The organism is Microbacterium sp. zg.B48 (assembly GCF_024623505.1).
Classification (GTDB): domain Bacteria; phylum Actinomycetota; class Actinomycetes; order Actinomycetales; family Microbacteriaceae; genus Microbacterium.
Map to the genome: position 1 here is coordinate 226862 of NZ_JANJFE010000018.1, position 55075 is coordinate 281936.

Here is a 55075-nt window from a genome sequence, read left to right on the forward strand (position 1 = left end):
CCGGAGCGGGCCAGCTGGTGGGCGGCGTGGACCAGCTCGGCAGCGGCATCGGCGAGCTGGCCACCGGGGCGGGCGAGCTGGCCACCGGCTTGCAGGACGGCGTGGCTCAGGTGCCCGATGACGATGAGGCGACCCGCCAACGGCAGAGCGCCGTGCTGGCGGATCCGGTGCGGATCGACACCAGCGCTCTGGCCCAGGCGCAGAACTACGGCGCCGGGCTGGCCCCGTTCTTCGCCGCGCTGGCGGCCTGGATCGGCATCTACGCGCTGTTCCTGATCGTCAAGCCCGTCTCGCGCCGTGCGCTGTCGGCGATGGATGCGCCGGTGCGCGTGACCATCGCGGGCTGGCTGACGCCGGCGCTGCTGGGCGCGGTCCAGATGCTCGGGCTGTTCGGGGTGCTCTCCCTCGCGCTGGGCTTCCGGTTCGCGAACCCCCTGGCGGTGTTCGGGCTGCTCGTCCTGGCCTCGGCGTCGTACACCTGGATCATCCTGGCCCTGAACGTCTGGCTGGGAGCGGTCGGCCAATTCCTCGGCCTGGTCCTGATGGTGCTGCAGCTGGTAACCGCGGGCGGCACCTTCCCCTGGCAGACGCTGCCGCCGCCGCTGGCGGCCCTTCACGAGGTGCTGCCCATGGGGTTCGTCGTCGATGCGCTGCGGCAGGTGATGTACGGCGGCGACATCTCCCGGGTCTGGACGGACATCGGCGTCGTGCTGCTGTGGGCGGCCGTCGCCGCCGTCGCGGCGCTGGCCGGCGTGGTGCGCATGACCCGCTTCTTCACCCTCCGCGACCTGCAGCCCAGCATCATCCAATGACACCAGAGACCGCGGCCCCCGCCGCGAGAAGGAAGGCAGACCGATGACCGTCGTAGAACACGGGCGCGACAGCACCCGCCAGAACCCCAAGCCGGCGTTCGCGCAGCCGCGCCTGATCCTCTACGTGCTGCTGGGCGGTGCGATCGGCACCGCGGGCAGGTAAGGGCTCTCGCTGGCCCTTCCCGCCGACGGCGGTGTGCCGTGGGCCGTGCTGATCGTCAACCTCTGCGGCGCGTTCATCCTCGGCTTCCTGCTGACCGCGCTGGCTTCGCGCACACCGGAGACACCGGGACGCGCCTAAGCCGCCGGGAGAAGCCCGAGCAGTATCCCGCACCCGGCAAGCAGTGCGTTCACGGCAAGCAACGCTATTCCGTTGAGTGCGGCCGCCCGGAGTCGACCGTCTATCAGGAGCCGGACTGTTTCGAGGCTTGCCGTACTGAACGTGGTGTATCCGCCGATCAAGCCTGTGCCGACGATCAAGCCGACTGGGCCAGGAACGGTGTGAGCTGCAACGAGGCCGGTGACGACGCCCAGTGCAAGCGATCCGGTCGCGTTGATGATGTTGGTCCCTACTGGGAACGCTATCCGCGCGCGCTGGCTCACCTGGCTGTCTAGGACGAAGCGCAGCGCCGAACCGATCCCGCCCGCTGCCGCCACAGCTAGGAGGACGAGCGGGCTCACCGTGCACCCCTTCCTAGGCGGGCACCAGCGATGATGCCGACGTACGAGGCCGCGCTCCCAACGACGAGCGTCCCCGCGAAGTACGCCGCGGCCATCATGGGGCTCGAGACGGTGAGCTGCGCGAGATCGACGGTCACGGTGCTGTAGGTCGTGAAGCCCCCGATGAGGCCGGTTCCGACCGCGAGGCGGGTGAGGCGGCGGTGCCCCTCGTCGGGTCCGCGGGATGCAAGGAACTGGACGACGAGGCCGAGCGCGAACGCCCCTGCCACGTTGATGAGGAAGATACCGAGTGGGTAGTCGGCCGGATCAGGAATAGTCGCGGCGATCAGCGCCCGCGCGGCGGTGCCGATCGTTCCGCCGGCTGCGACCAGGGCGACGTGTCTCCAGGGCAGCATCGCCGCTCCGGGGGTGGAGATGTTCTCGGTATCCGGGTCGAGGGGTCCGGTGGGCATAGGTGTCCTATCCGCTCTAGTGAACGAGATAGGGACTGTTGGCGATCATCGCGGTTGTGTCTGGCGAGCCCCACCGCCGAGTACCGAGCATGTCGGCACCTGCCTATCTTCGCACAGCGGCAGGCCGCCCGCTACACCGTCGATGGGGAGCTGTTCTTCGCATCCAGCAACGACCTGACCACCCAATTCGAATACACCCACGACCCGAACCAGGTCACCATCGACATGTCCCGCTCACACATCTGGGACGCCTCCACCGTCGCCGCCCTTGACGCAATCCAGACCAAGTACGAGAACCTCCGCAAGACCGTCACCCTCGAGGGCATGAACGACGCCACCACCCAGTTCCACGGGCGCCTCAGCGGCGGACTCAGCGACGGGCGCTGAGTAGCGCTACTGCATCCACACCTGCCGTGCGGCGGCCGGGTGGTCAACTTCCTCACGAGACGCGGCGAACTGTTTCCTCCGCTGACCTGGGGTGTTTTCCGATAATGGCCGTTCTGTCAGTGAGAACGCGGCAAGCCACGTCGGGAGGCCGACCGGTCGTCTTCACCTTCGGGACAAGGGACCGATCACAGCCCACGCCTCATCCCAAATCACTCACACGACACGACTCTCCCGCGAGCCCCCGGAGCGGTTTAGCAACACGCGCTAGCTGCGGTGGCCCCAGCGGGCGACCGCGTGCGGAACGTGCCAGTGGAAACGAAGTGATGCCAACCTGAATGCGAATACGAACACACCGACAGCGAGCTGAATCAGCGGGTCGTACCAGCCCACCATCCAGGCTGCTGCGACCAGCGCGGCGCCCATCATCGCCGGGACCGCATAGATGTCGTTCGGATCGAACAGCTCGGGATCGCGGTTAGCGACGACGTCACGAAGGAGGCCGCCACCTACCCCTGTCGCTACTCCCAGAAGGGCCGCTGCGACCGGATTCATGCCCAGCTCGAGAGCTTTTGCTGCCCCAGTGGTGCAGAACAGGCCAAGCCCTGCTGCATCGAAAATGAGCAGGGTGCGCGGCAACCGTTCGACGACGGTGTAGAGGAAGAAGACGAGCGCTGCCGCGGCGAGAGGCGCGAGCAGGTATACCGGCTGTGAGAAGGCCGCGGGGGTAACTCCGAGTATGAGGTCACGGATTACTCCGCCCCCGAGTCCGGTCAGCAAACCCAGGAGAACTGACCCCACGATGTCGAATCCCCTGTGCGCGGCCAGCAGCGAACCTGATATTGCGAAGAAGAATGTGCCAAGAAAGTCGAGGACCGTGTCCATGCGGCCTCCCAAGGCATGTGGAGCGCCCGATCAGAATCGGGAAACGCATACTTCGCGGCCGCACGTCAGCGCCAACGGCGTGGAGCCCTTCGTCCGCTGCCGTGGCACCGCGGCTGCCAAGCAGCCGTCACAGCACCCGGGCAGCGATCGAGGCCGCGTGGAACTGCAAGTCGTTTAGGGCCCCTCACGCCGGCCTCTGCATTGAGGGGGCAGCGAGCACGAATCGTTCTGTGCTCAGTACAATGCGCAAGTACTGTGATGACCTGTCCGCAAGCCGGAGGATGGGGTTCCGGCCTGCGGTGAGGGTCACGCGCTGACGGCTTCGGCGATCTTCTCGTCACCCTTGTTGATGGCTTTGATGACGGCGTCGTAGTCGCCCTTTTCGATGGCCTTGTTGATTCGCTTCGTGGCGCGCTCCAGGGCCTTGTCGATTCGGTCGAGAGCCTCCTCGTCCACCACGGCGACTATCGCTGAGGAGCCGGGGACAAGCCATTCCTCGGCGTCGACGCCGATGGACTTCTCTTCGTGTCGTTTCACGATCTCGCCGATTCCGGCACCGGCGCCGAGGCCGACGACACCGGTGACGAGAAGCAGCGGCGGGGCGAAGAGTCCGATCACCAGGCCGGCAACGACGCCGATCGCTGTTCCTTTCGCAACGAACTTCCCGCCGTGCTCTTTCACGTGGACGTTGCCATCGGTGTCGCGGGACAGAACGACCGCCGCCACGAGCCTGACGTCGTCCAGCGACTTGATGGATGAGAAGTCTTCTTGCGCCGACTGCTCATCGTCGTAAGAGGCGACCAGGAGCTCGTAATTTCGATCAGTCATTCATCTGCCTTTCATGTTGGTTCGGAACCACTCTGAAGCAGGCGCCGGCCGCTTCACAGAGCCGTAGGTCCCGTCGCGGCCCGAAGGACGAAGGCCCCTAGCGGTGCCCGACCCCGTCAAGGACGGTTGCCACCCGGGGCGCGAGCCGGTGATTCAACGCCTGGCTCACCCTCGCCCTTTCGATGAAGGAGTACGAAATGACGAAATCTCATAGCGGTCCACCGTGGGCGGGCCGCCGCGAGATCGGCCCCGCCGATCTCCAACTGCCTCCCACTCAACCTTTCGATGTCACCGCGCTGATCGCCGCCGCGTTGTCGGCAGAACACACTGCCCCGGAACAGTGATCTCGCACTCCGTGCTCGTCGGAGAGGGAGTGAGCGCGGGACGTCCCCGGTGACGCGGTTGGTGATGGGTTGCGCCCGCAGACAGTACCCCGCTTGTGGTAGTCCCGCGGCAGCATGCGTCGTCGTGGGTCGAAGCTCTGGTGCGGCGGCCTCGGGGCCTGCTGATCAGCGCTAGCGATCAGGCCGCTGTTGGTCTCGACGGAGGTAGCGGTCGAGTCCACGTGCGGTTGCTGGCGCGTCGAGTGGAGTTTGGGGTGCCTCTCAATTGCGTTTGGTTGGACCTCTGCGAGCATTGGTGAGTGTCATTGGATGCGACCGCGAAACCTCGTCGAATCACGCGATGCCGGACGATGAGGGAAGGTGACCCGAAGGACGGGGTCCCCAGATTTTCGCGGGCTCACGTATCGGAGTCCGGCGGCTGTGTCGAGTTGCTCGGCTTCCGAGGAGCGGATCTGCTCGTCGGCGGGCGCGCCGTCGTGGCGGTGGGGCCTGACGGCGCGGCCTCCTGGGCCTCGTCCTCGTCGTGGGTGCCGTGCAGGGCCTTGTCTGCTTCGCTGCGCCGATCCCATCCGGGGCGGCGCAGGGCGTAGAACACGAGTGGCGGAGCGCCGAGCACCACGATAACGACCCCCACGATCCATGGATATACCGTGGGGGAGAATGCTGTGAACCCCTGGGGCGGGATGAAGGCGAGCACGAACGCCGCGAGGCAGCCGACGAAGCCGACGCCGGCCACGAGGTTCATCGCCGGCACCCGATAGGTGCGCTTCACGTTCGGCTCCTTCCGGCGCAGCGCGATGGCTGCGGCGAACATGAGCATGTACATGATCAGATAGATCGCCGCGGCCATATCGACGAGGGCGACGAACGCGGAGCTCACGTTCGGCACGACGACGAAGATCGCCGCGAGGATCGTCACGATCGTCCCCTGCAGCATCAGGATGCCGGACTGGACCCCCGCCTTGTTGCGCTTCTGCAGGGCCGGCGGCAGCAGCCCCGTCTCCGCAGCAGCCAACAGGCCCTTGGAAGGACCTGCGATCCATGTGATGACGGAAGCGAGCGCTCCTGCGGCGATCAGTGCAGAGACCACGGCGGTTCCCCACCCGAGATCCCACTTGTCGAAGTACGCCTGGAACGCGAGCATGATGCCGTTGGTGAGCCCCAGCTCCTTTTCCGGGACGGCGATCGAGATCGCGATCGTCGGCAGGATGAACACCAGCAGGATCAGGATCGAGGCCAGGAGCACGGACTTGGGATACCCCTTCCCGGGATCCTTCATCTGGTTCACGTGGACGGCGTTCACCTCCATGCCCGCGTATGCGAGCACGTTGGAGACGATCAGCACGATGGAGGCGATGCCGGTGAACGGCGGGATGACCGCCGCCGCATCCAGCGGCACTTCGCTCTTCTGCCCGGTGCCGAGCCAGATGAAGCCGAACACAATCAGCAGCACGGCGGGCAGCAGGGTGCCCAGGATGCCGCCCCAGGAGCCGAGCTTGGCGAACAGGTTGCCGCCCCGCAGCGTGACGAGCGTCGACCCCCAGTAGAGCACCAGGATCACGATCGCGGTGAACAGCCCGGAGTCCGATAGCGACGGGTCCAGGAAGACGAAGGCCAGCGCCGCGGCGATGAAGGCGATCTGCGTCGGATACCAGACGACGTTCTGGATCCATTGGAGCCAGACCGCGGTGAAACCCCAGCGGTTGCCGAATGCCTCCCGCACCCAGACATAGACGCCGCCCTTCCACCCGGTGGCCAGCTCGGCGGCCACCAGCGCCGTCGGGATGAGGAACAGGACGGCGGGGATGATGTAAAGGGTGACGCTGCCGAGTCCGTACACGGCCATTGCGGGGAGCGAGCGGAGACTCGCCACCACCACGAGCGTCAGCAGCGCCAGTTGGCCGACGCCCAGATAGTTGACGACGGCGCTGCGCGGGGCGAGGGGATGATTTGAGTCGGCCTGCGCCGCGGCATCCGATGTCTTCTTCGATGTGTTTGACATGTCGTTGCCTCAGTGGTGGAAGGCGGGGTGCTGGCCCTCGACGGGCATCGCGGATTCGAGCGCGTCGAGGTATGCGGTCTCGGTCTCGATGCTCTCGAGCAGTTCGGCTGCCAGATCCATGCTCAGCCCGTTGCGGACGACGATGCGCTGCACGGTCAGGTCACTCAGGTCATCCGGCATGGGATACGCCGGCACGAGCCAGCCCTTCATGCGCAGCCGATCCTGCAGATGATAGAGATTCCAGTTCTTTGTGTGCCCGTCTTTCAGGTACCAGGCGAACACGGGGATGTCGCTGCCGTCGTTCCACAGCTCGAAGGCACCGATCTTCGCGATGCCCTTGGCGAGATATTTCGCGACGTCCTGCGATGCCTGCTGCACCGCGCGGTACCCCTCGAAGCCGAGGCGGAGGAACATGTAGTACTGCAGGAGCACCTGTGCGCCAGGGCGGGAGAAGTTGAGTGCGAAGGTGGGCATCTCCCCGCCGAGGTAGCTGACCTGGAAGACCAGGTCCTCAGGCAGCCACTGCGTGTGACGCCACACCACCCAGCCGAGACCGGGGTAGACGAGCCCGTACTTGTGCCCGGACGTGCTGATGGAGTGCACCCGCTCCAGGCGGAAGTCCCACACGAGGTCGGGCTGCAGGAAGGGAGCGATCATCGCGCCGGAGGCCCCGTCGACGTGGATCGGGATATCGAGCCCGGTCTTCGCCTGGATCTCGTCCAGTGCTTCCGCGATCGCGGCGACCGGCTCGTACATGCCGGTGTAGGTGACCCCCAAGATCGCCACGACACCGATCGTGTTCTCATCGACGTACTTCTCCAGGTCGTAGCCGTCGAGAGTCTTGTGCTCCAGGCTGATCGGCACGAACCGCGGCTCGACGTCGAAGTAGTTGCAGAACTTCTCCCAGCACACCTGCACCGCCGAGGACATCACCAGGTTCGGCTTGGAGGTGTCCTTCCCGGCGACGCGGCGGGACTGCTGCCAGCGCCGCTTGAACGCGAGGCCGCCGAGCATGCAGGCCTCGGACGAGCCGATGGTCGAGGTGCCGATGCTCTGGGAGGCATCCGGTGCGTTCCACAGGTTCGCGATCATGCGCCAGCAGTTGTCCTCGATGGCCGCCGTCTGAGGATACTCATCCTTGTCGATCATGTTCTTGTCGAAGGCCGCCTCGTACACCTGCTTGGCGTCCTCATCCATCCAGGTCCCCACGAAGGTGGCCAGGTTCAGGCGCGAGTTGCCGTCCAGCATCGTCTCGTCGTCGACGATCTGCTTCGCGGTGTCGGGGAGTGACTCCTGCTGTGGGATGACATGGCGTGCGGCGACCGTCGACTCTCCCGGGCGGGCGAACCGCGGAGTCAACTCGTCGTTTGCCTGAGATGCGTTCATGGCCTCTCCCGTCTCGTATTCGAGCGGCCACGAGGAGGTGGTCGCCTCGGGTGCGACGGGTTGAGGATGAGTCCGCCGCCGTGCACCCGGGGCGAGCGTATGCCTCGTGCACGGCCCGTACCAGGGACGAACGTCCCCCGGTGGGGGAGCCTGCGGGAGCGGCGCCGCGGAGCGGAGCGTCCCGCGCAGACGGGCGGAACCTGGGCCGGGCCGCGCCAGGCAGCGTGGTCCATTGTGGGTCGTTTGGCCTTGGCCCCGCAGCGTTCACGGACGTCCGTGACTCCTCGGAACTTCCCCTTCGAATTCCGCAAGGCTGCTCCGCTCCCGGCGCACCACGCGATCATCGGGATGGCGACCATCGCCGACGGGTGCCCGCTGTATTACGACGCGACGAACGAGAAGGGCCTCAGCATGGCGGGGCTCAACTTCCCGGAGAACGCCGACTACAAGCCCGAGGCGGAGGGCAAGACGAACATCACTCCGTTCGAGTTCATCCCCTGGATCCTCGGCCAGTTCGAGACGGTCGATGAGGTCCGCACCGCGCTCGCTTCGCTCAACCTCGTGAAGATCGATTTCAGCGACGCCTTCCCGCTCTCGCCCTTGCACTGGATCATCTCCGACCGGACGGCATCCATCACGGTGGAGAGCGTTAAGGAGGGCCTGAAGGTGTACGACAACCCCATCGGCGTCCTCACGAACAACCCCACGTTCGATATCCAGTCCTTCAACCTGAACAACTTCATGCACCTGTCGAAGAACCCGCCGGAGAAGCACTTCTCCGATGACCTGGAGTTCGACGTGTACAGCCGCGGAATGGGCGCGATCGGCCTCCCCGGAGATCTCTCGTCCTCATCACGGTTCGTCAAGGCGGCCTTCACGAAGATGAACTCCGTGTCGGGGGACTCCGAATCCGAATCGATCAGCCAGTTCTTCCAGATCCTGGGGTCCGTCGCTCAACAGCGAGGATGCGTCGAGGTATCGCCCGGCAAGTTCGAGATCACCATCTACTCCTCGTGCTGCAACACCGACAAAGGCATCTACTACTACACGACGTACGAGAACAGCCAGGTGACGGGGATCGACATGCACAACGAAGACCTCGACGGCAGCACCCTCGCCGACTACCCCCTCATCAAGGAGCAACAGGTCCACATGCAGAACTGACCGACCGTGCCACCCGCAGCACTCGCAGGAAGGCGAGCGGGCGCATCGTCGGCTTGCGAAGTCTGCAATCGACCTTCCCCGTGCGCCGATGAGTCGGTCACCGTCCGTGTAATCGCCCATTGCGAGTACATGCGGACGGTTGGGGTGAGCGCTTCCGGTCGTTGCCGGGGCGTTGACGTCTCGGCGGATAGAGAGTGACGCCTGGTCCTCCGGCTGACGAGAGCGCTGGCCGGTCAGCGCCACAAGGCATAATCGTCGGGCTTTCTCATCGTCTGCCTCGAGCCCCGACCAGGAGCCACGCCTGATGATGGATCACGACCTCGGGCCGCAGAACGCCGGTGATGGCCCGTTGCTCCGCCGCGTCCGCCGGCATCAATCGTGGTACCGAGCGGAAGTGCTCGGGCTGCCGCGCTGGGGCACGACCCGAGGGAGATCACCAAGAGAGCTCGGCAGCGTCCTCAGCGACGAGGACGCCGCGGCGGGCCTCAACTTCCGATCGCCGAGCGGGGGGCGTCCGCGGAACCGGCCGCACCGCGATCGGAGGACGCATCCGCCACGGATACGTGCCATACCAGGCGCGGGCTCGCGACGCGGGAAATCCAGGCTCCTAAGGTATCCGGCATGGACGCGGCGTTGATCGTGCTCGGGGTGATCGTGCTGCTGCTGACGCTCCTGGACACGTTCCTCGCGGTGCTCAACTACGACGAAGGCGGTCTCTTCGTCGACAAGATCGTCCGCGGCCAATGGCTGGTCATGCGCGCGATCACGCGACGGGTGGACCGTCGATGGCGTCCGCTGGTGCTGCGCCAGGTCACCGGGGTGCTGCTGCTGACCACGATCTTCTGGTGGCTGTTGGGGATCCTGCTCGGTTTCGCGCTGATCTACCTCGGCGCGATGGGCTTCAGCGGCGCGTTCCAGATCTCGCCCGGCGTGAAGGCCGACTTCTGGGGTGCGCTGTACCTGAGCACCGGCCAGTTCTCCACGGTCGGCGTGGACAACATCTCCCCGGGTGTCCCGGTGCTGGAGCTGCTCACGGTCATCGAGGCCATGGTCAGCATCGTGCTGCTGTCGATCATCATCACCTTCCTCGGCAGCGCCTACGGCGTGATCCAGTCTTTGCGCGCGCTCTCGGCCAACTTCTTCCGCATCGGTCGCGGCGTCGGCGATCCGATCGAGACGCTGCAGCCGTTCTTCCCGGACGGTCCGTCCCGCGGACTGGACAGCCAGCTGGGGGCCATCTCGGACGCGCTCAGCGCCTACGCGGAGGGGCTTGCCCAGAACCGCGCTGCGTACTACTTCCAAAGCGGGCGGGACCAATTCTCCCTGCCGTTCAGCCTGTACATGACGGCGGGAGTGATCGGGGCGCTGCAATGGGGGCTGCCCGCCGGCAGCGACCCGACGAAGGAGCCGAACCTCGCGCGGCTCGGCCAAACCTACGAGGACTTCCGTCTGCGCACGCAGCGGATGCTGGGCCTGCGCAGCGCGACACCGCGCCCGCCCGTCTCCGCCGCCGAGTTCTCGACCGCCATGACGACCTTCGACTCGGCCGACGCGCACACCCGCTCGGATGCGTGGGTGATGCGCTTCCTCGCGATCAACCGGCGCATGGCCGAACTTACGCAGAGCAGCGCGGTGCCCGATTCCGAGGAGATGTACCGCCGCTACACCGCCTGGCTGGCCTTCGAGGTCGAGGCGCGCGCCTTCACCACCGCCGTCGGCAGTGATCTGGACTACCAGCCGATCTATCGCGGGGTGGCCACGACCCCGGACGACATTCCGCTGTCCGCGGCGGACGCTGCCGCGATCCCGGTCATGGTCGGCCCAACGGCGTCCGCCGAGGCGCCCGCCGCGCCGACCGGAAACCCGCTGGGGCGATGGCTCCGGCGCCGCACCACGGTGAAAGACCCCGGCCTGGTCCGTCTGGCCGACGCCGTGCGGTCGCTGGTCGCCGCGATCGTCGCGGTGGGGATCGCGGTGCCCCTGGCCAGCCTGGCCGGACTGAACACCGCCTCGGCCGCCACGTTCGCCGGGCTCATCTCGCTCTTCTCCGCACCGGCCACGGCGGGCGGCAGGGCGGGCGGCAAATGGTGGGCCGGCACCGTCGCCGCGCTGCCGGCCATCGTGGGGGCCAGCTGCGGCGTCCTGATCCCGCGCACGCCGGTCTCGGCGGTCTTCGAACTGGCGCTGGTAGCGGCGCTGGCGATGTGGCTGCGCCGCTTCGGTCCCGCCGTCGGCGGACTGGGTCAGCTGGGTTTCGTCACGTACTACGTCACAGCGCTGCTGGGGATGAACGCGTCCGACCTGACCGCCGTCTTGGTCGCGGCGGGAGTCGGCGTCCTCGCGTCCTGGATCGTCGGCCTGATCCCCAGGCCCAGCGTCGTTCGCCAGATCGACGACGGGATCGACGCGCTCTACGAGCGCGTCGCGGCGCTGATCGACGGGAGCGTCGACCTGGTCGCGACGGGTCGGCTGGATGCCCGTCTGATCCGCTCGCTGCGCGCCGGGCAGTCCGCGCTGGTGCAGGCGGCCGGCTCGGTGGCCGGTCATCTGGACGCGGACACGACGCCGGGCATCCCCGCCGGCCGCGCCCGCGCCCTCCGCGTGCGGGTGTTCGATCTTCAGCTGGCGGCCCAGAGCCTGGTCACGATGCTTCCGGTCACTGCCAGTCTCGCCATCACCGTCGACGAGCGTGCGCGCCTGGCGGCGGACCTGCTCGATCTGCAGCAGCAACTCGCGGCGTACCGGCCCGGCGCCCCCGCCAAGCCGCCCGCGCCGCGGGCGACACCCAGCGACCCGCCGCCGGACTGGCCGCGGTCGGCGCGGGCCATCCTCGCGACGATCGGCGAGCTGCGCACCGCGATCGATCGCCTGCGGGCAGCGCAGAAGAGTGACGATGCGGCCGAGGACGCGCACCCGCAGAAGCAGGGGCTGACGCAGGCGAAGGAGTCCGAGCACGGGAGGACGCCTGAGCGTGAGCAGCGGTCTGCGTCGGCGGGTCGTTCCGCGGCGCACGCGTCCAGCGGGGTGCCCGAGGGCACGGCCGTCGCGCACGCGCGGCGCGCACGCGCCGGCGCGGGCACATCCGGCCGTCGGCCCGCACAGCCGCCGGGCGCCCTCAGCCCCGGGGGCAGGGAAGCGGCGCGCGCGGCCGATAAACAGGCGGTGCAGGCGGCGATCTCGACCGGGCTGGCCTTGTTCCTCGGCGGCTTCGTCTCCACCGGTCATCAGTACTGGGCGGCGATGCCGGCGTTCCAGGTGCTGAGCGGATCAGATGCCGAGACCCGTTCGAAGGGGTTCATGCGCATCGTGGCGACGATCGCCGCGTCCGGTATCGCGTTCGGCCTGGCCATCGTCGCCGATCACACCCCGGCTGTGGCGATCCCGCTGCTGCTGATCAGCGCGTTCGCCATGTCCTACATGCGCGCGGTGTCCTCCGCGTGGCTGGCGTTCTGGGCCACGCTCCTGCTGGCCACCGTCTACGACCTGCTGGGCACCCTCAGCGTCGAGACCGTCGAGGTGCGCCTCGCCGAGACGGCGATCGGGTCGCTCGTGGCGGTCGCCGTCTCGGCGGTGGTGCTGCCCACCCGCACCCGCACGCGCGTCCTGCACGGAATGGCGGGCGTGCTGGACCAGGCCTCAGCGCTCGGCCGGGCACTGTTCGGGCGGCTGCAGGGGGCGCAGGCGCCGACGGCCGCCGAACTGTCCCACATGACCCGCGCACTCGGCGCGCAGCTGGCGGACCTGGAGAAGCTCGCACACCCGATCCGACGCAACCCGGGTTCGCTGCAGCCGGCCGGCATTCAGGCCCAGCTGACTTCGCTGTGGGCGCTGCTCGACCACGAGGGCCACCTGGTCCGCCTGCTGCGCACCTACAGTCCCGACGCCGCCGCGCCTCGCTGGCGGGAGCTCGCCGCCGCCACGGGGGACAACTTCGACGCGGTGCGCCGGGTGCTGACCGGCTCCCTGCCGCACCGCGTGCACCTGCCCGCGGAGCTGGAGGATGCCGTAGGGGAGGTCGGGTCGGACGCGGAGCGGACGGTGATCCTGCAGATCCTGCGCATGAACCAGACGCTGCTGGCCCTGCTGGATGCCGTGGCACCGGGGACCGTGGAATCCATGACGAATCCGGATGCCGCCGCCGGCGATGCGCGGCAGGCCGACCGGTCCGGTGTGGCCGGCTGAGCTAGCTCGCTGCGGCCGGGGCAGGGACCCGATTCGGGCGTGCGTTCAGAATCACGATGGCCACACCCGACGCGGTCAGCAGCGCCCATACCCACCCGCGCATGTCCTGGAACTCCACCGCTTCGCTGGATCCCGCCGCGGTGGCGAGCAGAGTACCGACCCGCCCGATGCCCAGCAGCTGGCCCACTGCTTGCTGGTGGAGATGAGGCTGGAGGCGAGTCCAGCTTGGGCGGGCGGCAGTGAGCCCAGCGCGGTGACGCTGATCGGATCGGCGATCAGACCGAACCCCAGGCCGAACACCAGGTAGGGGACGATCACCGCCCACAGCGGCGCCGATTCGGTGGCCCACAGCAGCGCGGCGCCGACGGTCATCAGCAGGCCGCTGATCAGGAGCGCCAGGCGCGATCTGCCCCGGGCGACGAAGCGGGATGCCAGCAGTGCGGTGATGGTCGCGCCCGCTGGGGATCCATCGGCGCGATTCGGGGTGAGCGCGCTGCCGGATGACGCCGGCGCCTGGTTCCGGTTCGTCGGCGATGACACGGTGACCTTCGCGGCGCTGCACACGGCGGTGACGGGCGCAGTCCACGAGCTGCTCACCGGACTGCGCGCACCCGCGATCCGCAAGTGACGCGGACAGAGCCGAGGAGGACAGATGAGCACCACGACTCAGCCGACCGAAGTGCGCGCGTGGGGGTTGGGCCTGCTGCACGGCCCGTCGCAGATCTACTTCCAGCAGAACATCATCACCGGACTGCTCGTGCTGGCGGCGTTCTTCATCGCGGACTGGCGGATGGGCATCCTCGCGCTGATCGGTGCGCTCGGCGGCATGATCGGAGGTCGCGCCGTCCGCTACCCCGCCTCGAGCGTCGCGGCGGGCATGCAGTCCTTCTGCGGGACCCTCGTCGGCGCGGCGGTCTTCGCTGCGCTGGGCGGCGCGCACTGGTGGTCGTACGTGCTGGCCTTCGTGGGCGGCGTGGCCACCGGTCCGGTCACCTGGCTGGTGGATGCGCTGTTCAGCAGGACGGCGCTGAAGAAGTACCAGCTGCCGTACACGACGGCCCCGTTCGTCATCGTCGCGACGATCATCGCGCTGTCCACGCTGCGGCTCGCCGTGGACGCGGCGCCGTCGGATCTGCCGGATGACCCGGTGCCGGCCTTCTTCATCTCCCTCCTGACCAACGTCTGGCAGGTCGTGCTCGTGGACAACCCGTTCGCGGGTGCGGCCATTCTGCTGGGGCTGTTCATCGCGAGCTGGAAGGTCGGACTGGCGGCGCTGATGGGCAGTGCCGTGGGTTCGGTGACCGCGATCGCGATGGGGGAGTCCTGGAGCGAGATCGCGAACGGGCTGGCCAACTACTCGGGCGTGCTCACCGCGATAGCGCTCGCGGTGACGTTCCTCAAGAGCAGCACCGCCTCGTGGCTGTACTCGCTGCCCTGGATCGTGGTGACGGCCGTGGTCACGCTGCTGATGCACCGTCTCGGCGCGGACACCTACACGTGGCCATACATCCTCACCACGTGGGTCGCACTGATCGTGGCGTACTACGTCAGCGGGCTGGAGCGCAGCTGACCTCGCCTCGGCGGGCACAGCCAGTGCGATGCGCTTCCGTCGCCCAGGTGCCAGCATGATGCACATGCCCGCCGATCCCGGAGCGCAGGACCACCGACGGCTGCATGCCGCCGCGGAGCCGGATGCCGTCGGCGCGGCGCTCGCCGCGCTGCGTGCCCGCGGGGAGCGCGTCACCGCACCGCGCCGCGCCGTGCTGGAGGCGCTGGCCCACCACGCGGAGCACCTGACCGCCGACGAGGTCGCCGCCCTGCTGGAGGACACCGACGTCCACCGCGCGACCGTCTACCGCACGCTGGAGCTGCTGGCGGCGACCGGCGTGGTCTCGCACCGGCACGTGCCCGGAGGTGCGGCGCGCTACCACCTGGCCGCCACCGGGGCCGGCCGCGAGCATCTGCACGGACACTGCCTCCGCTGCGGCGAGGTCGTCGTCCTGCCGCCGGACCCGCTGGACGGGGTGGGTCCGCGCGTCCTGGAGGGCGCCGGATTCCGGCTGGACGCGCGGCAGAGCACGCTGGTCGGACTGTGCGCCCGATGTGCCGGGTCGAGCATCGCGCCCGCGACGGACGCCGACGCCGCCCGGCCGTGACCCCGTCGCCGCTCCCTAGCTGCGTGAGGCCAGGATGCCGCGGCGATACGTGGTGGGCGTCATCCCCAGTCGCGCGGTGAACAGCGCCCGCATGTTGGCCAGTCGGGAGAACCCCGATGAGGAGGCCACGTCCGCGAGCGGTTTGGAGGGGTCCTCGCCGATCAGCCGCATCGCCGTGGACAGCCGATGCTGTGCGATGAGGGCGGCGACCCCGGCCTCGCCCGTCACCCGCCGGTAGAGCTGACGGCGGCTGAAGGCCAGTTCCCGCGCGATCGTGCCCACGTCGAACTCCGGATCCGGATGCCGGTCGGCGATCAACGCCCACACCCGATGCTCCACCTCGTCGCCATCCCCGGCGCCGATCATCGCGGGCCGCTGCTCACGCAGGATGCCGCGGACCATCGCGACGACCACGTCTTCGGTTGCCGCCGCCGAGTCCCCGCCGGCGGAGACCGCAGCCATGGAGAAGAGGACGCCCACCACCGCACGCGAGGCGCGGACCAAGGCGGTCTCGGCGAGCGGGACAGCAGCGGGCGTGATGGAATGCGGCGGAAGCATACGATCCGGCACGGCGACCGCGCGGAGATCTCCACGCATTCCGATCAGGGCATCCAGCGCGGTGTCCGCGCACACGATACGGGAGTGCGACGTGCCGTTCTCGCCGGCGTGGACCAGCACCGTGTAGCGTCGTTCGTCCTCCGCAGTCCGGCGAAGATCCGCGGGCAGGCAGATGCCGTTGACCGTCGTGAACAGCACGACATGGCCGAGACGCAGCTGCGCCATCCCCTGCCGCGGACCCGCTGCGGACCCGTGCGAGGGCGCGTTGAGTGCCCGTCGTCCTGCAATGTCTCGCATCCTGACTCCCTTCGCCCCCCGAATGGACGATGGCCGGTCCTGCGAGGACCGCGGTTTCCCGTGCAGCGCATGCGCGCCGACGCGACCTCGGGTTGATTGTGACCCGCGCATTCCGATCCGACCAGGGACCATGGTCCGGTGAAGACGGATTCGTGCCGTCTTCGCCGGGAGCCTGGTGAGGGCACCGAGCGCGGGGCTACATCGGCGGCACTGCGACACCGTCGCATCTCGGCAGACAGAGCGGAGTGGACTCGGATGCATGTTCCCGACGGATTCCTCACGCTGCCGACCTCGATCGGGACCGGAGTGGTCGCGGCCGCCGGGATCGCCCTGGCGTTGCCCCGGGCCCGCCGCGAGGGGACGGACGACCGCAAGGCGCCGATGGTCGGCATCGTCGCGACTGTCATCTTCGCGGCGCAGATGATCAACTTCCCCGTCGGGGTGGGGACAAGCGGCCACCTGATGGGCGGAGCGCTCGCCGCCGTCCTGGTCGGCCCGGCAACAGCGGTTCTGTGCCTCAGCGTGGTGCTGATCGTCCAGGCGCTGCTCTTCGCCGACGGCGGCATCACGGCGCTGGGCACCAACATCACGCTGATGGCTCTGGTCACCGTCCTCGTCGGCTGGTGGGTGTTCCGCGGGCTCATGCTCGTCCTGCCGGGGCGGCGTGCATCGGTGGTGGCTGCGGCGGCCGTGGGCGCCCGGGCGTCGGTCCCGGCGGCCGCCGCGGTCTTCGCCGGGCTGTTCGCCGTGGGGGGGAGCGTGGCGGTCCCGCCGGCAGCGGTGTTCGCCGGGATGCTCTCCTGGCACGCCGTGATCGGCCTGGGCGAGGCGGCGATCACCGCCCTGATCGTCTCGGCGGTCGTGGCCACGCGACCGGATCTCGTGTACGGCACGCGGTATGAGCGGCGATCCCGGCGCAGTCCCGGTCGTCCCGTGCGGGAGGTGCCGGCGTGACCGGGACGCGGCCGGGACACGCCGCATCTCCACGACAGCGTTCACGATCGCAGCCCTGAGTGTCGCCCTGCTGATCGCCTGCGGGCTCAGCGTCTGGGCGTCGACACAGCCGGACGGACTGGAATTCGTCGCCGAGACGGGGGGATTCGACGCGGCCGCGCGGGAGAGCATGCTCAGCGGCAGCCCCCTGGCGGATTACGGGGTTGCCGCGATCGACCAGCCGTGGCTGTCTGTTGCGGTGGCCGGAGCCTGCGGATGCGCGCTGACCTTCGGCCTCGCGTGGCTGCTCGGCCGGCTCGCCTCGTCGCGGCGAGACCGGCCGTGATGCGCTCGGGAGAAGGCCGGACGGGCACGCCGCGGTCCGCGTGGCTGCACCGTGTCCCGCCGCGCACGTCGCTGCTGACGCTGGTCGGGTTCGCGGTGGTGGTGGTGGCCACGCCGCGGGAATGGTTCGCGGTGTTCGCGCTGTATGCCGTCGCGGTGGCGATGCTGCTCGTGGCCGCCCGTGTGCGCCCCGCGGTCGCGCTGCGGCGGCTGAGCATCGAGATCCCGTTCCTGGTGTTCGCCCTGCTCATGCCCTTCATCGCGACCGGGCCGCGCGTGGAGGTCCTCGGGGTCCCGCTCGCCGTGGAAGGGCTGTGGGGGGCCTGGGCGCTGCTGGCCAAGGCGACCTTGACGCTGCTGGCCGCGGTCGCGTTCACCGCGGTGACCGAGCCGCGGCGGATCGTCGGCGCCCTGGCGGCGCTGCGGATGCCGGCGCAGCTGACGGCCATCATCGGCTTCATGCTGCGCTACCTCGACGTGATCGGGGAGGAGTCGGCGCGGATGCGCGTCGCCCGCCAGTCGCGGGGATTCGCCAACCGCGGTCTGCGCGACTGGCGCACGCTCGGCCGCGGTGTCGGAGCGCTGTTCGTGCGCGCCCACGCCCGCGGCGAGCGCGTGCACCTGGCCATGCTGGCCCGCGGCTACAGCGACGGCACGGGATGAGCGCGGATCCGGCCGGACTCGCCTTCGACGGCGTGCGGTTCGCCTACCCGGGTGACGCGTCCGGCCGGGAGGTCCTGGCCGGCGTCAGCTTTCGCGTGTCCCCGGCAGAACGGGTCGCCGTTCTCGGGCCGAACGGTGCCGGCAAGACCACGCTGATGCTGCACCTGAACGGCACGCTGACGCCCACCGCCGGGACGGTCTCGATCGCCGGCGCGGTGGTGTCCCGGCAGAACGTCCGCGAGATCCGGCGCCGCGTCGGACTGGTCTTCCAGGATCCGGACGATCAGCTGTTCATGCCGACTGTCGGAGAGGACGTGGCGTTCGGTCCGGCCAATTGCGGCATCCGCGGCGGTGAGCTGGAGAGTCGGGTGGCGATCGCGCTGGCGCAGGTCGGGCTGCACGGTGCGGAGCACCGCTATCCGCAGCGGCTCTCGCTGGGTGAACGACGGCGCGCGGCGATCGCGACGATCCTGGCCATGGACGTCGAGGTCGTCGTCCTGGACGAGCCCACCTCCAACCTGGATCCGTCGGCCCGCCGCGCGTTGTCCGCGACCCTGTCCGACCTGGATTCCACGGTGCTGGTCGTCACGCACGACCTGCCGTTCGCCCTGGAGGTGTGCCAACGCTCGGTCGTCCTCAACGGCGGGCGGATCGTGGCGGACGGACCCACCGCGGAGCTGCTCGGGGATGCCGCGCTGATGGCCGCGCACGGACTCGAGCTGCCGTGGGGCTTCGACCCGGCGGTCGCCGTGCGCCAGCGGGCGCAGCGCTGAACCGGCCACGCCGGTCCGCCGCGGCGCAGCCGACCGGGCTCGTCGCGGCACGGCGGCGCAGCGCATAGTCTCGGCTCATGACACGCACGGCGCTGATCACCGGAGCAAGCTCCGGGTTGGGGGCCGAGTTCGCGCGCCGGCTGGCCGCACGCGGAGCGGACCTGGTGCTGGTCGCCCGCGACGCCGCGGCGCTGGAGGAGCTGGCCGCCGAACTGCGCGCCGCACATCGGGTGCGCTGCGAAGTGCTCGCGGCGGATCTGCTGGACGAGCTCCAGCTGGCCCGCGTCCGCGCGCGCGTCAGCGACCCGGCGCATCCGGTCGACCTGCTGGTCAACAACGCCGGGTTCGGACTGCCGCTCGCGTTCGAAGCCAACGACATCGACGACGAGCAGCGTCACCTGGACCTGCACGTGTCCGTACCGATGCACCTCATGCACGCCGCTCTGCCGGCGATGATCGCACGCGGAGGGGGCCGCATCATCAACGTCGCATCCGTCGCCGGGTTCACGCCCCGCTCCACCTATGGTGCGGTGAAGGGCTGGCTGATCAGCTTCAGCCGCTGGGCGAACGTGACGTATGCGCCGCGCGGGGTGAGCGTCACCGCCCTGTGCCCGGGATTCACCCACACGCGCTTCCACGCGCGGATGGGGCTGGCGCCGGGGCGGGAAGGCGTCGCGGACTGGATGTGGCTGGATGCCGCGACGGTGGTGCGCGCGGGCCTGCGCGATGCGGCCCGGGGCAAAGCGGTGTCGGTGCCTTCGCTCCGGTACAAGGCCCTCGTGGCACTGGCCCGGGTCCTCCCCGACCGCGTCGTGGTGGCCACCGCCTCCCGAGGCCGCTGAGCCGGGCCGCGCCCGACGCCGCCGCGTCGCCGTTCGCCGACCGGGCCGCGGCCGGCGAACCGGTAGCCTGGGAGACATGACGCACTCGGGCAATCCCTTCGGACAGGTCCTCGTCGCGCTGGTCACGCCGATGACCGCGGACGGCGAAGTGGACTGGCCCGCCGTGGAGAAGCACATCGACGACGTCATCACGGCCGGAGCCGATGGCATCGTCGTGACGGGGACCACCGGCGAGACCTCCACCCTCACCGACGCCGAGAAGATCCGGCTGGTCGAGGTCGGCAAGGACGTCTCCGCCGGCCGCGCGAAGATCATCACCGGCGGCGGCTCCAACGAGACGGCGCATGCGATCGAGCTGTACAAGGCCAGCGAGAAGGTGGGCGCGGACGGCATCATGATCGTCACGCCGTACTACAACAAGCCGACCCAGGCCGGGATCCTCACGCACTTCCGCCTGGTCGCGGACGCGACCGACCTCCCGGTCATCCTGTACGACATCCCGGGTCGCACCGGTGTGCCCATCAAGTACGAGACGATCCTGCGGATCGCCAAGCACCCCAATGTGCTGGCGGTCAAGGACGCCAAGGGCGACTTCAGCGAGGTCAGCCGCGTGCTGAATCAAACCGACCTGATGTACTTCTCCGGCGACGACGCGAACATCCTGCCGCACCTGGCCATCGGCGCGACCGGCCTGATCGGGGTCACGGCGAACATCGCCGCCCAGCCGTACCGCGCGATCGTGGATGCCGTCAACCGAGGTGACCTGGCCGCCGCGACGGCAGCCCACATGCAGCTCGAGCCGCTCGTGCGCGCCGTGATGACCCACGTCCCCGGGACGGTCTCTGCCAAGTACATCCTGCACGGGCTGGGGCGGATCGGCAGTCCCCGCGTCCGTCTTCCCCTGGTCGGGCCGGAAGAGTGGGAAGCCGCCAAGATCGAGGACGAGCTCGCGCTGGTGCGCGACGTCCCCGGCGCGGACTTCTCCAACTTCCGCCCGGACCGCAACGCCGCCGCCGGCGGAGCGCTGCCGAAGGTTTCCGGAACAACAAGATGAATGCGGCACGCTGACCGCTGAGCGGGGCGTGCACGCGAGAGCGGATGCCACGGCATCCCCAGGAAGGTGACTGATGTCCAGCACCGTGTACGAACCGCCCGCCCTCGAAGCCGGGACGCTGCGGGTGACGCCGCTCGGCGGCCTCGGCGAGATCGGCCGCAACATGACCGTCTTCGAGTACGGCGGCAAGCTGCTGATCGTCGACTGCGGCGTGCTGTTCCCCGAGGAGCACCAGCCCGGGGTCGATCTGATCCTGCCGGACTTCGAGCCGATCAAGAGCCGGCTCGACGACGTGGTCGGAGTCGTGCTCACACACGGCCACGAGGACCACATCGGGGCCGTGCCCTACCTGCTCAAGCTGAAGCCGGACATCCCCCTGATCGGTTCCGGGCTGACGCTCGCGCTGATCGAGGCGAAGCTCAAGGAACACCGCATCAAGGCGTACACCCTGACGGTGGCCGAGGGACAGCACGAGCGGATCGGTCCGTTCGATCTGGAGTTCATCGCCGTCAACCACTCCATCCCGGACGCGCTCGCCGTGGCCATCCGCACCCCCGCCGGCATGGTGCTGGCCACGGGTGACTTCAAGATGGACCAACTGCCGCTGGACGGCCGCCTCACCGACCTGCGCGCGTTCGCGCGACTGGGCGAGGAGGGCGTGGACCTGTTCCTGGTGGACTCCACCAACGCCGATGTCCCGGGCTTCACCCCGCTCGAGCGCAGCATCGGACCCGTTCTGGACCAGGTCATCGCCAAGGCGCCGCGTCGGGTGATCGTCGCGAGCTTCTCCAGCCACGTCCACCGTGTCCAGCAGGTCCTGGATGCCGCGGCCGCCAACGGGCGGCGGGTGGCGCTGCTCGGCCGCAGCATGGTGCGCAACATGGGCATCGCGGAGGACCTCGGCTACCTGCATGTGCCCCCGGGCGTGTTCATCGACTACAAGAAGGCGCGCGACCTCCCCGACGATCAGATCGTCTACATGTCGACGGGCTCGCAGGGTGAGCCGATGGCGGTGCTCAGCCGCATGGCCAACAACGACCACGAGATCGAACCCGGTCCCGGTGACACGGTCATCCTCGCTTCCAGCCTCATCCCCGGCAACGAGAACGCCGTGTACCGCGTGATCGACGGACTGACCAAGCTCGGGGCGAACGTGGTGCACAAGGGCAACGCCAAGGTGCACGTCTCCGGGCATGCCGCCGCGGGGGAGCTGCTGTACTGCTACAACATCATCAAGCCGAAGAACGTCCTGCCCGTGCACGGCGAGTACCGGCACCTCATGGCGAATGCGCGGCTCGCGCAGGACACTGGAATCCCCGCGGAGCGGACCATCCTCGGCGAGAACGGGACCGTCATCGACCTCAAGGACGGCCACGCCCGTGTCGTGGGGCAGCTCGACATCGGTTTCGTCTACGTCGACGGCTCGACCGTGGGCGAGATCACCGAGGCGGACCTGAAGGACCGCCGGATCCTGGGCGAAGAGGGCTTCATCTCGGTCATCGTCGTGGTGGATGCCGCGACCGGCCGCATCATCACGGGACCGGAGATCCACGCGCGCGGGTTCGCGGAGGACGACACCGTCTTCGACGGCGTCAAGCCCAAGATCGCCGCCGCCTTGACCGAGGCCGCGCGATCGGGCGTCCGCGACCCCCGGGCGCTCTCGCAGGTCGTGCGCCGCACGATCGGACGCTGGGTCAACCAGCAGCTGCGCCGTCGGCCGATGATCATCCCGCTGGTGATCGAGGCCTGACCGGCCCTCGGGATGCCGGTACTATCGCGCGATGGCATCCTTCAGCGTCCGCCCGGCCGTTCAAGCCGACGGCGGCTTCCTCGGCGACATGGTCGTGGAGGCCGCCAACTGGCGACCCGGTGCGGCGCTTCCGAAGCACCAGGTGATCACCGCGCCCGAGCACAGCCGCTACCTCTCCGGCTGGCAGCGTCCCACCGACGTGGGGTTCGTCGCGCTCGATGCGACCGCCGCGCCCATCGGCGCTGCCTGGTACCGGCTGCTGCCGCGCAGCGAGCCGGGCTTCGGCTACGTCGGCACGGGCGTGCCTGAGCTGATCATCGGCGTCCGGCCGATCTGGCGTGCGCACGGGGTGGGCAGGGCGCTCCTGCAGTCCCTCACCGAGCGCGCCCGGGCGGACGGGTACGCGCGTCTGAGCCTGAGCGTAGAACGAGGCAACTTCGCCGTGACGCTGTACCGCAGCGAGGGTTTCGCCGTGACGCAGAGCGGGATCGGCCGCGACACGATGGTGAAGATTCTGCGCTGACCCCAGGCCGCGGGCGCGGAGGGTCCGGCCGCGTCGTTGCGGGCCTTTTCGACTCCCGCGACGTAGCGTGGAGGTCATGGCCAGGAGCTCAAGCCCGACCAATAATGGTCGTGCGCCCGCGAACGCGTCTTCGTCGCGCGCCCGCAAACCGGCGCCGGCTCCCAAGCGGTACGTCGGCGAAACCGAGAAGCAGCCTCTTCTGGTGCGCGCCTGGATGGGACTGGCCCACGCCACCGGCGGCCTGTTCCGGGCGTTCGGCCCCGAGACGCTGGAGAAGGATCAGCGCCGGGATGGGCTGCCGTTCCTGATCGTGCTGTTCGCGATCGCCGGAGCCGTCAACGAGTGGTTCTTCATCGGCAGCGAGATCGCGCGCAACGTCAGTGCATTCACGGCCGGCGGCCTGGTCGGTCGGGTGGCGTTCGTGCTGCCCGTGCTGCTGCTCCTGCTCGCCGGCTGGCTGTTCCGGCATCCCGCGTCCGTCCACGACAACGGCCGCATCGGCATCGGATTCGCGCTGCTGGTGGTCACGGTGGCGGGCTTCTGCCATGTGGGCGGAGGCCGCCCGCAGCCGCGGGAGGGTCTGCCCGCGTTGAGCGACGCCGGGGGCGTCTTCGGATGGATGGTCGGCGAACCGCTCGCGCTCCTGATCACCGACATCGGCGCATGCGCCGTGCTGGGCGTGCTGACCGCCCTCAGCATCCTGATTTTGACCAAGACGCCGCCGAACCGGATCGGCCGGCGCCTCGGCGACCTGTACGCCTGGATGTTCGACGCCGAACGTCCGCAGCCGGTGGTCGCGGACTCCGTCGAGGCAGCCGCCGATGAGGATCCCTCGCTGCCCTGGTGGCGCCGGAACAAGACCGGTCGGGAGAAGGACGCCGACGGTGGGATCGGCTCGCAGGATCTGACCGAGCTGCTGAGCCCCGGCGCGAGCCAGGGCGGGTTCGAGCAGGCCGCCGTGACCATCCCCCCGCCGCCCGCTCCGTCCGAAGCGCTCACCGAGGTCATCGACCCGATCGCCCTGCTCGGCGGCCCACGCGGGGCGGCCAAGGCCGACACCGGCATCCGCGACGACGAGACCGCGAGCCCGCCCGAGGACGGCGTGCTGCCGGGGCTGTCCGGACTCGGCGGCGACAGTCCCCGGCTCGCGCCCTCTGCGTCGTACCGGCTCCCCTCCGTCGACGCGCTGGCGCTCGGCACACCGCACAAGACCCGGTCGGCCGCCAATGACTCGGTGGTGGCCGCGATCACGAGCGTGCTGCAGCAGTTCCAGGTGGATGCCCGGGTGACCGGGTTCTCGCGCGGGCCCACGGTGACCCAGTACGAGATCGAGGTAGGGCACGGCGTCAAGGTCGAGCGCATCACCGCGCTGACCAACAACATCGCGTACGCCGTCGCATCCAACGAGGTGCGGATCCTGGCTCCGATCCCGGGGAAGAGCGCCATCGGCGTCGAGATCCCCAACGCGGACCGCGAGATCGTGACACTCGGGGACGTGCTCCGCTCGGCCGCCGCGCAGAAGGCCACGCATCCCATGACGATCGGCGTCGGCAAGGACGTGGGCGGCGGCTACGTCGTGGCCAACCTCGCGAAGATGCCCCACCTGCTCGTGGCCGGCTCGACCGGTTCGGGCAAGTCGAGCTTCGTCAACTCGATGATCACGAGCCTGCTGATGCAGGCCAAGCCGTCCGACGTGCGAATGGTGCTGATCGACCCGAAACGTGTCGAACTGACCTCGTACGCGGGTGTGCCCCACCTGATCACGCCCATCATCACGAACCCCAAGAAGGCGGCCGAAGCGCTGCAGTGGGTCGTGAAGGAGATGGACATGCGGTACGACGACCTCGCGTCCTTCGGCTACCGTCACATCGACGATTTCAACCGCGCGGTCGTCGCCGGCGAGGTCGTGCTGCCGCCCGGGAGCGAGCGGGTCCTCAAGCCGTATCCGTACCTCCTGGTCGTCGTGGACGAGCTCGCCGACCTGATGATGGTCGCCCCCCGGGATGTTGAGGATTCCATCGTCCGCATCACGCAGCTCGCGCGCGCGTCCGGCATCCACCTCGTGCTGGCCACCCAGCGACCGTCGGTCGATGTCGTGACCGGGCTGATCAAGGCGAACGTGCCCTCGCGCCTGGCTTTCGCGGTGACCAGCGTCACCGACTCGCGCGTCATCCTCGATCAGCCCGGGGCGGACCGGCTGATCGGCCAGGGCGATGCGCTCTTCCTGCCGATGGGAACATCCAAGGCCATCCGGGTGCAGGGTGCGTGGGTCAGCGAGGCCGAGATCGAGCGGGTCGTCAAGCACGTCACCGCCCAGGCCCGGCCGGAGTACCGCGAGGTCGCCGTGGCGACCGAGAAGAAGGAGATCGACGCCGACATCGGCGACGACCTCGAGCTGCTGCTGGCGGCGACCGAGCTCATCGTGTCGACGCAGTTCGGCTCCACCTCGATGCTGCAGCGCAAGCTCCGCGTGGGTTTCGCGAAGGCCGGCCGCCTGATGGACCTGCTCGAATCCCGCGAGATCGTCGGCCCTTCCGAGGGCTCCAAGGCACGTGACGTGCTGGTCGCCGTCGAGCAGCTCCCGGAGGTGCTCGCCCGGCTCCGCGGCGACGACACGCCGGCGCGCGCCGTGGACCCCGTCGACGCGCAGTTCGAGGGACGCCCCGTGGTGGAAGCCGAGGGCGACGAGGATGCCTGGGGCCTGACGGGACGTGACTGACATGGCGGTACCGCGACAGCTGCCCAACGCGATCACGATCGTGCGCATCCTGTGCGCGCCGGTGTTCCTCTGGCTGCTGCTGGCCGACGACGGAGCCGACGGGGCGCTGCGATGGTGGGCGGCGGCGCTGTTCATCGTCGCGATCGCCACCGACGGCATCGACGGATACATCGCCCGCCGGTATGAGATCGTCACCGACCTCGGCAAACTCCTCGATCCGATCGCCGACAAGGTGCTCACCGGGTTCGCGTTCGTCGGGCTGTCCATCCTCGGCGAGCTGCCCTGGTGGATCACCATCGTCGTGCTGGTCCGCGAGGTCGGCATCACGGTGCACCGGCTGGTCGTCGCCAGCGACCACGTCGTCGCCGCCGCGTGGATGGGCAAGCTCAAGACCGTCGCTCAGGCGGTGGCGCTGGCTCTCGCGCTCCTGCCGCTGTGGACGCTGGTCGGCGAGTGGATCTTCTGGGTCAACGGAGCCGCGATGACGATCGCCGTTGCGCTGACAGTGGCCAGCGGCATCGACTACGTCCTCACCGAGCTGCGCGCGGCGCGTCGAGGTCGGAGCGCCGCGTGACGGACGCCGTGCCCGCGGCGGAGCACCGGCTGATCCAGCGCCTCGTTGCGCGCGGATGGAGCCTCGCCGTGGCCGAGTCGCTGACCGGCGGGTGGGTGACCTCATCCCTGGTGGCCGTCCCCGGGGCGTCGGCATGCCTCCGTGGCGGACTGGTCGCCTATGCCACGGACCTCAAGCACAGTCTGCTGGGCGTCGATGCCGACCTGCTCGCGGCCGAGGGTCCGGTCCACCCGGAGGTGGCGCGTCAGATGGCCCTCGGAGTGCGCGAACTGACCCGCCACGGTGGCGTCGGTGCGGATGTCGGGCTGGCCACGACGGGCGTCGCCGGTCCGGCGACGCAGGGCGGCCGGCCGGTAGGCACGGTGTACATCGCGGTCGCGACGCCGCTTACCGTTCGCGTGGAGGCGCTCGCGCTCGACGGGACGCGGGAGCAGATCCGCTCGCAGGCCACCCGCAGGGCGCTGGAGCTGGCCTTGGACGAGGTGCGGTGAGCTCAGTCCGGCGTGCGGGAACAGATCGTGTTTCGGGTCGGTTACATTCGGCGATTCCCACCCATTCCCCAGCCCACGGGATTAGATTGGCGTCATCCGGTGTTGTACCGTTATCCACCCGGATATGGCTCGAGCAGAAGTGAGGAGGGGGGCCCAGATGATTCTTGTACGTCAGGAGATCGGCGAAGTCCTTCGTGACTTCCGGCAGCAGAAAGGCCGCACCCTCCGACAGGTCGCGAGCCGCGCAAGCGTGGCTCTGGGCTATCTGAGTGAGGTCGAGCGCGGTCAGAAGGAAGCGTCCAGCGAGATCCTCGCGTCGGTCGCCGAGGCCCTCGACGTCCCGATCTCGACGATCATGCGCGAGGTCGGAGACCGCATCTCCGTCATCGAGGGGATCCATTCCTTCCCCGACGTGGTGCCCGACGATCTGGTCGCCTCGGTCGACGCCGAGCTTTCCCTGCGCTGAGCAGCCGGCCGGGTGCAGGACCGCCCCTCGGGGGTGCTCGTCGAGCGCACCGAGACGGCTGAGACGACGGGGGAACCATGCGACGCAGTGAATTCGAGCGCGCCGTCCGGGACGAGTTCGGTCCGCAGGGCAGTGCCCTGGTCGCGGACCTTGTCCTGAGCGCGCTCGGCGACCGCACGGCCACACAGGCTCTGGATGCCGGCATCCCGGCGCGCGATGTCTGGCTTGCGCTGTGCGCCGAGACGGACGTTCCGCCCGAGCGGCGCTACGGCGTCGGGCGGCTCGAGGCGAAAGGGCGCTGACGCGGCACCGCGCATCGCGCGCGGATCGTGTCTGAGTAGGTGCGCTGCGCACGCTACTCGACAACCGATCCGCGCGGCGTGTCGTCGAATATGTGTTCGATTGCGACCTAGGCTTCTGCACAGAAGGTGTCGACGGCGGGTCTGTCCACACGACCGGGCGGCGCGATGACGGATGTCGGAGCCCACCCATAGCGTGAACCACGTCAGATGACACCACATGCCTTGTCGCAGCATCCTCTCCGAGCCCCGGTGGGGAGCGCGACAGCCTACAGGCGACGGAACGCGAGCATAAGGAGCACGCCATGCCCTCACCCGAAAACCGCGAGAAGGCCCTCGAATCGGCCCTCGCCCAGATCGACCGGCAGTTCGGGAAGGGCTCGGTCATGCGACTGGGCAGCGACGACCGCGCGCCCGTCGAAGTGATTCCGACCGGATCCATCGCCCTCGATGTCGCCCTCGGGGTGGGCGGGCTTCCGCGCGGACGCATCGTCGAGATCTACGGTCCGGAGTCGTCGGGAAAGACGACACTCACGCTCCACGCGATCGCCAACGTGCAGAAGCAGGGCGGCATCGCTGCGTTCATCGACGCTGAGCACGCCCTGGATCCCGAGTACGCGCAGAAGCTCGGCGTCGACATCGACCAGCTGCTGGTCTCGCAGCCGGACACGGGGGAGCAGGCACTGGAGATCGCCGACATGCTGATCCGTTCGGGGTCGATCGACCTGATCGTCATCGACTCCGTCGCCGCGCTCGTGCCGAAGGCCGAGATCGAGGGCGAGATGGGCGATTCGCACGTCGGTCTGCAGGCGCGCCTGATGTCTCAGGCTCTCCGCAAGCTCACCGGTGGCCTCAACACGACCAACACCACCATGATCTTCATCAACCAGCTGCGCGAGAAGATCGGCGTCTTCTTCGGCAGTCCGGAGACGACCGCCGGTGGCAAGGCACTGAAGTTCTACGCGTCGGTGCGGCTCGACATCCGCAGGATCGAGACGCTCAAGGACGGCACGGACGCCGTCGGAAACCGCACCCGCGTGAAGGTGGTCAAGAACAAGATGGCCCCGCCGTTCAAGCAGGCCGAGTTCGACATCCTCTACGGCACGGGCATTTCGCGCGAAGGCAGCCTGATCGACTTCGGCGTCGAGCACGAGATCGTCAAGAAGTCCGGCTCGTGGTACACCTACGACGGCGAGCAGCTCGGTCAGGGCAAGGAGAACGCCCGTAACTTCCTGCTCAAGAACGCGGATGTGGCGAACGAGATCGAGACGAGGATCAAGGTGAAGCTGGGCATCGGTCAGCCGAAGGTCGTCGAGGCGACCAGCGATGAGCTGGCAGCACGGCGCCCGGCCTGATGGTCTCCCGCGAAGGTGACGGGGGCGAACGACTCGCCCCCGTCACCTACCTGCCAGGTGCCGCGCCGACCGAAGCAGCGCCGGTGCGCTGGACGATCCCGCTCGAACCGATCGCCGGTGAGCACGATGATGCCGCCGAGCCGTCCGTCGATGGCGGAGACGAGGATCCCTCGGCCGGGGATGCTGAATCGCTCCTGACCCGGCGACTGCGCCGCAGTGCGCTCTCCGAGCGGGAAGCGCGCAGCTTCCTCGCGCAGCGCGGAGTCGAACCGGGGATCGTGGAGGCCACGATCGAACGCTTCACCGGTCTCGGCTGGATCGACGATGCCGTCCTGGCGGAGCAGCTGCTGTACGCCGGCACGAGTCGCAAAGGACAGGGGCGCCGCGCCATCGCGCAGACGCTCAGCACGCGGGGCATCGCCAGGGACGTGGCGGACGCTGCGCTTGCCGCGCTCCCCGACGACGACGCCGAGCGCGCGCTGGAGTACGCGCGGGGCAAGGCCAACGGGCTGCGCAGCTATGACATGGACACCGCGACCCGGCGCTTGATGGGTCAGCTCGCCCGACGCGGATACTCCGGCTCGGTGGCAGCCAACGCCGTGCGCACCGCCCTCACCGAGCAGCGCGGCGGAGTTCAGTTCCGCTGACGGCCCCGGCGCGGCGGGCCGCGGCTACGGTGGTCATGAGCGGGACGGGGGCTGGATGGCGATCGACGTGATCGGACTGACGAAGCGGTACCGGGACAAGGTCGCCGTAGACGACATCTCATTCTCGGTGCCGGATGGTGGGGTGTTCGCGTTCGTCGGCACGAACGGGGCCGGCAAGTCCACGACGATCGGATGCCTGACCACTGTCCTGTCCTTCGACGCGGGCGAGGTCCGAGTCCGAGGTCACGACGTCCGCCGGGAGGGCGACCGGGTCCGCGAATCCATCGGGGTGGTGTTCCAGGAGTCGCTCCTGGACCCGCTGCTGACCGTAGGGGAGAATCTTCGCCTGCGCGGCAGCCTGTCCCGCCTCGCGGCCGGACGCCTCACCACGAGGATCACGGAGGTGGCCGGTCTGATCGGTCTGGACGGGTTCCTGGAAAGGCGCTACGGAAAGCTGTCCGGCGGACAGCGCCGTCGTGTCGACATCGCTCGGGCGCTGCTGCACGAGCCGGCCGTGCTCTTCTTGGACGAACCGACCGCCGGACTGGATCCCGCCAGCCGTGCCCTCGTGTGGCATACGCTTCATGAGCTCAGCGCGCGCGGCGATCTGACGGTGTTCCTCACCACGCACTATCTCGAAGAGACCGAAGAGGCCGCCCGCGTCTGTCTCATCGACGACGGGCGGATCATCGCCGACGACACGCCCGCCCGCCTCCGAGCGAAATACAGCCGCAGCGTGCTCACGGTGACCACCGACGATCCTGACGGCCTTCTCGCGCTGGCCCGCGCGGCCGGCGCGGACCCGACCCGGGACGGCGACATGGTCCTGATCGCCGTGGACGGGGCGCAGACCGCGCGGCGTCTGCTGGCCGCCCACGGAAGCGCCGTCCACGACTTCGAATTCCGGCACGGGCGGATGGATGACGTCTTCCTGGCCCTCACGGGTCGCTCGGCCGCCGAGGTGGCAGCGGCATGAGCGTCGTCTTCGCGATCGTCGGGCGCAACCTGCGCATCTTCTTCCGTGACCGGCTGAATGTCTTCTTCTCCCTGCTGGGCGCGTTGATCCTGTTCGGGCTCTACACGCTGTTCCTGGGCAACCTGCAGACCGGCGATCTCGCGGACGCGCTCCCCGGTGCCAGCACGGCCGAGGTGCAGGCTTTCGTGGACAGCTGGATGTTCGCCGGCATCGTCCTGATCACGACCGTCACGACCGGACTGGGCGGACTGGCTGTGCTGGTGGACGACGACCAGACCGGCCGGTTCCGTGACTTCCTCGTCGCCCCCCTGCGCCGCGGTCAGCTGGTCCTGGGCTATCTCCTGTCTGCCGCGTCGGTGGCGGTGATCCTCTCCCTGCTCGTGCTGGCCATCAGCGTCGTGTACCTGGGTGTGGTGCGCGGAACGTGGCTGAGCCCGCCGGAGATCGGCCGCAGCGTGCTGATCGTGGTGCTCGCGAGCATCGCATTCACCTCGCTCTCCGCCCTCATCGTGTCCTTCGTCCGTACCAGTGGCGCGTTCTCGGGTCTGGCGACGATCTTCGGCACGATCCTGGGATTCATCGCGGCCGCCTACATCCCCATCGGCGCGTTTCCCGAGTCGGTCGCCACGGTGGTCGCCGCGCTGCCTTTCGCGCAAGCGGGCATGCTGCTGCGCCGCGAGTTCTCGGCCGACACGCTCGCGGTCATCACCGCGGATGCGCCCGGGGCCGCGGAGCCGTTGCGCATGTTCTACGGGCTCGATCTGACCATCGCGGACTGGGCGGTATCGGCCGGGTTGGTCGGCGCCATCCTGGTGGCCATCGCGCTGGTGTGCACCGGACTGTCCGCCGCGCGCATCCGCAGCCGAATCCGCTGAGGCGGCGCGACCGGGTGTACAGGCCCGGCTCGTAGAATGGAGCGCATCATGACTTCTCCGTCCTCAGCGCCGACGACGATCGCGCCGTCACCCGCTTCCTTCACAGCCGACGGACGCGTCCGCACCTACGAAGTGCGCACCTTCGGTTGCCAGATGAATGTGCACGACTCCGAACGTCTCTCCGGCTCCCTGGAGAGTGCCGGCTACCTCCGGGCATCGAATGGCGAAGAGGCCGATGTCGTGATCATCAACACCTGCGCCGTCCGCGACAACGCTGCGGGCAAGCTCTACGGCACACTCGGGCACCTCGCTTCGGTCAAGCGCCGCAAGGACGGCATGCAGATCGCCGTCGGAGGATGCATGGCCCAGATGGACAAGCAGGCTGTGCTGGACAAGGCGCCATGGGTGGATGTGGTCTTCGGCACGCACAACATGGGTTCGCTGCCTCGCCTGCTGGAGCGCGCTCGGCACAACGGTGAAGCCGAGCTCGAAATCCTGGAATCGCTCGAGATCTTCCCCTCGACGCTGCCCACCAAGCGCGACAGCATCTACAGCGGATGGGTGTCGATCTCGGTCGGCTGCAACAACACGTGCACGTTCTGCATCGTGCCCAGCCTCCGTGGCAAGGAGAAGGACCGTCGCCCCGGCGACATCCTGAACGAGATCCGGATGCTCGTGGATGACGGGGCGATCGAGGTCACCCTGCTCGGTCAGAACGTCAACTCGTACGGTGTCGAGTTCGGCGACCGGCACGCATTCGGCAAGCTCCTGCGCGCGGCGGGGCAGATCGAGGGACTCGAGCGGATCCGCTTCACCAGCCCCCACCCCGCGGCGTTCACCGATGATGTCATCGACGCGATGGCGGAGACCCCTGCGGTCATGCCGCAGCTGCACATGCCGCTGCAGTCGGGCAGCGATCGCGTCCTCAGAGCGATGCGCCGCTCGTACCGCAGCGAGAAGTTCCTGGGCATCCTCGATCGTGTCCGGGATCGCATCCCGAACGCGGCGATCACGACCGACATCATCGTCGGCTTCCCCGGCGAGACCGAGGCGGACTTCGACGAGACGATGCGTGTGGTCGAGCAGTCTCGGTTCTCGAGTGCCTTCACCTTCCAGTACTCCATCCGCGAGGGCACGCCGGCCGCGACGATGCCCGATCAGGTGCCCAAGGAAATCGTGCAGGAACGGTACAACCGGCTCCTGGCGCTGCAGGACCGCATCTGTCTCGAAGAGAACCAAGCCCAGCTCGGCCGGCAGGTGGAGGTGTTGGTCTCGATGGGCGAAGGCAAGAAGGATGCCGAGACCAACCGTCTCACCGGCCGCGCCGAAGACAATCGGCTGATCCATTTCGAAGTTCCCCCGGGCAGCGAGATCCCGCGCCCCGGAGACGTCGTCTCGGTGCGGATCTCGCACGCGGCGCCGTTCCACCTGCTCGCCGACACCGACGGCGCTCCGCTGCGAGTGCGCCGCACCCGGGCAGGCGACGCGTGGGATCGCACGCAGGCCGAGTCGTGCGCCATCCCCGTCGCCGGGACCGATGCCGCACCCACGGGTGCCCCGCGCGCCGTCTCGCTCGGGCTGCCCACGCTCCGCGTCGGAGTGTGAGCGCACCGGCCCACCCCGCACGGCTGTACGCCGTGGTCGGAGCCACGGGCACAGGCAAATCCGAACTCGCCCTGGACCTCGCCGAGGCCCTCGACGCGCGTCACGGAGGCGCGGAGATCGTGAACGCCGACGCGATGCAGCTCTATCGCGGCATGGACATCGGCACCGCCAAGCTCGCCGCGGGCGAACGCCGCGGCATCCCTCATCACATGCTCGACGTCCTGGGGGTGACACAGGAGGCGGCCGTCGCCTGGTACCAGACCAGGGCACGTGCGGTGATCGAGGACGTGCTGGCGCGTGGCCGCTCCGCCATCCTGGTCGGCGGCTCGGGGCTGTACGTCTCCAGCGTGCTGTTCGACTTCCGCTTTCCGCCCCGCGATCACGCCCTGCGCGGGCAGCTGGAAGCAGAGCTCGAGCGCCTCGGCCCGGGCGTGCTGTACGAGCGGCTGCGCCTGGCGGACCCGGACACGGCCGCCCGCGTGGACCCTCGCAACGGGCGGCGCGTGGTGCGTGCCCTCGAAGTGCTGGCACAGGGCGGCAAGACCCACGGGGCAGTGCTGCCCACCGAGCCGGTCCGGTGGCGGCCCTCGACGCTGATCGGGCTCACCGCACCCCGGGACGAACTCGTGGTGCGCCTGGACGCTCGGGTGCAGCGTATGTGGGCGGCCGGGCTCGTCGCCGAGGTCGATGCGCTGCGCGCCGCCGGGCTCGAGGACGGGGTGACCGCGCGGCGGGCGATCGGTTATGCCCAGGCGCTCGCGCAGCTGCGCGGCGAAGCCAGCGAGTCCGAAGCGATCGCCGACACCCAGGCGCTGACCCGGCGGTATGCGCGGCGTCAGGTGTCGTGGTTCAAGCGCTATTCGAATGTGCTGTGGTCCGAGCCGGGCGCCGAGGACCTGGTTGCCCGGATACTGGAGTCATGACCAGCATCCGTGCGTTCGCGCTGAGAGACACCGAGTCGGTCATCGCCCTCTGGCAGTCCACCGGCCTGACGCGGTCATGGAACAACCCGCATCTGGACATCCAGCGGAAACTGCAGGTGCAGCCGGAGCTGTTCCTGGTCGCCGTGGACGGCGGGGACATCGTCGGCTCGGTGATGGCCGGCTACGACGGGCATCGCGGCTGGCTCTACTACCTCGCGTCCGATCCGCTGCGCCGCGGTCAGGGCATCGGACGGGCGCTGGTCGCGGCCGCAGAAGAGGCGCTCCTGGACATGGGCTGTCCGAAGGTGCAGCTGATGGTGCGTCCGGACAACAGGGACGTGCTCGGCTTCTATGACTCGCTGGGATACGACCGGTTCGACACCACGACGACCGGCAAGCGGCTGATCGCCGACTGAGCACCGCGCACCCCCGGCGCGCTCGGGATGAGGATGCGGGGAACCGTATGCTGGACGGATGCCGCAGACCGTTCCCTTCACGAAAGGTCACGGCACCGGCAACGACTTCGTCGTGATTCCCGACCCCGACGGGGCGCTTGACCTCAGCGACGAGCAGGTGGCGGTGCTGTGCGACCGACGCTTCGGCATCGGCGCAGACGGAATCCTTCGCGTCGTGCGCTCGGCGGCGATCGACGAGGGCGCGGATGCCGCGGCGGCGGGCGCGGAATGGTTCATGGACTACCGCAACGCGGACGGCTCGAAAGCCGAGATGTGCGGCAACGGCATCCGCGTGTTCGCTCGCTATCTCGCCGACGCCGGCTGGGCCGCGCTGAATGGCACGCCGCTGCTGATCGGCACGCGCGCCGGCGTGAAGAGCGTCACGCGCAGCGAGCTCGGCTTCGAGGCAGACCTGGGTCCATGGCGAGTGGAGCCGGAGGAGGTCTTGGTCCGCGCGCGCGGACTCGGCGTGCCGCGTCCGGGTCAGGGCATCGACGTCGGCAACCCGCATGTCGTGGTCGCCCTGTCCAACACGGACGAGCTGGACGCTCTGGATCTGTCTGCCGGCCCGCAACTGCAGCCGGAGCCGCGGCACGGGGCCAACATCGAGTTCGTCGTCCCCAGCGATCCGCTGGTCAGCGAAGGGGTCGGTTCGATCCGGATGCGGGTGTTCGAACGCGGCGTCGGGGAGACCCTCAGCTGCGGTACCGGCGTGGCCGCCGCCGCGCTGGCCGTGCGGCACTGGGCCGGCGAGGCAGCGCCCGATCGCTGGAGCGTCGATGTCCCGGGGGGCACGCTGGGCGTGCGGATGGTGCGGGTCCGCGGCGACCTGCACGTCCTGCTGTCCGGACCGGCGACCCTCGTCTACTCCGGCGAGATCACACTCGCCTGAGCGGGCGACCGCTTCACGGCAGGGTGATCGCGCCGGTCTCGGGCGTTCCGTGACGGCGCACCTTCAGGACGCGGAAGCCTCGTGCCGTCGCGGCGCGGTGCACGCTGAACCCCCGGGTGAATGTCGCAGCCAGCCAGCGCTGAAGCGAATCCGAGCCGAGGTTGCGCTGTACCACCAGCCACGCGTCCGACCGCTCGTCGAGGCGTGGGATCCAACGCTCCAGGAGCCCGTGCAGCTCGTTCTTGCCGACACGGATGGGCGGGTTCGAGCGGATCGTGCGGAAGGTCACGTCGTCGGGAACATCGTCGGGGTGCGCGACGTTGACATTGACAAGGCCGAGAGCATCGGCGTTGCGCTGCGCGAGGTCAAGAGCACGCTCATTGACATCCACGGCCCAGATCGTGGAATGCGGGGAATCCATCGCCAGTGACAGTGCGATCGGGCCCCACCCGCATCCAAGATCCAGCAGGTGCCCGCCGCGCGGCGGGGGAGGCGTGTTGGCGAGCAGGACGGCGGTGCCGGTGTCGATGTGGTCGGGACTGAACACGCCGCCAGCGGTGATCACCTCGACCTCGGAACCGGCGAGGGTCACCCGAACGCGACGAAGTTTCTCGGCACTGGCGGGCGACGCGCTGAAATAGTGGTCCTCCCCCATCCTGAGAGCGTAGCGGAGGAGTTCCCCGGTGGGGAGCTAGAGTTTACGGCAATCCCGGAAGGAACAGATGACCGATACGACAACCCCGATGAGCACCGACGAAACGCCGGTGGACCCGGTGGCTCGCGTGCTCCAGCGCGCCGACGCGCATTCGGGTGTCCGCGTGTTCGGTGCTGCGCAGGCGCTTCAGGACGAGGCGGCTTTCTCGCGCACCGACACCGATGGCGAGCAGTGGGATCGCGAGGAACGTGCCGCCCTGCGGCGAGTCCCCGGCCTGTCCACCGAGCTCGAAGACGTCAGCGAAGTCGAATACCGGCAGCTGCGACTGGAGAACGTCGTGATCGTCGGCGTGCACCCCCAGGGCGAGCAGGAGGATGCCGAGAATTCGCTGCGCGAGCTCGCCGCCCTCGCCGAAACCGCCGGCGCGGTCGTGCTCGACGCGGTGCTGCAGCGGCGACCGCATCCGGACCCGGCGACGTACCTCGGTAGCGGCAAGGCGCAGGAGCTGCGCGACCTGGTCGCCGCGCTCGGTGCGGACACCGTCATCGCGGACACCGAGCTCGCACCCAGCCAGCGGCGCGCGCTGGAGGATGTCGTCAAGGTGAAGGTCATCGACAGGACGACCGTCATCCTGGATATCTTCAGCCAGCACGCCAAGAGCCGCGAAGGCAAGGCGCAGGTCGAACTCGCCCAGCTCGAATACCTCCTGCCGCGCCTGCGCGGCTGGGGTGACTCCATGAGCCGCCAGGCCGGTGGCCAGGTCGGCGCCGGCGGCGCGGGGATGGGCTCGCGTGGTCCGGGTGAGACGAAGATCGAGCTCGATCGCCGCCGCATCCGCACGAAGATGGCGCTGCTGCGCCGTCAGATCCGCGATTTCGCCCCGGCGCGCGATGCCAAGCGTGCCGAGCGCAGGCGGAACACGATTCCGTCGGTCGCGATCGCCGGATACACCAACGCCGGCAAGTCGAGTCTGCTGAACCGGCTGACCAGCGCGGGCGTCCTGGTGGAGAACGCGCTGTTCGCGACGCTGGATGCCACCGTCCGTCGCGCTGAGGCCTCGGACGGCCGCGTCTACACGCTGACCGACACCGTCGGGTTCGTGCGCAACCTGCCGCATCAGCTGGTCGAGGCGTTCCGATCAACGCTGGAGGAGGTCGGCGACGCCGACGTCATCGTGCACGTCGTGGATGCCGCGCACCCGGATCCGGCCGCCCAACTGCAGACCGTCCGAGATGTGATCGGCGACGTGGGTGCACGGGAGATCACCGAGATCGTGGTGTTCAACAAGGCCGACCTCGTCGACGATGACACCCGCATGCTGCTGCGCGGGCTCGAACCCCGCGCGCTGTTCGCCTCGTCCCGCACGGGGGAGGGCATGGGCGAGCTGCGTGCGGCCATCGAGGCGGCCCTTCCGCTGCCGGCCGTCGAGGTCCGCGCGCTGGTGCCCTACGACCGCGGCGACCTCGTCTCGGCCGCGCACCAGTCCGGGCACATCGTGTCGCAGACGCATGAGGCGGGCGGCACGGCATTGCACGCGCACGTCTCGGAGCGTCTGGCAGCTGAACTCGCACCGTTCGCGGTCTGAGCGGTGTCGTCGTCAGTGAGCACGTCGTCACCACCGGGAAGCTCCACGCGGGTGTCGCGGAAGGTGTGAAGTGCTCCGATCTCACCGAGCACGCTGCGCCACGTATCCGCGATGGTCTCGGCGGGCAGCTCGCGCGCTGTGACCGGATGCATCGCCTCGGCCAGCCCCGCGGGATCACCCGTGGCGATGAGGGTGAACACGTGCTCGGTGAGGGTGCGCACATCGGCCACCCCGCGCCGCGCCGGGAGTTGACATGGCGGCACCCTGTCGCATCATCTGGCAGAGCGACGAGATCCGCGTGCACGGAGTGCGACCGCGCGGCGCCTTCCGTGCCGGCGAGCCGACGTGTCGACCCGCTAGGCGCCTCGGCTGAGTTCCAGCGGCGCCACCCCCGGCGTGGCGAAGCCGAACACCGCACCCAAGAAGGCCAGTTCGGTCTCCAGCGCGTTCACGACGTTCTCGGCGCGCCGGAACCCGTGGCCCTCTCCCTCGTACACGACATACGCGTGCGGGATACCGCGGGCGGCGAGTGCGTCCCGGATCGCCTCGGACTGCGCCGGCGGAACCACCGGGTCCTCGGCGCCCTGCAGCAGCAGCAGGGGCACTCGGAACCGGTCCGGATGCGACAGCGGTGACCTCTCCAGGTACACGTGCTCGGCCTCCGGGAGCGGGCCGATGAGCCCGTCCAGGTAGCGCGCTTCGAAGTCGTGGGTGTCCAGCGCCAGCGCGCGGGCATCGCCGACGCCGTAGCGCGAGATGCCTGCAGCGAAGACGTCCGTCTGCACGAGCGCGGCCAGTACGGTCCATCCGCCCGCCGATCCTCCGGCGATGGTGATCCGCTCCGGGTCTGCGGCTCCGGCGGCGGCCAGTCCGGCCGCGGCCGCAGCGACGTCCTGGACATCGACCACCCCCCACTGTCCGCGCAGGCGCTCGCGGTAGGCCCGGCCGTAGCCGCTGGAGCCGCCGTAGTTCACATCCAGAACGCCGATCCCTCGGCTGGTGAAGTACGCGATCCGGCCGGACGCCGAGCCGCCGCGATGGCTGGTCGGTCCGCCGTGCACGTACAGCAGGTACGGCGGATGCTCGCCGTCCGGTCCGGTCGCGTCCGGATGCGTCGGGGGGTAGTCGAAGGCGTGCACGGCGCCCCGCGGACCCTCGAAGCTCACGGCGCGAGGCCGCGGCATCCATTCCGGCCCCCATGGCGCGCTTCCGCCGCGGATCAGGACCCCGTCCTCGAGGCGGTCCGCGTCCAGGAGCCAGAGCCCTGCGGGGGAGGTGGGTCCCGCACCCGAGACCAGCAGGTGCGTGCCTCGCACGTCCTCGATCAGCACCTCGGAGCTCAGCGGCACGCCGAACGGCGCCGCGGTGCCGTCCGGGCCGATCAGCACCAGTTCGTCATCGCCGTTCGTTCGCACTGCGACCAGCCGTCCGTCCTCCAGCCGGGCGAACCACCGGCTGCCCAGAACCCAGAGTGGACCCCCGGTGTCGGCATCCGCCGGAGCGATCGACTGCGCTCCCACCGATGCCGACAGGTGCCGGTGCCAGAGATTCCAGCGGCCGCTGGTGTCGTCGGCGTAGACCAGATCGTCCTCGTCGATCCAAAGCGGCTGCAGCGGCGATGAGCTGCCGCCCGCCACGGTGGTCCACTCCGAGACCACCCCGTCCGCCAGCCGCCCGACCCGCAGCTCGGCGCGATCCCACGGCATGTCGGGGTGATTCCACGCGATCCAGGCCAGGCGGAGTCCGCTCGGAGACAGGGCAGGATGCGCGACGAAGTCGCTGCCCGCGACCAGGCAGGTCACACCGGACCCGTCCAGCGCGATGCGGACGATGGATCGCTGCGGCGCCGTTTCCTCCTCGTCGACCTCGCGGATCCCGAGGAGCTGCCCCTGCTGCCAGGTGAGGGCGCCGAATCGCATGCCCGGGTCGGCGGGGGTGAGTGCACGTGGCTCCTGCCCGGGCGCGAGCGCCCACACGCGCTGATCCGACTTCTCCACGAAGAGCAGGACGCCGTCGTCGGTGGTCGTCCACGCACCGCCGCCGTACTCGTGCACACGGGAGCGCGCGCTCCACGGCAGCGGCAGCATGACGCTCACCGCGCCCTGGGCGTCACGCCGACGCACGGTGGTCCGGCCCCCTTCCTCGGGGACCCCCTCGCCCCACCAGATCTCCTCGCCCACGAACCGGGCGCCCTCGATGCGCGGGGTCGCGGCGGTCACGGCTGCGGCGGAAAGCGGTGAGTTCCACGAACCGAAGGGAAGGATTGTGCTCATGCCTCCACCGTATTGGCCATGGCGGATGCCGCCACCCGAAGCCGCGGGACGCCGGCACGTCAGCGGATGCGAGTCCGCGTCACGGCGCCGCGTCGACGGGCGCCGCGCCGGCGGGGGCCTCCGCATCGGTCGCGACCGCATCACGCGGCTCGGCGAGGACGTCGGCGTCCGCCGCCTCGGCGAGGGCATCCAGCTCGGCAGGACGCCGCTGGAGCAGCTCGAGGATCCAGGCAGCCCCGAAGGACACGACGAGCACCAGCGCGACATCGCCCGCGGAAAGCGGGCGGAGCGCGAACAGCCAGATGACCGCCAGCACGGCCACCAGCGTCCGGACCAGGATCCGCTGCCTGCCCAGCCACGTGCCGAACGCGCCCGTGTTCAGGCCCCGCGCGGCCAGCTGGATCCGGGCGGAGGCGTTCAGACCCCGGACGGTGCGGCGGAGTCCGTGCGCGGGACTGGAGGAGCCCATCGCCCAGCCGAGTATCGCGACGACGACGCCCAGGAGCACCAGCACGAGCGCCGTCTGCGTCATGTCGCCGACGAGCCGGTCGTAGATGACATTCAGCGCGTCGGGGGACAGGCCGAGTGAATCGGCCGCCGGGATCATCGCGGTCGCCCCGATGGTCAGCACCGCGGCCAGCGAGCCGCCCCCGATGACGAATCCCAAACCGGTGCCGAATACGGCGGTGCTGCGCCGACGGGCGATCGCGGTGCCGAGGGCGAAGAGTCCGATCGTGATGACCGGGAGCCAGTAGCCCAGACCCGTGGCCACCGCGTAGCCGGTGCGGATCATCGCGAGGTTCTCGCCGTCGCCCAGGATGATCACCCGATCGACGGTCGGGATCAGTTCCGCCGCCCCCAGGCCGCGGTCCACGAGATTCTGCTTGACGCGGTCCACGATCGCCCCGAGCTGGATGCCGACGCCCTGGTCCGTCCGGATCACGAGGCCTCCGCCGTCGGAGGTCGCCGTGCCCACCAGTGCGCGGTGGGCGCCGCGAGTCGCCGTGGCCCAGACCTCCGAGAACGCGTCCGACTCGACGACGCGCGTGACGGTCGTGGTCACCAGGCTCTGCAGGCCGTTGGCCGCGGGCGCCTCCAGCAGCTGCAGGGCGTCGGCGGCGCGCGGAGGCAGCCCGAGTGCAACGACGCCGTCGAACACGTCCGCCGTGATCTGGCGGAAGTCGACCTGAGCGGAGATCGCCTCCATCGACTCGTCGATGATCAGGCCCTGGACGGCCGGATCGTCCACGAGCGGGGCCAGGGAGGCGACGAACGCATCCTCCTCCACGAGCTGGATCCGCGCCCATGCGCTGACGATGGAGACCGGGATCAGGATCGTGGCGACGACGATGCACGCCGCGGACAGCGCACTCCGCCACCGCGGGGCACGGCGCTGCGGGCCCGACCTTCCGTCATCGGAGAGGTTCTCCCGCCGAAGCCGTTCGTTCTCGGCGCGCAGTGCCTCGAGCTGGGCCTGCAGATCGTCGACGTCCGTTGCGGGCATGAAGCCTCCTCCGTCGGATGAGGCCATTGTGGCGCAGATGCGATCGGCGCGCCGCCCCACCGCGTGCAGGGTCGGCGGAGACTCAGACGGCGCGCAGCACCGCCACGATCTTGCCGAGCACGACGGCCTGATCGCCGAGGATCGGCTCGAATGCGGAGTTGCGCGGGAGCAGCCAGGTGTGTCCGTCCCGGCGGCGGAAGGTCTTGACGGTGGCCTCGCCGTCGAGCATGGCCGCGACGATGTCGCCGTTCTCGGCATCCGCCTGTGCCCGTACCACGACCCAGTCGCCGTCGCAGATGGCCGCGTCGATCATGGATTCGCCGGAGATCCGCAACATGAACAGATCGCCCTTGCCGACGAGCTGGCGGGGAAGGGGGAAGATCTCTTCAACCTGCTGCTCAGCGGTGATCGGAACGCCCGCCGCGATCCGGCCGACCAGCGGCACCATCGCCGCGTCGCCGACACTGGGCGCACTGTCGGCGGGGTTCTCGGTCGAGGTGCCGGGCAGGTCGATCAGGACCTCCATCGCGCGGGTCTTGCCCGCATCGCGTCGCAGGTACCCGCTCAGTTCCAGCTGGTTGAGCTGGTGGGTGACGCTGGAGAGGGACTTCAGGCCCACCGCATCGCCGATCTCTCGCATGCTCGGCGGGTAGCCGTACCGGGCGATCGATCGCTGGATGACCTCGAGGATGGCGAGCTGCTTGTCGCTCAGGCTCTTGCGCCTGCGCGTCTGCGGCTTCTCGCGCCCGTTCACCTCGGTCATGATCCCAGCTCCTGTCTTGCCGTGGGGCATCGGTCTTCGAATGTCGGAGGCCCGTGGTGGGGTCTTCCTATCGAAACCGTATCCGGTATGCGCATGGCCGTACTTCAGCCGACGCGCGTGTCGCGTTCGAATATCACAGCCGTGACCGGCCATTGACATCTTAATGGTTCGAAGTTATCTTCGGAAGAGAGATTCGTATCCCCGGCTCCCGCCCGAGGCGGGGATGCGAACCTCTTCCCTTTCAGCAGGAGGACGACATGACAGCGATCAGCATCCCGGCGCATCGTGAGACGCGACTGCGGCTCACCCCGCGTGGTCGCCGCAGTCTCGCGGCGCTCGCCGCGCTCCCGGCCGTCGTGGCACTCAGCCTCGCGGTCCTCAGCGGAGGCAGCGCTCTGGCCAGCCGTGACGCCGGTGCGCCGGCCGGGACGTTCACCACGCTGACGGTGGCCTCGGGCGAATCGCTCTGGTCCATCGCCGAGCAGGTCGCGCCGAGCGCCGACCCCCGCGACGTCGTGGATGCGATCGCGCGACTGAACGCCCTCGACGGGGTCACCGTCTCCGCGGGTCAGCGCCTGTCCATCCCGCTCCAGTACAGCACCGCCCCGTAGCGCGCGGGCGCGCCCGCCGGTCCCTCCGGGCGATGCGCTCCGGCGCGGCCCCTACGATGGGAGAGGTGAGCATCCGCCTCGACGATCTTCCCCTCCGCGACGATTTGCGCGGCCTGACTCCGTACGGCGCTCCGCAGGCTCCTCTGCCCGTCGCGCTGAACGTGAACGAGAACACGCATCCGGTGCCGCAGGAGGTCGCCGACGACATCCTGGATGCCGTCGCCCAAGCTCTGCGGGATGTCAACCGCTACCCGGACCGGGAGTTCACCGAGCTGCGCGAAGGCTTCGCGGACTACCTGGGCTACGGTCTGACGCGCGAACAGATCTGGGCGGCCAACGGTTCGAACGAGGTTCTTCAGCAGGTGCTGCAGGCCTTCGGGGGACCGGGACGCACCGCGTTCGGCTTCGCCCCCACCTACTCGATGTACCCCCTGCTGACCCGCGCGACCGGCGCGACCTGGGTGGCCGGCTCGCGTGCCGCCGATTTCTCCGTCGATGCGGAGAGCGCGGCGTTCCAGGTCGCTGAGGCAGCCCCGGACGTCGTATTCCTGTGCGCGCCGAACAATCCCACCGGCACCCCGATGACCCTCGAGGTCATCGAAGCGGTGTACGACGCCGCCGACGGCATCGTCGTCGTCGACGAGGCGTATCAGGAGTTCGCTCCCCGCGACGCCGGCTCGGCGCTCTCGCTGCTGCCGGGGCGGGAACGGCTGCTCGTGTCGCGCACCATGAGCAAGGCGTTCGCGTTCGCCGGGGCACGCGTGGGGTACATGGCCGCCGACCCGGCGCTGGTGGATGCCTTGCGCCTGGTGCGGCTGCCCTATCACCTGAGCTCGCTGACCCAGGCGGCGGCGGCGGCAGCGCTCCGGCACGCCCCGACGATGCTGCAGATGGTCGATGAGATCGTCGCCCAGCGCGACCGCATCGGAGCGACCGTCGAGGCGATCGGCTACGAACCGTACGAGTCCTGGGCGAACTTCGTCCTGTTCGGCGGAGTGGCGGACGCCTCGGCGACGTGGCGTGCGCTGTATGACCGAGGCGTCCTCGTCCGAGACATCGGGATCCCCCACCACCTGCGGGTCACCGCGGGCACGGAGCAGGAGACGACCGCGTTCCTGGATGCGCTCGCGTCGATAGACTCGGGCACATGACTCGTCCTGCCACTCCGCGCACGTCATCGCTGCGCCGGTCCACGAGCGAGTCCACCGTCGAGCTGGAGCTGGACCTCGACGGCACCGGCCGCAGTCACATCGACACCACCGTGCCGTTCTTCGATCACATGCTCACCGCGTTCGCGAAGCACTCGCTCACCGACCTCACCGTCCGTGCCTCCGGGGACACCGATATCGACGCCCACCACACCGTGGAGGACGTCTCGATCGTCCTGGGGCAGGCGATCCGCGAGGCCCTCGGGGACAAGTCCGGAATCTCGCGGTACGGGGATGCCCTCGTCCCGCTGGACGAGGCGCTCGCGCAGGCCGTGGTCGACATCAGCGGCCGGCCCTACCTCGTGCACAGCGGCGAACCGGCCGGGTTCGAGCACCACCTGATCGGCGGGCACTTCACCGGCGCCTTGGTGCGCCACACGTTCGAGGCGATCGCCTTCCACGCAGCCCTCACCGTGCACGTCACCGTGCTGGCCGGTCGCGACCCGCACCACATCGCCGAAGCCGAGTACAAGGCCTTCGCGCGCGCGTTCCGCCAGGCCAAGGCCCTGGACCCGGAGGTGCGGGGCGTTCCGAGCACGAAGGGCGCTCTGTGACCGGCAAGCCGCTGGTGGCAGTCCTGGATTACGGCTCCGGGAACGTCCACTCGGCGGTGAAGGCGCTGGCCGCGGCCGGCGCAGATGCGCGGCTCACCGCGGACCGCGGCCTGATCGATGACGCCCACGGGCTGGTCGTGCCCGGGGTGGGCGCATTCCGGGCCGTGATGGACGCGCTCCGAAACAGTCGCGGCGACGAGATCATCGACCGACGGCTGGCCGGCGGTCGTCCCGTCCTGGGAATCTGCGTGGGCATGCAGGTGCTCTTCGAGCGCGGAGTCGAGCGGGGAGTGGACACCGAAGGCCTCGGTGAGTGGCCCGGAGTGATCACCGAGCTGGATGCCCCCGTGCTGCCGCACATGGGCTGGAACACCGTCCAGGCGGCGGAGGGGTCGCGGCTGTTCCGCGGCATCGAGGACGAACGGTTCTATTTCGTCCACTCCTTCGCGGCGCAGCAGTGGACGCTGGAGGTGCAGCCCCCGTTCCCGCCGCCGGCACTGACGTGGTCCACGCACGGCGGGCCCTTCCTGGCCGCCGTGGAGAACGGACCCCTGTCCGCGACGCAGTTCCATCCCGAGAAATCGGGGGAGGCCGGCATCCGTCTGCTCTCCAATTGGATCGACGGGCTCGGCCGGACTAACCTCTGAACTCGTGCCATCTGCGAAAGCGCAACGCCTTCGCGTCGTCAGGCACGAGGAGCTATGAACGATTTCGCGTCTATGCCTGAGTTGATCCTGCTGCCGGCAGTCGATGTCGCCGACGGCAAGGCCGTCCGCCTGACTCAGGGCGAGGCGGGTACCGAGACCAGCTACGGCGACCCGGTGGACGCGGCACTGGCGTGGGCGCGCCAGGGTGCCCAGTGGATCCACCTGGTCGACCTGGATGCAGCGTTCGGGCGGGGCAGCAACGCCGCCATCATGCGCAAGGTCATCAAGCAGGTCCGTGGCGTGCAGGTCGAACTGTCCGGCGGCATCCGTGACGACCGCAGTCTGGACGCGGCTCTGGAAAGCGGTGCCTCGCGGATCAATCTGGGCACCGCCGCGCTGGAGAACCCGGAGTGGGCAGCCGATGTCATCGGCCGGTACGGGGATGTGATCGCCGTGGGGCTGGACGTCCGCGGCACGACACTCGCCGCGCGCGGCTGGACGCAGGAGGGCGGAGACCTCTGGGACGTTCTGGAACGGCTCGAGGAGGCCGGGTGCAGCCGCTACGTCGTCACAGACGTCACCAAGGACGGAACCCTCAAGGGCCCCAACCTCGAGCTGCTGCAGGAGATGACGGCGCGCACGCCGAAGCCGATCGTCGCCTCCGGCGGTGTGTCCAGCCTCGATGACATCGCCGCACTTCGGGAGCTGGTGCCCCTCGGCGTCGAAGGTGCGATCGTCGGCAAAGCCCTGTACGCGGGTGCCTTCACGCTCGCCGAGGCGCTGGATGTCGCCGGACGCTGAACCGCACGGCCACCCGGCCGACTCCGCGGGCGTCCCGTGGGAGGGGCGGCGGTTCGAGCCCAACCCGCACGCGGGCGACGACGGCTCCGCCGATCAGGCGCTGCTGGCCGCACTGACGGCGTTCCGCGACGGCGCCGGCGACCAGATCGCCGTCATCGACGCGTATCGTACGGCGCGCCTGCTGATACCGCTGGTGGCCGAGCGCGGTGACGAGGGCACCGGTGCCCACGGGCTGACCGTGGACAAGACCCAGGAATTGTCGATCGTCACCGTCGCGGCCCCCGATGGCCGTCGAGTGCTGCCGGTGTTCACATCCATGGCCGCCATGGGCCGGTGGGATGCCGGCGCGCGCCCGGTCCCGGCGGACGGCGTACGTACGGCGGTGGCCGCCTCCGCCGACGACACCGATCTGATCGTCATCGATCCGGGGTCGGTCACCGAGTTCGTGCTCCGGCGGCCCGCGGTGTGGGCGATCGCCCAGGGCGTGCCGTGGGAGCCCAGTTTCGCCTCGCCCGAGGTCTTCGCCGGCCTGCAGCGCAGCATCGGCGGTGAGCTCGCGGTGCTGGATCTCTCGGTCGAGCCGGGCGATCCCACGGCCCGTCTGCGCGGGCCGGAGCTGATCGTGCGCCTGGAGCTCATGCACGGACTCGATCGGGCCGAGTTGGACGCGGTTCTGGCGCGGCTGGCCACGCGATGGGCGGCCGACGACCGGATCGCAGTCCTGGTCGACTCGCTGACCGCCAAGCTCGTCCGCTCCCTCTGATCCAGACTCCGCCTCGGCCGACGGGCGCCGTCGAGCGTTTCGCCGCAGAGTGTCCGGGCGCTCAGCCGGCCCACCCGGTGGTGCGCGCGCGTGCGGCGGCGCACAATGCTGGTCATGGAACCGCACAACTCTGCGCCCGCAAGCCCCGGTGCGCGCACCACCGTGCCTGACCCTCTTGAGACGGGTGCGCCGGCCGAGTACCGCGCCGCGCTGTCCGCCGCACACCGGCACGCCCTGAGCTGGCTGGAGTCGGTGGCGGAACGCCCCATCCGCCCGGAACTGGACGCAGACGGCGTTCTCGCGGCGATGGACCGCCCGCTCGAGGAGACCGGGCTCGATGCGGCCGCCGTCATCGACGAGTTGGCGGCGGGGGCAGTCCCAGGGCTGATGGCCATGGGGTCACCGCGCTTCTACGGGTTCGTGATCGGCGGCGCGTACCCGGCCGCGCTGGCTGCGGATTGGCTCGTCTCGACGTGGGATCAGAACACCGGATCACGCCAGCCCACCCCGGGCACCGCCGGAGTCGAGGAGGTCGCGGCACGCTGGCTCCTCGAACTGCTCGGGCTCCCCGCGGCGAGTGGGGTGGGCTTTGCCACCGGAGCGACCAGTGCGAACACCTCGTGCCTGCTGGTGGCCAGAGACTCCGTCCTGCGCGCCCGCGGGCACGACGCGTCGCGGGGCATCCAGCACGCGCCGACGATCCGCTTCCTCGCCGGAGACGCCGTGCACACCTCGGTGATGCTCGCCGGACGGATCGCCGGGCTCGGGGAGCCGCGCACAGTCGGCGCCGACGCGCAAGGCCGCATCGACGTGGACGGGCTGGTGGCGGCGCTGGGCGAGTCGGAGGGGCCCACGATCGTGGCGCTCCAGGCGGGCGATGTCCACTCCGGAGCGTTCGATGACTTCGCCCGCGCCGTCGCGGCCGCCAAGTCCGCCGGGGCGTGGGTGCACATCGACGGTGCGTTCGGACTCTGGGCCGCGGCCAGTCCGCGCTTCCGACCGCTCCTGGCGGGGTTCGAGGACGCCGACTCCTGGGCCACGGACGCCCACAAGACGCTGAACGTGCCCTACGACTGCGGCGTGGCCATCGTGCGCGACGAAGCGGCGATGAGCGCGTCGCTGGGTGCGCACGCGGCTTACCTGCCCGCCGTCGCGAGCATCGCCGACCCCTACGATCACGTCCCCGAGTTGTCCCGCCGTGCGCGCGGCGTGCCGGTATGGGCTGCGTTGCGCTCGCTGGGCACTCGCGGCGTCGCGGGTCTCGTGGATGGCCTCGTCGACGCCGCTCTTGCGCTCGCCGATGGTTTCCGCGGGATCGCGGGACTCGAGGTGATCAACGACGTCGTGTTCACGCAGGTGTGCCTGGCGGCGCATGACAACGAAGACACGCTCGCCCTGGGGGAGTGGCTGCGCGCGGAAGGCACCGTATGGGCTTCGTCCTCGGTGTGGCAAGGACGAGCCGTCGTGCGGTTCGCGGTCAGCAACTGGGGCACCGATGAGGCGGCGGTCCGCCGCACCGTGGACGCCGTCGCCCGCGGGGCTGCAGCGCTGGGGATCGGTTCCTGACCGGGCTGCCGCCGTCCTCGCCCACGAGCGTCGTTCAGCGCAGCCGTCGGTAAGCGCACGCTAGGGTTGGCCCACGCATGGGGGTGCCGGGGGTTGTGGTGCGCCGCGGGTCAGCGTGGACACGGGGGACGAGATGGACGCACTAGGCGTGCGCGCGCGCTTGCAGTATCGCTTCGACAACTGGATGGCGCGGGGGACGATCGCCATCATGGCGCTGCTCGGCGCCGCCACGATCGTGTTCGTGCTGCTCATCGCCCTGCTGGTCATGGTGTTCCGCGTGTTCCCCGACGGCGCCGACGAAGGTGACTTCTGGGATGTCGTCTGGGGCAACCTGATGCGGACGCTCGACCCCGGCACGATGGGCGCGGACGCGGGCTGGGGCTTTCGCATCCTCATGCTCATCGTGACCATCGGCGGACTCATCATCGTCGCGAGTCTGATCGGGATCGTCTCGGGCGCGTTCGACGACAAGATGGCGTCACTGCGCAAGGGCCGCTCGCGCGTCGTCGAGGAGGGCCACACCCTGGTCCTCGGCTGGTCCGGCAAGCTCTTCCCGATCGTCTCCGAGATCTGCGTCGCGAACGAGTCACGCCGGCGGAGCGTCATCGTCATCCTCGCCGATCGCGACAAACTCGAGATGGAAGAGGAGATCCGGGTGCACGTCCCCCACCCGGGCAGAACAGCCATCATCTGCCGGCGAGGGGATCCCATGTCGGTGCTCGACCTGAGAATCGCCAGTCCCCGCGAGGCCCGGAGCGTCGTGATCCTCCCCTCGGACGAGGAAGAGGACCCGGATGCGGCAGTGATCAAGATCGCTCTCGCGCTGACCCGCCATGCCGCTACCGCCGGCGGCGACATCCCTCGCATCGTCGCGGAGCTGCGGGATCCACGCAATCTCGAAGCAGCGGGCCTGGTCGGGCGCGGCCGGGCGCATTGGCTTCTCGCCGGGGAGCTGATCAGCCGTATGACGGTGCAGACATGTCGTCAGAGCGGGCTGAGCGCGGTGTACACCCAGCTGCTGGATTTCGCCGGCGACGAGATCTACTTCACAGACGCGCCGCAGTTCGCGGGGCTCACCTATTTCGATGCCCAGTTGCGCTTCGCGGACTCCACGCTCCTGGGCGTCCAGCGGGACACTCAGGTGCAGCTGAACCCACCGGCTGACTACCTGCTGGAGGATGCCGACCGGCTCATCGTCATCGCCGAGGATGACAGCACGATCCGCCCGTCCGAGCCGGGAACGCCCGAGGAGAGCGCCGTCCGCCTGGCCGTGCCCAGCCCCGCTCGTCCTGAGCACACGCTCATCCTGGGCTACAACTCGAGCATGCAGACCATGCTGGACGAACTCGGCTCGTACGTCGCGCCCGGATCGACGGTGTGCATTGCGGCCGACGTCGCCGCACCGCAACTGCATGTGTCCGCTGGCGTGGAGGTGTCGTTCCAGAGCGTGGACTCGACAAGTCGCGCGGTCCTGGATGCGCTGGACATCGTCAGCTTCGACCACATTCTCGTTCTCGCCTACCGAGAGCTGGGGATCCAGGCCGCGGACGCGCGGACGCTGGTCACCCTGCTGCACCTGCGCGACATCGCCGACAAGCAGGCGATCAGCGTCAACATCGTCAGCGAGATGCTCGATGACAGGAACCGTGAGTTGGCAGAGGTCACCCGGGCGGACGACTTCATCGTCAGCGACAGGCTGGTCAGCCTCATGCTCTCGCAGATCAGCGAAAGCGAGCACCTCGTCGCGGTCTTCGCCGAGCTGTTCTCCAGCTCGGGTGTGGAGGTCTACCTGCGGCCCGCGGAACTCTACATCGTTCCCGAGATGACGGTGGATTTCTACACCGTCACCTCGGCCGCCTCCGCGCGGGGCGAGACGGCTATCGGATACCGCGTCGCCTCTGATGCGCATTCCAGCGCGGCGGCGTACGGCGTGCACCTGAACCCGCTGAAGTCGGAGCAACGGGCGTTCGAAGCGGGGGACTGCATCATCGTCCTCGCCCACGACGAGGCCTCAGCGCGTCGGCTCGACACGGCCGGCGCGCTCGGCCGCTCGGCGATCCCCGATCAGTTGACCGGGCCGGTCCACTTCTCGCCCGGACCCTTGCCGATGGGGTCGGGGATCGTCGAGGCCTCGCGGAACGCGAGCTGAAGCGAGCGCAGCCCATCCCGGAGGGAGCGCGCGTGCATGTCGCTGATCTCCGGCGCTCCCGCGGTGATGAGACCCGCGAGGGCGTTGATCAGCTTGCGGGCCTCATCGAGGTCGGTCTGCGTCGAGGGATCGTCGGCCAGACCCACCTTGACCGCGGCGGCGCTCATCAGGTGCACCGCGGCGGTGGTGATCACCTCTACCGCGGGGACGTCTGCGATGTCGCGTGTCGCGGCGGCAGCTGCTCGGTCTTGCGCTTCCCAGCGCGCCTGGCGCTCGGCATCCTGTGCCACCTTTCCGGCTGCAAGGTCGTCGTCGGGGGCCGGAATCGTGTTCACGTGTCACTCTCTGCTAGACTTTGGCGGGCTCCGGAGCGACATGCTTCGGACCGAAAGAGGATTCACATCCCACCCGCGCTTGCCGCTCCAGGCTACCGGGTCACGCACTCCGCTCCGTCCGCTTGCGGCCGGGGTAGCCCCCCAACACCGGAAATGAAACGCCGTGCAGGGGATACCGGGTGCAGAAGCCGGCGCTCACGCGTCGTGCGGGTGGAATCGAGTCTCTCTTCCGCCCGCGATGCATCCCGTGTCGCGGTGGCTGACATCCGCACGAAGAGGAGTTCCGCATCAGCGATCCCCGCACCAATGACCGCATCCGCGTGCCCGAGGTCCGCCTCGTGGGCCCGAACGGAGAGCAGGTCGGCGTCGTACGCATCGAGGTTGCCTTGCGTCTGGCGCAGGATGCCGATCTCGACCTGGTCGAGGTGGCTCCCAACTCGAAGCCGCCCGTCGTCAAGATCATGGACTACGGGAAGTTCAAGTACGAAGCAGCGCAGAAGGCCAAGGAGGCCCGGCGCAATCAGGCCAACACCATCCTCAAAGAGGTCCGGTTCCGTCTGAAGATCGAGGCCCACGACTACATAACCAAACTCAAGCGCGCCGAGGGCTTCCTCAAGGGCGGCGACAAGGTGAAGGCGATGATCCTGTTCCGCGGACGCGAGCAGTCTCGTCCCGAGCAGGGCGTGCGCCTGCTGCGCAAGTTCGCCGAGGACGTCGCGGAGTTCGGCACGGTCGAATCCAGCCCCACGATCGACGGACGCAACATGGTCATGGTGGTCGCGCCGCACAAGAACAAGTCCGAGTTGAAGACCGAGCAGAACGCTCAGCGGGTCGCCAACAAGGAAGCCTCACGCAACTCGGCGTCCGGTGACGAAGACGACGACACCGACAGCGACACCGACGACGAATCGGCCTCGGCGCCCGCCGAGTAGCCGCCCCAGACTCCCGCCCTGCGGGGATGCACAACGACGCCCAGCAGGGCGACATCCAACAAAAGGAACGATGAGATGCCGAAGCAGAAGACCCACTCGGGTGCCAAGAAGCGCTTCAAGATCACTGGCAGCGGCAAGCTGATGAAGCAGCAGGCCGGCATGCGCCACAACCTTGAGGGCAAGGCGAGCAAGCGCACGCGTCGGCTCAACCAGGACCAGGTCCTGTCGAAGTCGGACACCAAGATGGCCAAGAAGCTTCTCGGTCGCTGAGCGCGCCGAATCACGTTAGGAACATGAGAAATGGCTAGAGTCAAGCGGGCTGTCAACGCCCACAAGAAGCGTCGCGTCATCCTCGAGCGCGCCTCCGGTTACCGGGGTCAGCGCTCGCGCCTGTACCGCAAGGCGAAGGAGCAGGTCACCCACTCGCTGGTCTACGCGTACCGTGACCGTCGCAAGCGCAAGGGCGACTTCCGCCGTCTGTGGATCCAGCGCATCAACGCCGCGTCGCGCGCGAACGGCATGACGTACAACCGCTTCATCCAGGGCCTCGGCCTCGCCGGTGTCCAGGTCGACCGTCGCATGCTGGCCGAGCTCGCCGTCCACGAGCCGGCGACTTTCGCCTCGCTCGTCGCGACCGCCAAGGCCGCGCTGCCGGGCGACGTGAACGCGCCCAAGTCGGCGTAGTCTCCGCAGTCGATGCAGGGGCGTCCTCCTTCGGGAGGGCGCCCCTTCCGCGTGTCCGGAGCGTGCTGCCCGCTTCGGCATCCGCATGCCGCCGTCACGGCCGGTGGGCGCCGCGGGCGCGGCTCCGGTCGCCCTACACTGAACTAGTGCTCGAGAATCCGCGCTCGCCCCGCGTTCGCGCCGTGGCCAAGCTGACCAAGCGCAGCGCGCGACAGGAGACGGGCCTCTTTCTGCTCGAGGGTCCGCAGGCCGCCCGAGAGGCTCTCGCGTACCGCCCCGAAACCGTGCTGGAGCTGTTCGCGACGCCGTCCGCTCTGGAGCGGCACGGCGATCTGCGTGACTCCGCACGCGACTCCGGGGTCGAGGTGGTGTTCACGACCGAGGCCGTCCTGGACGCGATGGCGGACACGGTCACGCCGCAGGGCATCGTCGCGGTCGCCCGCCAGACACCGACCTCCCTGCGCGACATCTTCGCGGCCGCGCCTCGGCTCGTCGCGATTTGCGAGGAGGTGCGTGATCCCGGCAACCTGGGCACGATCATCCGGGCAGCGGATGCCGCGGGCGCAGATGCGGTGATCCTCACCGGGCGCACCGTCGACCCGTACAACCCCAAGGTGGTGCGCGCCACGACCGGGTCGCTGTTCCACCTCCCCGTCGCCGTCGGCGTCGACCTGGTGAACGCCGTCGAGCGCGCCCGCGCGGCCGGGGTGCGCGTAGTGGCAGCCGATGTCGGTGGCGGAGACTTCGTGGCCGCCCGCCCGCTGTTGGCCGAGCCGACCGCATGGCTGTTCGGCAACGAGGCACGCGGCCTGGACGAGGACGCCCTCGCGCTGGTCGATCTGTCGCTGCGCCTGCCCATCTACGGCCGCGCCGAATCGTTGAACCTGGCCACCGCGGCCAGCGTCTGCCTCTACGAAACCGCCTTCGCTCAGCGCTCCAGCGAGCCCGCGTGAGCTGGGCGCGTCCGGTTACAGTCCGGTAAAGCTCGCGCGGAGTGTCGACGTCCGGGCCCGCGCGGCCAATAGTGTGGGGATCATGGCGACACCGGAATCACCCGCAGCGGCGCCGAGGACCTCGAACATCAACGTTCGCCGTGGCGAACCGCTCGTGGTCGTCGAGCATGTCGACAAGCACTTCGGCGACCTTCACGTCCTCAAAGACATCAACACCGTGGTCAACCGGGGCCAGGTCGTCGTGGTCATCGGCCCCTCCGGGTCGGGCAAATCCACGCTGTGCCGCGCGATCAACCGACTCGAGACCATCGACTCCGGCAAGATCGCGATCGACGGCGTCCCCCTGCCCGAAGAGGGCACGGCGCTGGCACACCTGCGAGCGGACGTCGGCATGGTCTTCCAGTCCTTCAACCTGTTCGCACACAAGAGCGTCCTCGAGAACGTCACCCTCGGCCCGATCAAGGTGCGCAAGCTCTCGCGCAAAGCGGCCGAGGAGAAGGCCATGGCGCTGCTTGACCGGGTCGGGGTCGCGAACCAGGCGAAGAAGATGCCGGCGCAGCTGTCCGGCGGTCAGCAGCAGCGCGTGGCCATCGCCCGATCGCTCGCCATGGATCCGAAACTGATCCTGATGGACGAACCGACCAGCGCTCTGGACCCCGAGATGATCAACGAGGTCCTCGACGTCATGATCGGTCTGGCCGCGGACGGCATGACGATGATCGTCGTCACGCATGAGATGGGCTTCGCCCGCAAGGCCGCGGACCGAGTGCTGTTCATGGCCGACGGCGCCATCGTCGAAGAGGCGACGCCCGAGGAGTTCTTCACAAACCCGCAGAGCCCGAGGGCGCAGGACTTCCTGTCCAAGATCCTCGAGCACTGATGCACCTCGGCCGCTGCACCGCGGTCAGGACACACGGAACGAATGGGCCGCCACAAGCGGTCCGGACACAGCAAAGGACTGGTAGGACATGAAGAGAACACGACTCGCCCTGATCGCGCTGGCCGCAGCCGGCGCGCTCACGCTCGCCGGGTGCGCCTCTGGTGGCGGAGACGCCGGCGGTGACGCGACGGCGACCCCCGAGCCGGCTCCCACGTTCGCCGAGGGCAGCACGATGGCAGCGCTCGCCGAGGCGGGCACCATCACGATCGGAACGAAGTTCGATCAGCCGCTGTTCGGTCTCAAGGGTCCGAACGGTCCCGAGGGCTTCGACGTCGAGATCGGCAAGATCGTCGCCGCCGAGCTGGGCATCGCCCAGGATGACATCGAGTGGAAGGAAGCGGTCTCCGCCAACCGCGAGCCGTTCATCCAGAACGGTGAAGTCGACATCGTCGTGGCGACGTACACCATCAACGACAAGCGCAAGGAAGTCGTCTCGTTCGCCGGCCCGTACTACATGGCAGGCCAGTCGATCCTCGTGCTCGCGGACAACGATGACATCACCGACGAGAAGGACCTCGTCGGGGAGCCGGTGTGCTCGGTGACCGGCTCCACGCCGGCCGCGAACCTCGCGGCACTCGGTGCCGAGGTCGTCCTGACCGACACGTACTCGAACTGCCTCGAGCCGCTGCGCAACGGCACGGTCGTCGCCGTCTCCACGGACAACGTCATCCTCGCCGGCCTCGCCGCCCAGAACGAGGGCGAGTTCAAGGTCGTCGGAGAGCCGTTCACGGACGAGCCCTACGGCATCGGTCTCGCGCTGGAGGACACCGAGTTCCGCGACTGGATCAACGACGTCCTCGAGAAGGCATACGAGGACGGCCGTTACCAGGCGGCATGGGACGCCACGGCCGGCACGGTGCT

At 69.1% G+C, this 55075-nt stretch carries 58 protein-coding genes and 1 pseudogene (2 of these 59 cut by a window edge); 46 read left to right on the top strand and 13 right to left on the bottom strand.

The window, feature by feature from the left end:
• Both NQ152_RS15000 and NQ152_RS15005 read left to right on the top strand, forming a co-directional pair.
• A protein-coding gene (locus tag NQ152_RS15000; protein ID WP_257502716.1) for a YhgE/Pip domain-containing protein crosses the window boundary here: on the top strand, positions 1-812 show its 3' end. Its footprint begins 1000 nt before the window's first position; the window shows 812 of its 1812 coding nt (coding positions 1001-1812); the start codon falls outside the window, past its left edge; the stop codon is at positions 810-812.
• Positions 813-1008: 196 nt separating this feature from the next.
• Positions 1009-1113 carry a CrcB family protein gene (locus NQ152_RS15005; RefSeq protein ID WP_257524556.1) on the top strand — a complete coding sequence of 35 codons (105 nt, stop codon included), beginning with the start codon at positions 1009-1011 and terminating at the stop codon, positions 1111-1113.
• Here NQ152_RS15005 and NQ152_RS15010 read toward each other — a convergent pair.
• Together NQ152_RS15010 and NQ152_RS15015 are read right to left on the bottom strand one after the other, a co-directional pair.
• Complete coding sequence (locus NQ152_RS15010; RefSeq protein WP_257502715.1) at positions 1110-1493, bottom strand: CrcB family protein; 384 nt, start codon at positions 1491-1493, stop codon at positions 1110-1112. The genes NQ152_RS15005 and NQ152_RS15010 overlap by 4 nt on opposite strands.
• The gene (locus NQ152_RS15015) at positions 1490-1945 is read right to left on the bottom strand and encodes a CrcB family protein (protein WP_257502714.1); all 456 of its coding nucleotides are present in this window, start codon (positions 1943-1945) and stop codon (positions 1490-1492) included. Before NQ152_RS15015 ends, NQ152_RS15010 begins: the two co-directional genes overlap by 4 nt.
• Positions 1946-2065: 120 nt before the next feature.
• On the opposite strand from NQ152_RS15015, the pseudogene NQ152_RS15020 reads away from it, so the two are divergent.
• A pseudogene (locus tag NQ152_RS15020) lies at positions 2066-2332 on the top strand (STAS domain-containing protein); the annotation flags it as partial.
• Positions 2333-2596: 264 nt separating this feature from the next.
• Here the strand turns inward: NQ152_RS15020 and NQ152_RS15025 are convergent.
• Entirely contained in the window at positions 2597-3214 is a 618-nt protein-coding gene (locus NQ152_RS15025; RefSeq protein ID WP_257502713.1) for a trimeric intracellular cation channel family protein, read from the bottom strand.
• Positions 3215-3520: 306 nt separating this feature from the next.
• Positions 3521-4042 (bottom strand): DUF1269 domain-containing protein, encoded by a 522-nt coding sequence (locus tag NQ152_RS15030; RefSeq protein WP_257502712.1) that lies wholly within the window; start codon positions 4040-4042, stop codon positions 3521-3523.
• 182 nt (positions 4043-4224) lie between these two features.
• Here NQ152_RS15030 and NQ152_RS15035 point away from each other — a divergent pair, with 182 nt between their 5' ends.
• On the top strand, positions 4225-4386 hold the full coding sequence (locus tag NQ152_RS15035; protein ID WP_257524557.1) for a hypothetical protein: 162 nt from the start codon (positions 4225-4227) through the stop codon (positions 4384-4386).
• A gap of 397 nt (positions 4387-4783) precedes the next feature.
• On the opposite strand, the gene NQ152_RS15040 is transcribed toward NQ152_RS15035, so the two are convergent.
• Together NQ152_RS15040 and NQ152_RS15045 are read right to left on the bottom strand one after the other, a co-directional pair.
• A complete protein-coding gene (locus tag NQ152_RS15040) occupies positions 4784-6388 on the bottom strand; it encodes an amino acid permease (RefSeq protein WP_257502710.1) in 1605 nt (534 codons plus the stop codon).
• A 9-nt stretch (positions 6389-6397) separates the two neighbouring features.
• Entirely contained in the window at positions 6398-7774 is a 1377-nt protein-coding gene (locus tag NQ152_RS15045; RefSeq protein WP_257502709.1) for a glutamate decarboxylase, read from the bottom strand.
• A 276-nt stretch (positions 7775-8050) separates the two neighbouring features.
• On the opposite strand from NQ152_RS15045, the gene bsh reads away from it, so the two are divergent.
• The 3 genes from bsh (at position 8051) to NQ152_RS15055 (ending at position 13120) form a co-directional block, all read left to right on the top strand.
• Positions 8051-8938, top strand: a complete 888-nt coding sequence (gene bsh, locus NQ152_RS15050) for a choloylglycine hydrolase (protein WP_308209161.1) — start codon at positions 8051-8053, stop codon at positions 8936-8938.
• Positions 8939-9245: 307 nt separating this feature from the next.
• Complete coding sequence (locus NQ152_RS17390) at positions 9246-9575, top strand: hypothetical protein (protein WP_374113599.1); 330 nt, start codon at positions 9246-9248, stop codon at positions 9573-9575.
• Positions 9560-13120: an FUSC family protein gene (locus tag NQ152_RS15055; protein ID WP_257502707.1), complete on the top strand. Its 3561-nt coding sequence runs from the start codon at positions 9560-9562 to the stop codon at positions 13118-13120. The genes NQ152_RS17390 and NQ152_RS15055 overlap by 16 nt, the downstream gene beginning before the upstream one ends.
• A gap of 1 nt (position 13121) precedes the next feature.
• Here NQ152_RS15055 and NQ152_RS15060 read toward each other — a convergent pair whose 3' ends face one another.
• Positions 13122-13307 (bottom strand): hypothetical protein, encoded by a 186-nt coding sequence (locus tag NQ152_RS15060; RefSeq protein ID WP_257524558.1) that lies wholly within the window; start codon positions 13305-13307, stop codon positions 13122-13124.
• A gap of 258 nt (positions 13308-13565) precedes the next feature.
• Here NQ152_RS15060 and NQ152_RS15065 point away from each other — a divergent pair, with 258 nt between their 5' ends.
• The 3 genes from NQ152_RS15065 (at position 13566) to NQ152_RS15075 (ending at position 15276) form a co-directional block, all read left to right on the top strand.
• On the top strand, positions 13566-13748 hold the full coding sequence (locus NQ152_RS15065; RefSeq protein ID WP_257502705.1) for a hypothetical protein: 183 nt from the start codon (positions 13566-13568) through the stop codon (positions 13746-13748).
• 24 nt (positions 13749-13772) lie between these two features.
• Positions 13773-14690 carry an urea transporter gene (locus NQ152_RS15070; protein WP_257524559.1) on the top strand — a complete coding sequence of 306 codons (918 nt, stop codon included), beginning with the start codon at positions 13773-13775 and terminating at the stop codon, positions 14688-14690.
• 64 nt (positions 14691-14754) lie between these two features.
• Positions 14755-15276 carry a Fur family transcriptional regulator gene (locus NQ152_RS15075; RefSeq protein ID WP_257502703.1) on the top strand — a complete coding sequence of 174 codons (522 nt, stop codon included), beginning with the start codon at positions 14755-14757 and terminating at the stop codon, positions 15274-15276.
• Positions 15277-15291: 15 nt separating this feature from the next.
• Here NQ152_RS15075 and NQ152_RS15080 read toward each other — a convergent pair whose 3' ends face one another.
• The gene (locus NQ152_RS15080; protein ID WP_257524560.1) at positions 15292-16131 is read right to left on the bottom strand and encodes an AraC family transcriptional regulator; all 840 of its coding nucleotides are present in this window, start codon (positions 16129-16131) and stop codon (positions 15292-15294) included.
• 255 nt (positions 16132-16386) lie between these two features.
• Between NQ152_RS15080 and NQ152_RS15085 the strand changes: the two genes are divergently transcribed.
• The 21 genes from NQ152_RS15085 to dapF all read left to right on the top strand — a co-directional run bounded on the left by NQ152_RS15085 (position 16387) and on the right by dapF (position 35291).
• Positions 16387-17085, top strand: coding sequence for an energy-coupling factor ABC transporter permease (locus tag NQ152_RS15085; RefSeq protein ID WP_257502701.1), 699 nt, complete (start codon positions 16387-16389; stop codon positions 17083-17085).
• Positions 17030-17410, top strand: coding sequence for a PDGLE domain-containing protein (locus NQ152_RS15090; RefSeq protein ID WP_257524562.1), 381 nt, complete (start codon positions 17030-17032; stop codon positions 17408-17410). Before NQ152_RS15085 ends, NQ152_RS15090 begins: the two co-directional genes overlap by 56 nt.
• Positions 17410-18072 carry a cobalt ECF transporter T component CbiQ gene (cbiQ, locus tag NQ152_RS15095; protein ID WP_257524563.1) on the top strand — a complete coding sequence of 221 codons (663 nt, stop codon included), beginning with the start codon at positions 17410-17412 and terminating at the stop codon, positions 18070-18072. The genes NQ152_RS15090 and cbiQ overlap by 1 nt, the downstream gene beginning before the upstream one ends.
• The gene (locus NQ152_RS15100) at positions 18069-18845 is read left to right on the top strand and encodes an energy-coupling factor ABC transporter ATP-binding protein (RefSeq protein WP_257524564.1); all 777 of its coding nucleotides are present in this window, start codon (positions 18069-18071) and stop codon (positions 18843-18845) included. The genes cbiQ and NQ152_RS15100 overlap by 4 nt, the downstream gene beginning before the upstream one ends.
• Before the next feature lie 77 nt (positions 18846-18922).
• On the top strand, positions 18923-19687 hold the full coding sequence (locus tag NQ152_RS15105) for an SDR family oxidoreductase (protein ID WP_257524565.1): 765 nt from the start codon (positions 18923-18925) through the stop codon (positions 19685-19687).
• 76 nt (positions 19688-19763) lie between these two features.
• Positions 19764-20741, top strand: coding sequence for a 4-hydroxy-tetrahydrodipicolinate synthase (gene dapA / locus NQ152_RS15110; RefSeq protein WP_257502697.1), 978 nt, complete (start codon positions 19764-19766; stop codon positions 20739-20741).
• A gap of 73 nt (positions 20742-20814) precedes the next feature.
• On the top strand, positions 20815-22491 hold the full coding sequence (locus tag NQ152_RS15115) for a ribonuclease J (RefSeq protein WP_257502696.1): 1677 nt from the start codon (positions 20815-20817) through the stop codon (positions 22489-22491).
• Positions 22492-22522: 31 nt separating this feature from the next.
• The gene (locus NQ152_RS15120; protein ID WP_257502695.1) at positions 22523-23014 is read left to right on the top strand and encodes a GNAT family N-acetyltransferase; all 492 of its coding nucleotides are present in this window, start codon (positions 22523-22525) and stop codon (positions 23012-23014) included.
• Positions 23015-23090: 76 nt separating this feature from the next.
• Positions 23091-25733 carry a DNA translocase FtsK gene (locus NQ152_RS15125; RefSeq protein WP_257524566.1) on the top strand — a complete coding sequence of 881 codons (2643 nt, stop codon included), beginning with the start codon at positions 23091-23093 and terminating at the stop codon, positions 25731-25733.
• A 1-nt stretch (position 25734) separates the two neighbouring features.
• Positions 25735-26307, top strand: coding sequence for a CDP-diacylglycerol--glycerol-3-phosphate 3-phosphatidyltransferase (gene pgsA / locus NQ152_RS15130; protein WP_257502693.1), 573 nt, complete (start codon positions 25735-25737; stop codon positions 26305-26307).
• Positions 26304-26798: a CinA family protein gene (locus NQ152_RS15135; protein ID WP_257524567.1), complete on the top strand. Its 495-nt coding sequence runs from the start codon at positions 26304-26306 to the stop codon at positions 26796-26798. Before pgsA ends, NQ152_RS15135 begins: the two co-directional genes overlap by 4 nt.
• Positions 26799-26955: 157 nt before the next feature.
• Positions 26956-27264 carry a helix-turn-helix domain-containing protein gene (locus tag NQ152_RS15140; RefSeq protein WP_257502690.1) on the top strand — a complete coding sequence of 103 codons (309 nt, stop codon included), beginning with the start codon at positions 26956-26958 and terminating at the stop codon, positions 27262-27264.
• A gap of 77 nt (positions 27265-27341) precedes the next feature.
• Positions 27342-27566 (top strand): DUF3046 domain-containing protein, encoded by a 225-nt coding sequence (locus tag NQ152_RS15145; RefSeq protein ID WP_257524568.1) that lies wholly within the window; start codon positions 27342-27344, stop codon positions 27564-27566.
• A gap of 302 nt (positions 27567-27868) precedes the next feature.
• The gene (gene recA, locus NQ152_RS15150; RefSeq protein WP_257502688.1) at positions 27869-28918 is read left to right on the top strand and encodes a recombinase RecA; all 1050 of its coding nucleotides are present in this window, start codon (positions 27869-27871) and stop codon (positions 28916-28918) included.
• Positions 28918-29565, top strand: a complete 648-nt coding sequence (locus NQ152_RS15155) for a regulatory protein RecX (RefSeq protein WP_257524569.1) — start codon at positions 28918-28920, stop codon at positions 29563-29565. Before recA ends, NQ152_RS15155 begins: the two co-directional genes overlap by 1 nt.
• Positions 29566-29620: 55 nt before the next feature.
• A complete protein-coding gene (locus NQ152_RS15160) occupies positions 29621-30541 on the top strand; it encodes an ABC transporter ATP-binding protein (RefSeq protein ID WP_257524570.1) in 921 nt (306 codons plus the stop codon).
• On the top strand, positions 30538-31416 hold the full coding sequence (locus tag NQ152_RS15165; protein WP_257524571.1) for an ABC transporter permease: 879 nt from the start codon (positions 30538-30540) through the stop codon (positions 31414-31416). The genes NQ152_RS15160 and NQ152_RS15165 overlap by 4 nt, the downstream gene beginning before the upstream one ends.
• Before the next feature lie 48 nt (positions 31417-31464).
• Positions 31465-33021: a tRNA (N6-isopentenyl adenosine(37)-C2)-methylthiotransferase MiaB gene (gene miaB, locus NQ152_RS15170; protein ID WP_257524572.1), complete on the top strand. Its 1557-nt coding sequence runs from the start codon at positions 31465-31467 to the stop codon at positions 33019-33021.
• Positions 33018-33944 (top strand): tRNA (adenosine(37)-N6)-dimethylallyltransferase MiaA, encoded by a 927-nt coding sequence (gene miaA / locus NQ152_RS15175; RefSeq protein WP_257524573.1) that lies wholly within the window; start codon positions 33018-33020, stop codon positions 33942-33944. The genes miaB and miaA overlap by 4 nt, the downstream gene beginning before the upstream one ends.
• Positions 33941-34360: a GNAT family acetyltransferase gene (locus tag NQ152_RS15180; RefSeq protein WP_257524574.1), complete on the top strand. Its 420-nt coding sequence runs from the start codon at positions 33941-33943 to the stop codon at positions 34358-34360. The genes miaA and NQ152_RS15180 overlap by 4 nt, the downstream gene beginning before the upstream one ends.
• 58 nt (positions 34361-34418) lie before the next feature.
• A complete protein-coding gene (dapF, locus tag NQ152_RS15185) occupies positions 34419-35291 on the top strand; it encodes a diaminopimelate epimerase (protein WP_257502681.1) in 873 nt (290 codons plus the stop codon).
• A gap of 13 nt (positions 35292-35304) precedes the next feature.
• Here dapF and NQ152_RS15190 read toward each other — a convergent pair whose 3' ends face one another.
• Positions 35305-35946, bottom strand: a complete 642-nt coding sequence (locus tag NQ152_RS15190; RefSeq protein ID WP_257524575.1) for a class I SAM-dependent methyltransferase — start codon at positions 35944-35946, stop codon at positions 35305-35307.
• 256 nt (positions 35947-36202) lie between these two features.
• Between NQ152_RS15190 and hflX the strand changes: the two genes are divergently transcribed.
• The gene (gene hflX, locus NQ152_RS15195) at positions 36203-37531 is read left to right on the top strand and encodes a GTPase HflX (RefSeq protein WP_374113601.1); all 1329 of its coding nucleotides are present in this window, start codon (positions 36203-36205) and stop codon (positions 37529-37531) included.
• 356 nt (positions 37532-37887) lie between these two features.
• On the opposite strand, the gene NQ152_RS15200 is transcribed toward hflX, so the two are convergent.
• From NQ152_RS15200 to lexA, 3 genes are all read right to left on the bottom strand, one after another.
• Positions 37888-39804, bottom strand: a complete 1917-nt coding sequence (locus NQ152_RS15200; protein ID WP_257524577.1) for a prolyl oligopeptidase family serine peptidase — start codon at positions 39802-39804, stop codon at positions 37888-37890.
• Positions 39805-39883: 79 nt separating this feature from the next.
• A complete protein-coding gene (locus NQ152_RS15205; RefSeq protein ID WP_257524578.1) occupies positions 39884-41308 on the bottom strand; it encodes a hypothetical protein in 1425 nt (474 codons plus the stop codon).
• 82 nt (positions 41309-41390) lie between these two features.
• The gene (lexA, locus tag NQ152_RS15210; RefSeq protein WP_257502676.1) at positions 41391-42071 is read right to left on the bottom strand and encodes a transcriptional repressor LexA; all 681 of its coding nucleotides are present in this window, start codon (positions 42069-42071) and stop codon (positions 41391-41393) included.
• Positions 42072-42328: 257 nt separating this feature from the next.
• Between lexA and NQ152_RS15215 the strand changes: the two genes are divergently transcribed.
• From NQ152_RS15215 to NQ152_RS15250, 8 genes are all read left to right on the top strand, one after another.
• Positions 42329-42682: a LysM peptidoglycan-binding domain-containing protein gene (locus NQ152_RS15215; RefSeq protein ID WP_257524579.1), complete on the top strand. Its 354-nt coding sequence runs from the start codon at positions 42329-42331 to the stop codon at positions 42680-42682.
• 56 nt (positions 42683-42738) lie between these two features.
• Complete coding sequence (locus NQ152_RS15220; protein ID WP_257502674.1) at positions 42739-43833, top strand: histidinol-phosphate transaminase; 1095 nt, start codon at positions 42739-42741, stop codon at positions 43831-43833.
• On the top strand, positions 43830-44444 hold the full coding sequence (hisB, locus tag NQ152_RS15225) for an imidazoleglycerol-phosphate dehydratase HisB (protein WP_257502673.1): 615 nt from the start codon (positions 43830-43832) through the stop codon (positions 44442-44444). The genes NQ152_RS15220 and hisB overlap by 4 nt, the downstream gene beginning before the upstream one ends.
• Positions 44441-45091 (top strand): imidazole glycerol phosphate synthase subunit HisH, encoded by a 651-nt coding sequence (gene hisH / locus NQ152_RS15230; protein WP_257524580.1) that lies wholly within the window; start codon positions 44441-44443, stop codon positions 45089-45091. The genes hisB and hisH overlap by 4 nt, the downstream gene beginning before the upstream one ends.
• 54 nt (positions 45092-45145) lie before the next feature.
• The gene (gene priA / locus NQ152_RS15235) at positions 45146-45892 is read left to right on the top strand and encodes a bifunctional 1-(5-phosphoribosyl)-5-((5-phosphoribosylamino)methylideneamino)imidazole-4-carboxamide isomerase/phosphoribosylanthranilate isomerase PriA (RefSeq protein ID WP_257502670.1); all 747 of its coding nucleotides are present in this window, start codon (positions 45146-45148) and stop codon (positions 45890-45892) included.
• Positions 45876-46655, top strand: a complete 780-nt coding sequence (locus NQ152_RS15240; protein WP_257524581.1) for an SseB family protein — start codon at positions 45876-45878, stop codon at positions 46653-46655. Before priA ends, NQ152_RS15240 begins: the two co-directional genes overlap by 17 nt.
• A 114-nt stretch (positions 46656-46769) precedes the next feature.
• Entirely contained in the window at positions 46770-48221 is a 1452-nt protein-coding gene (locus tag NQ152_RS15245) for a pyridoxal-dependent decarboxylase (RefSeq protein ID WP_257524582.1), read from the top strand.
• Between the two features lie 133 nt (positions 48222-48354).
• On the top strand, positions 48355-50370 hold the full coding sequence (locus NQ152_RS15250; RefSeq protein WP_257524583.1) for a hypothetical protein: 2016 nt from the start codon (positions 48355-48357) through the stop codon (positions 50368-50370).
• Here NQ152_RS15250 and NQ152_RS15255 read toward each other — a convergent pair.
• Positions 50286-50705, bottom strand: coding sequence for a DUF1844 domain-containing protein (locus NQ152_RS15255; protein WP_374113600.1), 420 nt, complete (start codon positions 50703-50705; stop codon positions 50286-50288). The two genes, NQ152_RS15250 and NQ152_RS15255, sit on opposite strands and share 85 nt — an antisense overlap.
• A gap of 287 nt (positions 50706-50992) precedes the next feature.
• On the opposite strand from NQ152_RS15255, the gene infC reads away from it, so the two are divergent.
• The 6 genes from infC to NQ152_RS15285 form a co-directional block, all read left to right on the top strand.
• Positions 50993-51637 carry a translation initiation factor IF-3 gene (infC, locus tag NQ152_RS15260; RefSeq protein ID WP_257502965.1) on the top strand — a complete coding sequence of 215 codons (645 nt, stop codon included), beginning with the start codon at positions 50993-50995 and terminating at the stop codon, positions 51635-51637.
• A gap of 75 nt (positions 51638-51712) precedes the next feature.
• Entirely contained in the window at positions 51713-51907 is a 195-nt protein-coding gene (rpmI, locus tag NQ152_RS15265) for a 50S ribosomal protein L35 (RefSeq protein WP_257502667.1), read from the top strand.
• A gap of 30 nt (positions 51908-51937) precedes the next feature.
• Positions 51938-52321 carry a 50S ribosomal protein L20 gene (gene rplT / locus NQ152_RS15270; RefSeq protein WP_257502666.1) on the top strand — a complete coding sequence of 128 codons (384 nt, stop codon included), beginning with the start codon at positions 51938-51940 and terminating at the stop codon, positions 52319-52321.
• 146 nt (positions 52322-52467) lie between these two features.
• Entirely contained in the window at positions 52468-53274 is an 807-nt protein-coding gene (locus NQ152_RS15275) for an RNA methyltransferase (RefSeq protein WP_257502665.1), read from the top strand.
• Between the two features lie 82 nt (positions 53275-53356).
• Positions 53357-54154 carry an amino acid ABC transporter ATP-binding protein gene (locus NQ152_RS15280; protein ID WP_257524584.1) on the top strand — a complete coding sequence of 266 codons (798 nt, stop codon included), beginning with the start codon at positions 53357-53359 and terminating at the stop codon, positions 54152-54154.
• Positions 54155-54242: 88 nt separating this feature from the next.
• Positions 54243-55075 carry the 5' portion of a glutamate ABC transporter substrate-binding protein gene (locus tag NQ152_RS15285; protein WP_257502663.1) on the top strand. Its footprint extends 37 nt past the window's final position, so 833 of the gene's 870 nt are visible here — the first part of the coding sequence; its start codon is at positions 54243-54245; its stop codon lies off the right edge, out of view.

What these genes read in the sequence shown, in the direction of transcription:
- rplT (WP_257502666.1), top strand. Translation starts at nt 51,938, where the DNA reads ATGGCTAGAGTCAAGCGGGCTGTCAACGCCCACAAGAAGCGTCGCGTC.
- NQ152_RS15165 (WP_257524571.1), top strand. Translation starts at nt 30,538, where the DNA reads ATGAGCGTCGTCTTCGCGATCGTCGGGCGCAACCTGCGCATCTTCTTC.
- NQ152_RS15105 (WP_257524565.1), top strand. Translation starts at nt 18,923, where the DNA reads ATGACACGCACGGCGCTGATCACCGGAGCAAGCTCCGGGTTGGGGGCC.
- NQ152_RS15250 (WP_257524583.1), top strand. Translation starts at nt 48,355, where the DNA reads ATGGACGCACTAGGCGTGCGCGCGCGCTTGCAGTATCGCTTCGACAAC.
- NQ152_RS15045 (WP_257502709.1), bottom strand. Translation starts at nt 7,774, where the DNA reads ATGAACGCATCTCAGGCAAACGACGAGTTGACTCCGCGGTTCGCCCGC.
- NQ152_RS15035 (WP_257524557.1), top strand. Translation starts at nt 4,225, where the DNA reads ATGAAGGAGTACGAAATGACGAAATCTCATAGCGGTCCACCGTGGGCG.
- NQ152_RS15205 (WP_257524578.1), bottom strand. Translation starts at nt 41,308, where the DNA reads ATGCCCGCAACGGACGTCGACGATCTGCAGGCCCAGCTCGAGGCACTG.
- NQ152_RS15030 (WP_257502712.1), bottom strand. Translation starts at nt 4,042, where the DNA reads ATGACTGATCGAAATTACGAGCTCCTGGTCGCCTCTTACGACGATGAG.
- NQ152_RS15180 (WP_257524574.1), top strand. Translation starts at nt 33,941, where the DNA reads ATGACCAGCATCCGTGCGTTCGCGCTGAGAGACACCGAGTCGGTCATC.
- NQ152_RS15100 (WP_257524564.1), top strand. Translation starts at nt 18,069, where the DNA reads ATGAGCGCGGATCCGGCCGGACTCGCCTTCGACGGCGTGCGGTTCGCC.
- NQ152_RS15145 (WP_257524568.1), top strand. Translation starts at nt 27,342, where the DNA reads ATGCGACGCAGTGAATTCGAGCGCGCCGTCCGGGACGAGTTCGGTCCG.
- NQ152_RS15055 (WP_257502707.1), top strand. Translation starts at nt 9,560, where the DNA reads ATGGACGCGGCGTTGATCGTGCTCGGGGTGATCGTGCTGCTGCTGACG.
- NQ152_RS15120 (WP_257502695.1), top strand. Translation starts at nt 22,523, where the DNA reads ATGGCATCCTTCAGCGTCCGCCCGGCCGTTCAAGCCGACGGCGGCTTC.
- NQ152_RS15065 (WP_257502705.1), top strand. Translation starts at nt 13,566, where the DNA reads ATGGTCGCGCCCGCTGGGGATCCATCGGCGCGATTCGGGGTGAGCGCG.
- NQ152_RS15280 (WP_257524584.1), top strand. Translation starts at nt 53,357, where the DNA reads ATGGCGACACCGGAATCACCCGCAGCGGCGCCGAGGACCTCGAACATC.
- NQ152_RS15155 (WP_257524569.1), top strand. Translation starts at nt 28,918, where the DNA reads ATGGTCTCCCGCGAAGGTGACGGGGGCGAACGACTCGCCCCCGTCACC.
- NQ152_RS15215 (WP_257524579.1), top strand. Translation starts at nt 42,329, where the DNA reads ATGACAGCGATCAGCATCCCGGCGCATCGTGAGACGCGACTGCGGCTC.
- cbiQ (WP_257524563.1), top strand. Translation starts at nt 17,410, where the DNA reads ATGCGCTCGGGAGAAGGCCGGACGGGCACGCCGCGGTCCGCGTGGCTG.
- pgsA (WP_257502693.1), top strand. Translation starts at nt 25,735, where the DNA reads ATGGCGGTACCGCGACAGCTGCCCAACGCGATCACGATCGTGCGCATC.
- dapF (WP_257502681.1), top strand. Translation starts at nt 34,419, where the DNA reads ATGCCGCAGACCGTTCCCTTCACGAAAGGTCACGGCACCGGCAACGAC.
- priA (WP_257502670.1), top strand. Translation starts at nt 45,146, where the DNA reads ATGAACGATTTCGCGTCTATGCCTGAGTTGATCCTGCTGCCGGCAGTC.
- NQ152_RS15080 (WP_257524560.1), bottom strand. Translation starts at nt 16,131, where the DNA reads ATGCGAGACATTGCAGGACGACGGGCACTCAACGCGCCCTCGCACGGG.
- recA (WP_257502688.1), top strand. Translation starts at nt 27,869, where the DNA reads ATGCCCTCACCCGAAAACCGCGAGAAGGCCCTCGAATCGGCCCTCGCC.
- lexA (WP_257502676.1), bottom strand. Translation starts at nt 42,071, where the DNA reads ATGACCGAGGTGAACGGGCGCGAGAAGCCGCAGACGCGCAGGCGCAAG.
- NQ152_RS15025 (WP_257502713.1), bottom strand. Translation starts at nt 3,214, where the DNA reads ATGGACACGGTCCTCGACTTTCTTGGCACATTCTTCTTCGCAATATCA.
- rpmI (WP_257502667.1), top strand. Translation starts at nt 51,713, where the DNA reads ATGCCGAAGCAGAAGACCCACTCGGGTGCCAAGAAGCGCTTCAAGATC.
- NQ152_RS15040 (WP_257502710.1), bottom strand. Translation starts at nt 6,388, where the DNA reads ATGTCAAACACATCGAAGAAGACATCGGATGCCGCGGCGCAGGCCGAC.
- NQ152_RS15140 (WP_257502690.1), top strand. Translation starts at nt 26,956, where the DNA reads ATGATTCTTGTACGTCAGGAGATCGGCGAAGTCCTTCGTGACTTCCGG.
- NQ152_RS15245 (WP_257524582.1), top strand. Translation starts at nt 46,770, where the DNA reads ATGGAACCGCACAACTCTGCGCCCGCAAGCCCCGGTGCGCGCACCACC.
- NQ152_RS15190 (WP_257524575.1), bottom strand. Translation starts at nt 35,946, where the DNA reads ATGGGGGAGGACCACTATTTCAGCGCGTCGCCCGCCAGTGCCGAGAAA.
- NQ152_RS15115 (WP_257502696.1), top strand. Translation starts at nt 20,815, where the DNA reads ATGTCCAGCACCGTGTACGAACCGCCCGCCCTCGAAGCCGGGACGCTG.
- miaB (WP_257524572.1), top strand. Translation starts at nt 31,465, where the DNA reads ATGACTTCTCCGTCCTCAGCGCCGACGACGATCGCGCCGTCACCCGCT.
- NQ152_RS15090 (WP_257524562.1), top strand. Translation starts at nt 17,030, where the DNA reads ATGAGCGGCGATCCCGGCGCAGTCCCGGTCGTCCCGTGCGGGAGGTGC.
- NQ152_RS15085 (WP_257502701.1), top strand. Translation starts at nt 16,387, where the DNA reads ATGCATGTTCCCGACGGATTCCTCACGCTGCCGACCTCGATCGGGACC.
- NQ152_RS15160 (WP_257524570.1), top strand. Translation starts at nt 29,621, where the DNA reads ATGGCGATCGACGTGATCGGACTGACGAAGCGGTACCGGGACAAGGTC.
- NQ152_RS15200 (WP_257524577.1), bottom strand. Translation starts at nt 39,804, where the DNA reads ATGAGCACAATCCTTCCCTTCGGTTCGTGGAACTCACCGCTTTCCGCC.
- NQ152_RS15240 (WP_257524581.1), top strand. Translation starts at nt 45,876, where the DNA reads ATGTCGCCGGACGCTGAACCGCACGGCCACCCGGCCGACTCCGCGGGC.
- NQ152_RS15070 (WP_257524559.1), top strand. Translation starts at nt 13,773, where the DNA reads ATGAGCACCACGACTCAGCCGACCGAAGTGCGCGCGTGGGGGTTGGGC.
- NQ152_RS15125 (WP_257524566.1), top strand. Translation starts at nt 23,091, where the DNA reads ATGGCCAGGAGCTCAAGCCCGACCAATAATGGTCGTGCGCCCGCGAAC.
- NQ152_RS17390 (WP_374113599.1), top strand. Translation starts at nt 9,246, where the DNA reads ATGGATCACGACCTCGGGCCGCAGAACGCCGGTGATGGCCCGTTGCTC.
- NQ152_RS15075 (WP_257502703.1), top strand. Translation starts at nt 14,755, where the DNA reads ATGCCCGCCGATCCCGGAGCGCAGGACCACCGACGGCTGCATGCCGCC.
- NQ152_RS15015 (WP_257502714.1), bottom strand. Translation starts at nt 1,945, where the DNA reads ATGCCCACCGGACCCCTCGACCCGGATACCGAGAACATCTCCACCCCC.
- NQ152_RS15220 (WP_257502674.1), top strand. Translation starts at nt 42,739, where the DNA reads ATGGGAGAGGTGAGCATCCGCCTCGACGATCTTCCCCTCCGCGACGAT.
- hisB (WP_257502673.1), top strand. Translation starts at nt 43,830, where the DNA reads ATGACTCGTCCTGCCACTCCGCGCACGTCATCGCTGCGCCGGTCCACG.
- dapA (WP_257502697.1), top strand. Translation starts at nt 19,764, where the DNA reads ATGACGCACTCGGGCAATCCCTTCGGACAGGTCCTCGTCGCGCTGGTC.